Genomic DNA, 56,947 nt, shown 5'->3' on the forward strand with positions numbered 1-56,947 from the left:
GCCTGGGCGGTGCGGCTAGCGTGGGTGACGGCCACGGTGTCGCGTGGCCCGACGAGACCGGGGGTACCACGTGCTGCGGTTCGGCCTGTTCGGCACCGGTCACTGGGCGGCGCAGACGCACGGCGCGGGGCTGGACGCGCATCCGCGCGCCGAGTTGGTGGGCGTCTGGGGGCGCGACCCGGAGAAGGCCGGCGCACTGGCCGCCCGGCACGGTGTACCGGCGTTCGCCGACATCGACGCGCTCCTCGACGTCTGTGACGCGGTGGCCGTGGCACTGCCCCCGCACGTACAGGCCGGGATCGCCATCCGGGCCGCCACCGCCGGCCGCCACCTGCTGTTGGACAAACCCCTCGCGCTGAGTCTCGCCGAGGCCGACCGGCTGGTCGCAGCAGTGCGGGCCGCCGGGGTGGCCTCGGTGGTCTTCTTCACCCAGCGGTTCCACCCGAACGTCGACGGCTTCCTCACCGCCACCGCTGCGGCCGGCGGTTGGCAGCACGCCCGCGCCACCCAGTTCGCCTCGATCTACCAGCCCGGCAGCCCGTACGCCGGTTCCCGCTGGCGGCGGGAGCAGGGGGCGCTGTGGGACATCGGCCCGCACGCCCTCTCGATCGTCGTGCCGGTGCTCGGCCGGGTCACCCGGGTCGCCGCACTGGACGGTCCCGGTGGGATGGTGCACCTGGTGCTCACCCACGACGGGGGTGCCACCAGCGCGCTGTCGCTGACCCTGGACGCCCCGCCGACGGCGCTTGCCCGGGACTTCGTCTTCTACGGCGAGAACGGCGTCGAGACCGTACCGCCGGGCGACGGCAATGCGCTGACCGCCTTCGGTACGGCCGTCGACCAACTGCTGGGGCAGATCGACTCGGGTGAGCGGGACCACCGGTGTGACGTCCGGTTCGGCCGGGAGGTGGTGGCGGTCCTGGCGGCGGCGGAGACCGCCCGCGCCGAGGCCCGCACCGTCGACCTCCACCACTGACCGCCCCGATCCGGCCGGCTTGTCGGGGGTCGGCCCGTCGCTGGTAGGGCATGTCACAGGTCGGCTGACCGTGCGTCGGCTCGGCGTGCGGTGGGCCATCGTGCGGCGGGCTCGGTCGTCGGGCGGGCTCGGTCGTCGGTCGGGCTCGGTGGTCGGTTGGGTGTGGGGGTGGTGGTCCCGTGGTGCGGTGGGCTCGGTGGTCGGTCGGGTGTGGCGGCGGTGGACCCATGGTGCGGCGAGGAGCGTGATGCCTGGGCGGCATAAATATGCCGCTGCGTCATATCGGTGTCTGGGCAATGGTGTCCCTGCCGGGGTCACGCTGGGTAGCTGGTGGCACGGCGCGGGACAGCCCGACAGCGGTGCTGGCGGGCCGCGGTCCCGGTGCCGTGCGCCTCGACGTAGGGCATCGTCCTGCGGACCGGACCGGACCGGACCGGACCGGGGTGGACCGGGGTGGACCGGACCGGGGTGGGGTGGGGTGGGGTGGGACCGGATGGGCCGGCCGCCGGAGCACCGTCAGCGCGGCCGATCTTTCCGGCCCGGAGGTGGCGCGGCGCGGGTGCTGATCGGGTCAGGTGTCGTGGGCCCGGTGGTGTCGTGGGCCGGTGGGGTCGTGGGTGGGCGGGATCATGAGCCGGTGGGGCGGTGGCGGACCGATCCGGAAATGCCTTGCGGAACGTGGGAGGTGCGTTAGCGTGGCGGCCATGTGCATGCACGCCCTGATCAGCGTGGCCGTCACGTCGGCCGCGCGGGGGCCCCTCCTGGTGGCCCGCCCGCGAGTCCGGCGTCCGGCCCTGGCCGGCCGGGACGCCCACCGCGCCTGACCTGACGAGACCGCCTCGGCGTGATCACGCCGACCCCGGTCACGCCGACCCTGATCACGTTCCCCGTGTTCACGCTCTGCCTGATCACGCTGATCTGAGCAGGGGTCTGGCCTGATCGTCGCCTGCACCGTCACCGCGTAGCGTCCCCCTGCCGATCCCCAGGGTCGTCCGAGTCCCGATCCACTCGGACAGGCCCCGCGTCGTGCTGCGCCTGTCCGTACCGTCGCCGGTCGGCGACAGACAGGACGAACCCGTGGCGCCCCGCCGAGACCGCACCACCGCACGCGACCGGTCCCGTCGCGTACTGTCCCAGAATTTTCTCGCCGACCCGGCCGCCGTGACGCGGATGGTCCGGGCGGCCGATACCGGCCCGGACGAACTGCTGCTGGAGGTGGGTGCCGGTCGCGGTCAGCTGACCCGGCCGCTGGCCCGACGGTGTGGCCGGTTGATCGCCTACGAGGTCGACCCGACCGTCGCCCCCGAGTTGGCGGCGGTGTGTGCGGCGCTGCCACACGTGGCGCACCGGCAGGCCGACTTCCTGACCGTCGCGCCGCCCGACGAGCCGTTCGCCGTGGTCGGCAACATTCCGTGGTCGTTGACCGCGGCGGTGGTCCGCTGGTGCCTCGCCGCGCCCCGGTTGCGCGCGGCCACCCTGCTCACCCAGTGGGAGTACGCCCGCAAGCGGACCGGTGACCTCGGCCGGTGGAGTCGGTTGACGGTGCTGACCTGGCCGGAGTACGACTGGCGGCTCGCCGGGCGGGTGCCGCGCACCGCGTTTCGTCCGGTGCCCGCCGTCGACGGGGGCATCCTGCGGATCGACCGTCGGCCGGAGCCGCTGCTGGCCGTGGCCGCGCTGCCCGCGTACCGGCGGATGGTGGAGCTGGGGTTCGGCGGGGCGGGCGGGTCGCTCGCGGCCTCGCTGCGGGCGGCCCATCCCGGCCGGCGGGTCGACGGTGCGCTGCGGGCGGCGCGGATCGACCCGGCCACCCCGGTCGGGCTGGTCTGGCCGGAACAGTGGTTGGTGCTGTTCCGGCTGTTGCACGCTGCCACCGCACCGGGCCGACCCGGTGACCGCCGGTGGTGAGCGGGGCCGCCCGCTCTGGGCCCAGGTATCCGGGTGGGGGCTCAGGCGAGGGTGGTGAGGGCCTCGTTCAGGTCGGCCGGGTCCTCGAACTGCTCGGCGGGCAGCGCCCGCAGCAGTTGGAGCAGCTCGGTGCTCGCCCCGTTCTCCTGACCCCAGCGGACCAGGTCCTCGCGGGAGACCGGGTAGTCGAGCCCGGCCAGGTACTCCTGCAACTGCAACCCGGTGACGCTCATGCCGCCGGCTACCCGTTCCGCCCGCCGCCACACCGGCCGGTCCCGCCACACCATCGGCGGTTTGTCCGCCGACCCTGCCGGGTAGCCCCGCCCATGCTGGTACAGCGGCTCGGTACGCCTAGCGACTTCGACCCCCTGCTGGAGCGGGTCCGGGACGCCCGCGTGGTCATGATCGGTGAGGCGACGCACGGCAGTTACGACTACTACCGGTTGCGCGAGCAGCTCACCCGGCGGCTCATCGCCGAGCAGGGGTTCGACTTCGTGGCGGTGGAGGGGGACTGGCCGGACTGCGACCGGGTGCACCGGTCGGTGGTCGGCGCACCGGGTGGCGCCCAGGACCCCCGGACCGCGCTGGGACGGTTCACCCGCTGGCCGACGTGGATGTGGGCGAACGCCGAGGTGGACCGGTTCTGCCGGTGGCTGCGGGCGTGGAACCTGGAGCGTCCGGAGCGGGAACGGTCCGGCTTCCACGGGCTGGACGTCTACAGCCTCTGGGAGTCCATGCAGGCGATCTTCGACTATCTCGGTGAGGAGGACCCGAAGTCGATGGAGGCCGCCCAGGACGCGTACCGGTGCTTCGAGCCGTTCGGCCGGCGGGTCGAGGAGTACGGCGCGGCCAGCCGGTTCGTCTCGGCGCGCTGCGAGGAGGAGGTGATCCGGCTGTTGGCGCGTACCCGGGCACATGTCGCCTCGGACGGCCCGGACGCCTTCGCTGCCTGGCAGAACGCGGAGGTGGTGGCGGGGGCGGAGCGGTACTACCGGGCGATGGTGCACGGTGGGCCGGATTCCTGGAACGTGCGCGACACCCACATGGCGGACACCCTGGAGAGGTTGCTGACCCGCTACGGACCCGGATCACGCGGCATCGTGTGGGCGCACAACACCCACATCGGGGATGCCCGCGCCACCGACATGGCCGGCGACGGGATGGTCAACATCGGGCAGTTGGCCCGGGAACGGCTGGGCCGCGACGCGGTGGCGCTGATCGGCCTCGGTGGTTACCAGGGCACGGTGGTGGCCGCCCCGCACTGGGGGTCACCGGCCGAGGTGATGACGGTGCCGCCGGCCCGGGAGGGTTCGGTGGAGTCGCGGCTGCACGAGCTGCTGCCGGAGCGGGCGGTGCTCGTCTTCGGTGGCCCCGACCAGCCCGACTGGGTCACCGGCACCGCCGACCACCGGGCCATCGGCGTGGTCTACGACCCGACCTTCGAGCGCTGGGGCAACTACGTCCCGAGTCGGCTGGCCGACCGCTACGACGCCTTCATCTGGTGCGACACCTCCACCGCCCTGCACCCGCTACCCACCCCCAGCACCGTAGCCGAACTGGAGACCTACCCCACCGGCCTCTGAGCCCCGCTCCCACGTGGATCATGGAGTTGTGGTGCCGGACGGAACGGGGCGAAAAACCCCGGGTCGGGCACCACAACTCCATGATCGGCAGGGTCAGACGTTGACCGGTTGCTTGTCGAGGTGGGCGCGGAGGCCCTCGCCCTCGATGTCGACGTTGGGCAGGGCGCGGTCGAGCCAGCGGGGGAGCCACCACGCCCTGGTGTTCAGCAGGGACATCACGGCGGGGACGATGGTCATCCGGACCACGAAGGCGTCGATGGCGACACCGATCGCGAGCGCGAAGCCCATCGACTTGATCACCGGATCGTCGAGGAAGACGAAGCCCCCGAACACCGACATCATGATCAGCGCGGCGGCGGTCACCACCCGGGCCCCGTGCCCCATCCCGTTGATGGTGGCCTGCCGGGCCGTGTCACCGTGCACGAAGTCCTCCCGCATCCGGGAGACCAGGAACACCTCGTAGTCCATGGCCAGGCCGAACAGGATGCCGATCAGCAGGATCGGCAGGAAGCTGATCAGCGGGGCCGGGCTGTCCAGGCCGACCAGGCTGGCCAGGTGGCCCTGCTGGAACACCGCGACGGTGATGCCGAACGTGGCGGCCACCGTGAGCAGGAAGCCCAACGCGGCCTTCACCGGCACCAGGATCGACCGGAACACGAGCATCAGCAGCAGGATCGACAACCCCACCACCAGCAGCAGGTAGACCGGCATCGCGGCGGAGAGCTTCTCGGACACGTCGATGCCGATCGCGGTCACCCCGGTCAGCAGCACCTCGGCGTTGCCGACCGAGCCGACCCGGTCCCGGATGTCGTGGACCAGCGTCTCGGTGGCGGCGTCGGTCGGCCCGCTCTTCGGGATCACCCCGAGCAGTGCCGTCCGACCGGTCGGGTCGAGCTGCGGTGGGGCCACCGCCAGCACCCCCTCCGTACGCTGGATCAGCGCCGCGACCTGCGGCACGGCGGCTGCGGTGTCCTGCGCGGAGTCCGAGGTGACCACCACGGCGAGCCGGCCGGTGAAGCCCGGACCGAAGCCCTCCCGGATCAGGTCGGCGCTGGTGCGGGCCGGGCTGCCCACCGGGGCGGTGCTGGCGTCCGGCAGCGCGATCCGCATGTCCTGGGCCGGCAGGGCGAGCAGCCCGAGGCCGAGCAGGCCGACCAGGATGACCGGGATGCGCAGCCGGGTCACCCACTGCGCCCAGCGGAACCCGAACCCGGAGCGGTCCTCGGCGGCCGGCGCGGTCTCCACGGTCTCGACGGCCTCGACGGTCTCGGTGGCCGGGGCGGCCTTGCGCAGCCGGCGGGGCAGGACCCGGCGGCCGGCGAAACCGAGCAGCGCCGGGGCGAGGGTGATCGCCACCAGCACCGCCACGCTGACCGTGCCGGCGGCGGCCAGACCCATCACGGTCAGGAACGGGATGCCGACGACGGCGAGCCCGGCGAGCGCGATGACCACGGTCGCCCCGGCGAAGAGCACGGCGGAACCGGCGGTGCCGACGGCCCGGCCGACCGCCTCCTCCGGGGTGAGTCCTTCGAGCAGGTGCTGCCGGTGCCGGGAGGTGATGAACAGCGAGTAGTCGATGCCGACCGCCAGGCCCAGCATCAGCGCCAGGATGGGCGCGGTGCTGGTCAACTGGACCGTACCGCTGAGGGCGAACAGGCCGGCCATCCCGACCCCGACGCCGATCAGCGCGTTCAGCATGGTCATCCCGGCCGCGACCAGCGAACCGAAGGTGACGATCAGGACGATCGCGGCGACCAGCACGCCCAACGCCTCGGTCGAGCCGACCTCCGGCTCGGAGTTGAGCACCTCACCGCCGGGGGCGATCTGCCAACCCTGCGCCTCGGCCTGCGCGCCGACCTTCTCGTACGCCTCGCGCTGCTCGGGGGTCACCTCGTCCCCGCCGGTGGCGAACTGCACCTGGATCAGGGCGTACCGGCCGTTGGGGGTGATCGCCTGGGACTGGTACGGGTCGACGGCGCCGACCACGCCGGGCAGCGTCGACGCCTCCTGGACGACCCCCTTGACGACGGACTGCCCCTCAGGGGTGGTCAACTGGCCGTCGGCGGGCGCCTTCACCGCGATGGTGCCGGTGGCGCCGCTGGCTGCCGGGAACCGCTCGGCGAGCAGGTCCAACGCCTGCTGCGACTCGGTGCCGGGCATGGTGAAGTTGCTGGCTGTCGGGCCCTTCAGGGTGGCTGCGGCGATGCCGAGGCCGACGAGTACGACGAGCCAGACGGCGACGACGAGTCGCCGGCGGCGCAACGATGCCCGGCCTAGCCGGTACAGCAGGGTCGCCATCAGATCCTTGTCCTCAATCCTGGTGTTGGTGGTCGGGAGTTGGCGGTGGTGGCGGTGGTGCGGCAGTCACGAGGACCCGCTGGGCGACGGCCAGCAGGGCGGGACGCAGTTCCTCGTCGGGGATGTCGGCGAACGTGCCGCATCCCTCGGCGATGCCGGCGAGCAGGACCAGCGCGGCGACCCGCGCGTCCTGCCCACCGTCGGGGCCGGTCATCGCCTCGATCAGCCGTTCCGAGATGAGGTGGATGTGGGCGAAGGCCGGTTGGGCGAGCAGCTCCGGGAACTCCCCGCGCAGCAGCGCGATCTCGCCCCGGAAACGCACCGCGAGGTCGACGAAGCCCTCTGCCGCCGCCTGCTGCGCCGCCGCCCCGGTCAGCGCCGAGATCCGCTCGTCCAGCTCGCAGAGCACCGAGATCGGCCCGGCCATCAGCTCGGCGAGCAGGGCCTCCTTGCCGGCGAAGTGGTAGAGCACCGCCGCCTTGGAGCAGCCCACCTCGCGGGCGATGTCCTGCAACGAGGTGCCCTTGTAGCCGGTAACCGCGAACCGCCGGGCCGCCGCGGCGAGGATCTCACCGTGGGTGCGGGGGGTGCGCCGGATCATGCGTTCCAGCATGCCTGACCGATCGGTCAGACACTGACCGATCGGTCAGAGAAAGACGGTGGCGTTCGCCACAGGCCCGGTCCGCACCGCGCTCAGGCCCCGTCATGCCCCCGGTCGTACGCGGCCCGCGCCTGGCTGATCGCCGCCCGGTGCCGCTGTGCCCAGTCGGTCAGCGCCACCAACGGCTCGTACAGCTCCATCGCCATCGGGGTGGCGCGGTACTCGACCCTCGGCGGCACGGTCGGGTACGCCTGCCGGTGCAGCAGGCCGTCCCGCTCCAGGTTACGCAGCGTCAACGTGAGCATCCGCCGGCTGATCCCCTCGATGCCCCGCGCCAACTCGTTGAAGCGGACCGGCCCGGGGGAGGCGGCCAACAGGATGCCGATGCTCCACTTGCCGCCCACCCGGTCCAGCGCCTCCCGCAGCGTGCAGTCACCGTCCCGGCCCGCGCCGGCACACCCGGCACCATCCCGCTCCGCGCCACCCCGCTCCCGACTGTCGGGCCCGCCGCCGCCCTGCGCAGTTTCGTCCTGCTCGGCGTCGGAGTCCTGTTCAGCCTCGGACTCCTGCTCGGCGTCGGAGTCCTGTTCAGCTCGGACTCCTGCTCGGCGTCGGCATTGTCGCCGCTGTCCTGTTCGGCGTCGGTGTAGCCGTCGCCGTCCTGTTCCACGTCGGGGGTGCCGTCGTCGTGTTCCTGGGGCACGGGGTGCCTCCTTCCACCGGTGTCATGGTCACAGACGACCCCTCGGTGACGGGTTCGGTGGCCGACCCGTGTCGGGGTTGCGCCGGGGCCGTGCGCCCGGGAGGGTGGGCGGATGGCGGGGGCGCAGGAGACGCGGGACGGGGTCGGCCTGACCAACCTGGAGCAGCTGCTGCTCGCCGGTGACGAGGTGACCAAGCGGGACCTGGTCGACTACCTGGACACCGTGCACGACCGGATCCTGCCCGGCCTGCGCGACCGGCCGCTGTCGGTGGTCCGGCTGCTGCGCGGGCAGGAGCCGTTCATGCAGAAGAACCTGCCGAAATACACCCCCGAGTGGGTACGCCGCACCGCGATCTGGGCCGAGACCTCCCACCGCCAGGTGTCGTACGCGCTCTGCGACGACCGGCGCACCCTGCTCTGGTTCGCCAACCAGCGGGCGATCGAGTACCACCCGGCGCTGGTCACCGCGACCCGGCCCGAGCAGCCCACCCATCTCGTGCTCGACCTCGACCCACCCGAGGGGGACGCCTTCACGGCGGTGGCCCGGGTCGCCGGGGCGGTCCGCCGGGCGCTGGCCGACGTCGGACTGGCCGGGGCGGTGAAGACCAGCGGCGCCAAAGGGCTGCACATCTTCGTCCCGGTGCACCCGGACACCACCGCCGAGGAGGTGGCCGCCGCCACCCGGGCGCTCGCCGTACACACCGAGCGCCTCGACCCGGAGTCCGCCACCACCGCCTTCATCCGGGAGGACCGGGGCGGTCGGGTCTTCGTCGATCCGACCCGGGCCGGCGGGGCGACCGTGGTGGCCGCGTACAGCCCCCGGCTGCGCCCCGGGCTGCCGGTGTCGTTCCCGGTGGGCTGGGACGACCTCGACACGATCAGCCCCGGGGACTTCACCGTGCGGACGGTCCCCGCGCTGCTCGGTGACCGCGACCCGTGGGCCGAGGCGATGCCCGCACCGCAGCGGCTCCCGGCCGACCTGGTCGCCGAGGGCCGCACCATCCCGGTGCCCCGGGTGCAGGCCATGCACGAGGGGAAACGCCGGGCCAGAGCCCGCCGCGAAACCCCCTGACCCGCCGCCTGCCCAGGATGGGCGGTGATCGGTTCCCGTGGCTGCCTGCCCGGCCCGGCGGTGACCGATTCTCGTGGGCCGGTATGGCGGCATCGCCGAGCCGTGACAACGGCACGAGGGCGACATTGAGTCGGTCAGCGCGGTGGCACAGGCGCCCGCCACGGCCGCTGACGGCCGGACCTGGCCGGAGATACGACGAAGGCCGCTGATCGGGTTTCCCCTGGTCAGCGGCCTTCGTGTGCTGGTCTTGGCTTTCTTAGCAAGTGTGCCCCCGGCAGGATTCGAACCTGCGCCCCCGCCTCCGGAGGGCGGTGCTCTATCCCCTGAGCTACGGGGGCTCAGCGACCTGAGAAGAGTAGCAAACCCCCTTCCGGATCACCGAATCGCCACCCGGCACCCCCCGGTGCTGTCCGCTGACCTGCATGATCGTGACGCCGCGGAGCCACCCCGACCGCCATTGGTGGCGGGCGGGCCGTCACCGATGGCGGCGGGCGGAGCGTCACTGCCGGTGGTGGGGCGAGCCGTCACCGTTGGTGGTGGGCGGAGCGTCACTGCCGGTGGTGGGGCGAGCCGTCACCGTTGGTGGTGGGACGCGCCGCCGGCAGGTGAGCCGTCACCGGCGGCCGGAGCGAGCTGGTCAGGCAGCGGCCAGGGTGCGTCCGCAGCTGGGCAGCGGGTGCAGGGCGATGCGCCGGGGGAGCCGGCGGGGCCATTCGTTCCGGGGCCAGGAGCCGTCCACGATCAGGTGCACCGGGTGCTGGTCGGCGCCGCTGAGCCGGAACACGAAGTCGCGGGGCAGCGGTGGGTCCACGCTGGGCGTGGTGACCATGAACCGGACCCGCCCCCGGGACGACACCGCCGAGATCACCTCGGCGGCGGGCATGGTGCCCCGCAGGCGTACCCGGCCGATCCAGTAGACCTCCGCGTCGTGTTCCTGGGCGGCCCGGGTGATGGCCGGGTACTCGCCGCGTACCCAGCGTTCGACCGCGCCGACGCAGAGCCCGCAGGCCCGTTCGCGCGGCTCCCGGGGGCCCAACCCCCAGGCCCGCAGGTACGCCCCGACCGTGCCGGCGTCGATCGTCAGGTCGAAGCGGCGTTGGATCAGTGCGGCGAGGCTCTGCCGCGTCCACAGCTCCTCGTCCAGCCCGAACTCGTCGGGGTGGACGCCTCGCAGTACGTCGATCAGTTCGAGTTCCTGTTCCCGGCTGAGCGCTCCCGACTCGCCCTGCCGGTGTCCGCGACGGGCGGCTGCCACCGCTCCGTCACCGCCGATGGTGTGGCGTCGGCACCAACTGGTGACCGACCGCCGCGCGTCTCTGAGTGCAACCCCCACGTCCTGCGCAACGAGCACGAATCACAACTGGTCACGATATGTGGGTAGAAAAGTCTCTTAGGTCTTCAAAGGTGCGCGGCACGCCAAAAACCCAAAACGCCCATAACTCCCTGGCGGTAGGGGATGCGGCGCGGCCCGGACCGCTGACGCTTCGGGGAAGGCCGGCAGCCCGAGGGCATGCGGGGGCGAGACGTGCAACAGGTGCGTGGGGGTTCCAGTCGGGCGGAGACCCTCAGGTGTGGGGGAGGCCGGAGACGTGCGGAGGCCCGCGTCCGCCGGAGCGGGACGCGGGCCTCCCAGGAGGACGGGCGGGTCAGCCGCCCAGTCGCTTCAGCGCGTTCTGGAGGTTGGTCAGGTCCGTCTGCTGGGTGTTCTTCATGATCTGCGCCACCGCGAGGACGTCGTCGTCGCCACCGGCGTCGAGGATGCCCTGGATCATGTGGATGCCGCCGAGGTGGTGCTTGATCATCATCTGGAGGAAGAGCACGTCCAGCTCGCGCCCCTGGGCGACGCGCAGCTTCGCCATCTCCTCCGGGGTCGCCATGCCCGGCATCAGACCGTTTTCGATCTTGCCGGTGCCGTCCGGCATCCAGGCCATCCGGGGCTGGTCGCCGGTCGGGTCGAGCCCCCACGACCGCAGCCAGGTCTGCATGGTGCCGATCTCGCCCTGCTGGCCGGTGGCGATGTCGCCGCCGATCTGACGTACCTCAGGGTCGGTGCCCCGGTCGAAGGCGATCAGCCCCATCTCCACCGCCTGGGCGTGGTGGGTGGTCATGTCCCGGGCGAAGCCCGCCTCCGCCGAGCTGTCACCCGGTCGGGTCAACGTCGGGGTCAGCAGACCGCCGGCGTACCCGAGAAGGAGACCGACCACGACGGCGGCCGCCAGGGCGAGCAGGCCGTAGCGGCCGGCGGGCCGCCGGTCACCGGAACCGGTGACCGAGGGCTCGACGGGCGGTGTGTCGGTCGTCGCGGGAGCGGTCATCGCCACGTCCTCACTGGGTGGGCTGCTGCTGTTGCTGCGGGACGTTGTCGCGCGGGGCCGTGCCGGTGGCCGTGATGCCCTGGCCACAGTTGGCGTTCGGACCCTCGACCGAGGCGTTCACCCGCAGCGTCTTGATGAACTCGTCGATCCGGCTGTCGTCGGCGTTGTCGACCTTGAGCTGGTAGCCCCACGCCTGGAGCGAGATCGGCTTGTCCAGCCCCTCGAACGGGCTGAGCATGACCTTCTCCACGCCCTGCGTCTTGCTGCGGAGCTTGCTGACCTGATCGGCTGGCAGGTCGGGGCGGTAGGTGATCCAGACCGTGCCGTGCTCCAGGCTGTGCACCGCGTGCTCGTTGGCGATCGGGGCGTCGTAGACGTCACCCATGCAGTTCTGCCAGGCCGGGTTGTGCGGGCCGGCCACCGGCGGGAGGACGTCGTACTTGATCGCGCCCTGCTGGTGCTGGCCGCCCTGGACGAGCTTGGGGTCCTTGTCCCGGAAGTCGACGATGCCGTCGATGTCGGCGGCCCGCTGCTCCCACGACTTGGAACCCTGGAAGGCCGCGTACGCGCCGTAGCCGATGATCGAGACGGCGAGCACGCCCACGGCGACGAACAGGGCGATCGGGCCCCACGAGCGGCCCTGGCTCACCTTCACCGGCGTGATCGGCTTGCGGGGGCCCTTGCCGCCCGAGGTCTGCCGGGGCGCGCCCGCGGACTTGCCGCCCCCGGGCTTGGCGACGGCCGCGGGCCGGCCGGCCGCCGGCTTCTTACCGGTGCTGACCACGGTCGGACGGCGCTCAGGGCCGCCCGGGGTGCTGATGCTCATCGTGCCTCGTCAGGTCGGTCGGTCAGGGGATCTGGCGGGCCGGGTGACGCTCAGGGTCGCCGCCGAGTGCCCGAGTCTACCCCCGATAACATGGTTCGGTGACTCCCGCAGAACTGGCCGAGGTCGTCCTCTCCGCAGCCCACGCCGTTTTCACCGAGCGTGGGCTCGACCCCGCCGCGCTTCCGGCGCGTACGGCGGTGGAACGACCGCGTAATCCCGACCACGGCGACTACGCCTCGACGCTGGCGCTCCAGCTCAGCAAGAAGGTGGGCGTCCCGCCCCGGGAGCTGGCGGCGGCGCTGGCCGACCAGCTCGGCCGGGCGGCCGGGATCAAGTCGGTGGAGATCGCCGGCCCCGGCTTCCTCAACATCCGGCTCGACGCCGCCGCCGCCGGCCAGCTCGCCCGGGTGATCGTCGAGGCCGGCGAGGAGTACGGCCGCAGCGACCGGCTCGCCGGGCAGCGGATCAACCTGGAGTTCGTCTCGGCCAACCCGACCGGCCCGGTGCACATCGGCGGGGTCCGCTGGGCGGCGGTCGGCGACGCGCTCAGCCGGCTGCTGCGGGCCACCGGCGCCGACGTCGGCACCGAGTACTACTTCAACGACGCCGGGTCGCAGATCGACAGGTTCGCCCGGTCGCTGCTGTGCGCGGCCAAGGGCGAGCCGGCCCCCGAGGACGGCTACGGCGGGGCGTACATCGCCGAGATCGCCGAGCAGGTCCGGGCGGTCCGGCCGGACGTGCTCGACCTGCCCGACGGCGAGGCCCAGGAGGTTTTCCGGGTCGAGGGCGTGACGCTGATGTTCGCCGAGATCAGGTCCTCGCTGCGCGGCTTCGGGGTGGAGTTCGACACCTACTTCAACGAGAAGGACCTGCACGACCGGGGTGAGCTGGACCTCGCCCTGGACCGGCTGCGCGCGCAGGGTCACCTCTACGAGGCCGACGGGGCGACCTGGCTGCGCACCACCGACTTCGGCGACGACAAGGACCGGGTACTGCGCAAGTCCAACGGCGAGTGGACCTACTTCGCCGCCGACTGCGCCTACTACCTGGACAAGCGGGAACGCGGCTTCGAGCGGGTCGTGATCATGCTGGGCGCCGACCACCACGGCTATATCGGGCGGATGAAGGCGATGTCCGCCTGTTTCGGCGACGACCCGGCGGTCAACCTGGAGATCCTCATCGGCCAGCTGGTCAACCTGGTCCGCGACGGCGTCCCGCTGCGGATGAGCAAGCGCGCCGGCACCGTGGTCACCCTGGAGGACCTGGTCGACGCGATCGGGGTGGACGCGTCCCGCTACGCGCTGGCCCGCTACTCCAGCGACTCGCCGATCGACATCGACGTGGAGCTGTGGACCCGGGCCACCCGCGACAACCCGGTCTACTACGTGCAGTACGTCGCGGCCCGGACGGCGAGCGTCGGCCGTAACGCCGCCGAGGTCGGCCTGAGCCGGGGCGACGGGGCCGGGTTCCACCCCGAGCTGCTCGACCACGACAAGGAGAACGAGCTGCTCAAGGCGCTCGCCGAGTTCCCCGCCGTGGTCGCCGCCGCCGCCGAGCTGCGCGAGCCGCACCGGGTGGCCCGCTACCTGGAGGACCTCGCCGGGGCGTACCACCGGTTCTACGACAACTGCCGGATCCTGCCGCGCGGCGACGAGGAGGTCACCGACCTGCACCGGGCCCGGCTCTGGCTCAACGACGCCACCCGTACGGTGATCGCCAACGGGCTGCGCCTGCTCGGTGTCTCCGCCCCGGAGAGGATGTAGCCCTGATGCGTGCCCACGAAGCCGGTGCGATGCACGGCGACATCGGTGACCGGGGGCCGGGCTGGCTGCGTCCCCCGGCCGACGTCAACGCCCTGGTCCCGCAGCTCTGGCCGCGTCAGGTGGAGCGCGGCACGGGCGGTGCGCTGACCGTCGCGGGCCTCGACGTCCGTGACCTGGCCGCCGAGTACGGCACCCCGGCGTACGTCCTCGACGAGGACGACCTGCGCTCGCGTGCCCGGGACTTCCGGGCCGCCTTCCCCGACGTGGACGTCTACTACGCCGGCAAGGCATTCCTGTGCCGGGCGGTGGTCCGCATGATCGCCGAGGAGGGCCTGCACCTGGACGTCTGCTCCGGTGGCGAGCTGGCCACCGCGCTGTCGGCCGGGATGCCGGCGGAGCGGATCGGTTTCCACGGCAACAACAAGTCCGTCGCCGAGCTGACCCGGGCGCTGGACGCCGGGGTGGGGCGGATCATCCTCGACTCGTTCACCGAGATCGACCGGCTCACCGCGCTGGCCCGGGAGCGCGGGGTCCGCCCCGGCGTGCTGATCCGGGTCACCGTCGGCGTGGAGGCGCACACCCACGAGTTCATCGCCACCGCCCACGAGGACCAGAAGTTCGGTTTCTCGCTGGCCGGCGGGGCCGCCGCCGCAGCCGCCTTCACGGTCATCGACGAGGGTGTGCTGGACCTGCGCGGGCTGCACTCGCACATCGGTTCGCAGATCTTCGACACCAGCGGCTTCGAGGTGTCCGCCCGCCGGGTGCTCGCCCTCCAGGCGCAGATCCGCGACGCCCGGGGGGTGGAACTGCCCGAGCTGGACCTGGGCGGCGGCTTCGGCATCGCGTACACCACCCAGGACGACCCGGCGACCCCGGACGAGCTGGCCAAGCGGCTCCGCAAGATCGTCGACTCGGAGTGCGCGGCGGAGAACCTGACCGTCCCGCACCTGTCGATCGAGCCGGGTCGGGCCATCGTCGGGCCCGCCGTCTTCACCCTCTACGAGGTGGGCACCGTCAAGGACGTCGACGGGCTGCGGACCTACGTCAGCGTGGACGGCGGGATGAGCGACAACATCCGGACCGCCCTCTACGACGCGTCGTACTCGGCCACGCTTGCCGGGCGGGCCTCGACCGCCGAGCCGTTGCTGGCCCGCGTGGTGGGAAAGCATTGTGAGTCCGGGGACATCGTGGTGAAGGATGAATTCCTGCCCGCCGACGTGCAGCCCGGAGATCTTGTCGCCGTTCCCGGCACGGGAGCGTACTGCCGCAGCATGGCCAGCAACTACAACCATGTGCCCCGCCCCCCGGTGGTCGCGGTGCGTGACGGCCAGGCCCGGCTGATCGTGCGGCGGGAGACCGAAGAAGACCTGCTCGCTTTGGATGTGGGATGACGTCACCTGTGCGCTTGGCCCTGCTCGGCTGCGGAACGGTCGGTAGCGAGGTGGTCCGCCTGTTGCACACGCAGGCCGCCGACCTGGCCGCCCGGATCGGTGCTCCGCTGGAGATCGCCGGCATCGCCGTGCGCCGGGTCGGTCGGGACCGGGGTGACCTCCCCGTCGACCCGGCGCTGTTCACCACCGACCCGCTCGGCCTGATCAAACGCGACGACGTGGACGTGGTCGTCGAGGTGGTCGGCGGCATCGAACCGGCGCGGAGCTGGCTGGTGGAGGCGCTGCGCGCCGGCAAGAGCGTGGTCACCGCCAACAAGGCGCTGCTCGCCGAGGACGGTGCCTCTCTGCACGACGCGGCGGCCGAGGGCGGGGCGGACCTCTACTACGAGGCGTCCGTCGCCGGGGCGATCCCGCTGCTGCGCCCGCTGCGCGAGTCGCTGCACGGCGACCGGATCAACCGGGTCACCGGCATCGTCAACGGCACCACCAACTTCATCCTCTCCGCGATGGACGCCACCGGCGCCGGCTTCGCCGAGGCACTGGACGAGGCGACCGAGCTGGGGTATGCCGAGGCCGACCCGACCGCCGACGTGGAGGGCTTCGACGCCGCCGCGAAGGCCGCCATCCTGGCCTCGCTCGCCTTCCACACCCGGGTCACCGCCGCCGACGTGCACCGCGAGGGCATCACCGAGGTGACCGTCGCCGACATGGCCAGCGCCAAGGCGATGGGCTGCACCATCAAACTGCTCTGCATCGCCGCCCGGGGCACCGACGCGGCCGGCCGGGAGACCGTCAGCGTCCGGGTGCACCCCGCGATGATCCCGCTGACCCACCCGCTGGCCAGCGTCGGCGACGCGTTCAACGCGGTCTTCGTCGAGGCCGAGGCGGCCGGGCAGCTGATGTTCTACGGCCGTGGTGCGGGCGGCGCACCGACCGCCAGCGCGGTCCTCGGCGACGTGGTCGCGGTGGCCCGCAACCGGCTCGCCGGGGCGTACGCGGCCAGCGAGTCCGCCTACGCCGACCTGGCGGTCCGGCCGATGGGCGAGGCGCTGACCCGCTACCACATCAGTCTCGACGTGGTCGACCGGCCGGGTGTGCTCCAGGCGGTGGCCGGGGTGTTCGCCCGGCACGACGTGTCCATCGCCACCGTCCGGCAGGGGCCGGCCGGGGGCGGTCCGGCGGGCCGTGGTGAGGACGCCGACCTGGTCATCGTCACCCACGTCGCTCCCGACGCCGCGCTCGCCGCGACGGTACGGGAGCTGCGCGGGCTGGACATCGTCCGCTCGGTGGCCAGCGTGCTGCGGGTCGAGGGCGGCGCGTGACCCGGCGTCTCGCCTGATGGTTATCGGTGGGTGTGCCGGGGACAGATCGACGAGGCTGGTCCAGGCTGGCAGGGGCCCCGGCACGACCGGGGCGGCAGAGGCGAGGAGAGCGACATGTGGCGGGGCCTGATCGAGACGTACCGGGACCGGCTGCCGGTCACCGACGCCACGCCCGTGGTCACCCTGCATGAGGGGAACACCCCGCTGCTGCCCGCGCCGGCCCTCTCCGCCCGGCTCGGCGCGGACGTCTACCTGAAGGTCGAGGGGGCCAACCCGACCGGCTCGTTCAAGGACCGGGGCATGACCGTCGCCGTCTCCAAGGCGGTCGAGGCCGGTGACAAGGCGATCATCTGCGCCTCGACCGGCAACACCAGCGCCTCCGCCGCCGCGTACGCGGCCCGGGCCGGGATCACCTGCGCGGTACTGGTGCCGCAGGGCAAGATCGCGCTGGGCAAGTTGGCCCAGGCGCTGGTGCACGGGGCCAAACTGCTCCAGGTGCAGGGCAACTTCGACGACTGTCTCGCGCTGGCCTCGAAGCTCGCCCAGGACTTCCCGGTCGCCCTGGTCAACTCGGTGAACCCGGACCGGCTGCACGGCCAGAAGACGGCCGCCTTCGAGATCGTCGAGGCGCTCGGCGACGCCCCCGACATCCACTGCCTGCCGGTCGGCAACGCCGGCAACATCTCCGCGTACTGGATGGGCTACTCGGAGGACCTGCGGGCCGGCAACGCCACCCGCGCCCCCAGGATGTACGGCTTCCAGGCCGCCGGGGCGGCCCCGATCGTCAACGGTCAGGTGGTGCCGGAGCCGTCGACCATCGCCACCGCCATCCGGATCGGCAACCCGGCGAGCTGGACCAAGGCGCTCGACGCCCGGGACGCCTCGCAGGGGCTGATCGCCGCCGTGACTGACCGGGAGATCCTCGCCGCCTACCGGCTGCTCGCCCGGGAGGTGGGGGTCTTCGTCGAGCTGGGTAGCGCGGCCAGCGTGGCGGGGCTGCTCCAGCAGGGGGCCGAGGGCCGGGTGCCGGCCGGGTCGACGGTGGTGTGCACGGTCACCGGCCACGGCCTGAAGGACCCGGAGTGGGCGATCTCCACCGCGCCCGCGCCGATCACCATCGCCAACGACGCCCTGACCGCCGCCCGCTCCCTCGACCTGGCCTGATCCCGCCCTGCCCGCCCCCCGACCCGACCCGACCCGAACCCACCGCCGCCCGACCGTCCGCCGGCCGGCGTGGTGGTCGACCGCCGCACCGGTCCCACCGCTGCGGTCCCCGCCCCGCCGCCGGGTCGAGCCGACCGGCGACGGTGACGACGGCGGTTTCCCGCCAGCCGTCGGCCCCGCCGGGGAGCCAGCCGTCGGCCCCGCCGGGGAGGCGGTGACCCCGTGGGGGCGGGGGAGACCGGGTCGGGCAGACTTCCTAGACGCCTGTCCCCTCTCCCAGGAGTGAGCCACGCCGATGTCGCTGCTCGCCAGATCCAGCCTCGCCAACCGGGGGCTCGTCGCCCTGATCGCGGTGGTGACCGCGGCGTTCGGGGCGTTCACCGTCCCCTCGCTCAAGCAGCAGCTGCTGCCGTCGCTGGAGTTCCCCGGCGCGTTCGTCGTCGCGGTCTACCCGGGCGCCTCGCCGGAGATCGTCGAGGCGCAGGTCACCGAGCCGATCGAGAACAGCCTCCAGAGCATCCCCGGGCTGGAGAAGGTCACCTCCACCTCGCGGGAGGGGTCGGCGACGATCGCGGTGGAGTTCGTCTTCGGCACCGACATCGACGACGTGGCCAACAAGATGCAGACCGCGCTCAGCCGGGTCGACGCGCAACTGCCCGACGAGGTGGACCCGCAGGTCATCACCGGCAGCACCGACGACCTGCCGGCCGTGGTGCTGGCCGCCACCGGCGGCGGTGACGAGCAGGCGCTCGCCGCGAAGCTGCGCGACACCGTGGTGCCCGAGCTGGAGGGCATCGACGGGGTCCGCACGGTCGCCGTCACCGGCACCCGCGACCAGGTCGTGACGATCGTGCCGGACCCGGCGAAGTTCGCCGCCGCGAAGCTGACCCCGACCGCCATCGCCACCGCGCTCAAGACCAACGGCATCGCCGTCCCGGCCGGTGCGGTCGTCGACGGCAGCAGCGCGCTGCCGGTGCAGGTGGGGGCCCCGGTCACCACCCTCGACGAGCTGCGGGGCATCGCGCTCACCCCGACCGCGCCGAAGGCCGTCCCGGTCCGCCTCGGTGACGTGGCGACCGTGGAGCAGCAGCTCGCCCCGGCCACCGCGATCACCCGCACCAACGGCAGGGAGAGCATCGGCGTCCAGGTCACGGCCGCCCAGGACGGCAACGCCGTACGGATCTCGCACGACATCCGGGACCGGCTGGACGACCTGCGGTCCGCCTCCGGCGCCGAGTTGACCATCGTGTTCGACCAGGCCCCGTTCGTGGAGAAGTCGATCGAGAGCCTGACCACGGAGGGGCTGCTCGGCCTGCTGATGGCGGTCGTGGTGATCCTGGTCTTCCTGCTGTCGGTCCGGTCCACCCTGGTCACCGCGGTCTCCATCCCGCTGTCGGTGGTGGTGGCGCTGCTCGCCCTCTGGGCCGGTGACTACTCGCTCAACCTGCTCACCCTGGGCGCGCTCACCATCGCGGTCGGGCGGGTGGTCGACGACTCGATCGTGGTGTTGGAGAACATCAAACGCCACCTGGAGTACGGCGAACCGAAACGGGACGCGATCGTCGCCGCCGTCCGTGAGGTGGCCGGGGCGGTCACCGCGTCAACGCTCACCACGGTCGCGGTGTTCGCCCCGATCGCCCTGGTGGGTGGCTTCGTCGGGCAGTTGTTCGCGCCGTTCGCGATCACCGTCACGGTGGCCCTGCTCGCCTCGCTGCTGGTGTCGCTGACGGTGATCCCGGTGCTGGCGTACTGGTTCCTCAGGCCGCCGCGCGACGGCGCGGACGAGGCGGTCCGCCGGGCCGCCGAGGCCAAGGAGCTGCGCAGCCCGTTGCAGCGGGCCTACCTGCCGGTGATCGGGTTCGCCACCCGGACCCGCCGGACCCGGTGGATCACCGTGGCGGTGGGCATCCTGCTGCTGTTCGGCACCTTCGGGTTGGCCCAGAAGTTGGAGACCAACTTCCTCGACGACTCCGGCCAGGACACCCTGAGCATCAGCCAGAAGCTGCCGGCCGGTTCCGGGCTGGCCGCCACCGACCAGGCGGCCCGCCTGGTGGAGGGGGTGCTGGGGCGCACCGACGGGGTGGAGACCTACCAGGTGAGCGCGGGCGGCAACGACCAGCCGTGGCTGGCCGGCGGTGGCAACAACACCGCCCGCTGGTCGGTGGCGCTCGACGGCGACACCGACGCCAAGGAGATGAAGGAGGTCCTGCGCCGGGAGTTCGACGGGCTCGGTGCCGCAGCCGGTGAGCTGAGCTTCGACAACGGGCAGGGGGGCACCTCGGGCAACCAGTTGGAGGTGGTCGTCCAGGCCGCCGACACCGACACCCTGAACCGGGCCGCCGACCAGGTCCGGGGCGCCATGGCGGGCATCTCGGGGGTCGAGGACGTGGCCACCAGCCTGGCCGACCGGGTGCCCCGGGTCGACGTCAGGGTCGACCGGTTGGCTGCGGCCCGGGTGGGGCTGAGTGAGGCGGCGGTCGGGCAGTTGGTGTCGCAGGCGTACCGGGGCAGTCCGCTGGGCCGGGTGACGCTCGACGGCGGCCAGCAGGACGTGGTGCTGCGGACCACGGCCACCCCGCCGTTGACCGAGGAGCAGTTGCGGGCGTTGCCGGTGGGCCCGGTGAAGTTGGACGACATCGCCGACGTCACCCGGGGCGAGGGGCCGCAGCAGGTCACCCGGATCGACGGTGAGCGCAGCGTGTCGGTGACCGGCACGGCCACCGGCTCCAACCTCGGCGCGACGAGCACCGAGCTGAAGCAGCGGCTGGCGGACGTGGACGTGCCGGGGGCGACGATCACCGTGGGTGGGGCCAGCGCCCAGCAGGAGGACGCCTTCGGTGACCTGGGCCTGGCCGTGCTGGCGGCGATCGCGATCGTCTTCCTGATCATGGTGGCGACGTTCCGGAGCATCGTCCAGGCGCTGATCCTGCTGATCTCCATCCCGTTCGCGGCGACCGGTGCGATCGGCCTGCTGCTGGTTACCGGGACCCCGCTGGGTGTGCCGGCGCTGATCGGCGTGCTCATGCTGGTCGGCATCGTGGTGACCAACGCGATCGTGCTGCTGGACCTGGTCAACCAGTACCGGGGGCAGGGGATGAGCGTCAGCGAGGCGGTGGTCGAGGGCGGCCGACGCCGGTTGCGGCCGATCCTGATGACCGCGGTGGCCACCATCTTCGCGTTGCTGCCGATGGCGTTCGGGCTCACCGGGGAGGGCGGCTTCATCTCCCAGCCGCTCGCCGTGGTGGTGATCGGTGGCCTGCTCAGCTCCACCCTGCTCACCCTGGTCCTGGTGCCGACCTTCTACACGATGGTGGAGCGCACCAAGGAGTCGCTGCGGGAGCGGCGGGCCGGCCGGCGGGGGCGCACCTCCGACGAGGGTGGACCCGCCGGGACGCCCGCGGAGCCGGACGCCGAGGTGCCGGCGCCGGTGGGTGCCCCGGCCGCCGAGGCAGCCGCCGAAGCGCCGGCCCGGCCGACCCCGTCGGCGGCCCTGGTGGACGGCACCGACCAGTTCGAGGTGCTGCGGCTGCCGAAGAGCCGCCGCTCGCCCCTGCCGCCGACCGAGTAGCTCCGCCGCCCCACCACACGCCCCCGGCCCGGGAACCTCCGGCCGGGGGCGCGTCGCGTCAGGCCCGGGACATCGCGCCGACCGGCGGGTACGGTCACCCTGTGGTCACCTACCTCCGGTCATCGTCCATCCACCGTCGGTGATGGCGCGGGCTGCGGCGGAGACGACCGACCCGGGCGGCGGGCGGTGGGGCCGACGGCGGGTGCTGGGCGGTGGGGCGCTGCTGGCCGGGGGCATCACGCTGGGCGCCGTCGGCATGTCGCAGGGGACGTCGCTCGCCGACCGGCACCTGCCGCTCTCCGGCGGCCCGGCCAGCGCCACCGTCGGCACCCGGCGGCAGGACGTCGGCTCGGGCGGGCTCCGGGTGGTGTGGCACGTCCCGACCACCGAACGGCTGGTCGCGCTCACCTTCGACGACGGCCCCCTGCCACGGTGGACCCCGACCGTGCTGGACACCCTGGAACGGCACGCGGTGCCGGCGACCTTCTTCCTGGTCGGCGCGCGGGTCCGCCGGCACGCGGGGCTGATCCGGGGGCGGCTGGCCCGGCACGAGGTGGGCAACCACAGTTGGCGGCACCGGGACCTGGCGAGGTTGGCCGCCGCCGAGGTCCACGACGACCTGCTCCGGTCGCACGAGGCCATCGCCGAGGCCACCGGGGTGCCACCCCGGTTGACCCGCCCACCGTACGGGCACCTGGGCGGGGCGGTGCTGCACGCCGCCGTACGCCTGGACTACCGGGTCGTGCTCTGGTCGTTGCAGATGGTGGAGGGTGAGTTCCCGGACGACCCGGCCGGACACGCCCGGCGGATCGTGGCGGACGTGGTGCCGGGCACCATCCTGCTGGCCCACGACGCGGGTCCGGAGAACCGGCAGGTGGCGTTGCGCGGCCTGGACGCGATGATCACCGGCCTGCGGGCCCGGGGCTACACCTTCGTCACGGTCTCCCAGTTGCTGAGCCGAACGAGTGGGCCGCAGGCCGGCGGGTAGGGTGCGGGCACGTGTCCTCTCCGCTCTCCGTACTCGTCCGCAACCGGGACTTCCGCAACCTCTTCCTGGCCGAGCTGGTGGTCTTCGGCGCCGACTGGTTCGTCATGGTGCCGCTGCTGGTGCTGCTGCCGCAGTTGACCGGCAGTGGCGTGTGGGGTGCCCTGGTGCTGGCCCTGGACACCGGGGTGCTGGCGCTGCTGCTGCCGTACACCGGGACCATCGCCGACCGGTTCGACCGCCGCAAGGTCATGATGGCCGCGAACGGCGTGACCCTGCTCGGTGTGCTGCTGCTGCTCGGGGTGCGTGACGCCGGCACGGCCTGGCTGGCCATGGTGGCGATCGCGGCGGTGGCGGTCGGCAAGGCGTTCTACTCGCCGTCGGCGCAGGCCGCCCTGCCCAACGTGCTCGACCCCGCCGACCTGGCCGCCGGCAACGCCATCGCCGGATCCGCCTGGGGGACGATGACGGTGGTCGGCGCGTCCCTCGGTGGCGTGTTGAGCGCGGTCGTCGGGCCGTACGCCTGCTTCTGGGTGGGTGCGGTCGGCCTGGTGCTGGCGGCGGGCCTGGCGGCGCTGATCCGCCGGCCGTTGCAGGTGCCCCGGGAGGCCGACCGGTCGACGCCGCGCACCTGGGCGGCGATCCGCGAGGCGCTGGGTCACATCCGGCACCGGCCCCGGGTGTTGGCGTTGGTCACGGTGAAGTCGGCGGTGGGCCTGGGCAACGGCGTGCTGACCGTCTTCCCCCTGCTGGCCGCCGTCTACGGGGTGGGGCCGGTCGGCACCGGGCTGCTCTTCGCCGCGCGCGGGGCGGGGGCGCTGGTGGGGCCGATCCTGATGAGCCGGGTGCTGACCAACCGGGCCTGGCTGTTGCCCGGCCTGGCCCTGTCGATGTCGCTGTACGGGTTGGCCTACCTGGGCGCGGCGGTGGCGAGCTGGTTCCCGTTGGTGCTGCTGCTGGTCTTCGTGGCCCACTTCGGTGGCGGCAGCAACTGGGTGCTGTCGAACTTCGCCCTCCAGGGCGAGGTGCCCGACCGGCTGCGCGGCCGGGTGTTCGCCACCGACATGATGCTGGCGACCCTGGCGATCTCGGTCAGTCAGCTGGTGGTGGCCGGCGTGGTCGACCTGGTGGACGAGCGGGTGGTGCTGGCCGGCTGCGGCCTGGTCACCGTCGTGTACGCGGTGGGCTGGCGGATCGCCACCCGCCGGCTCTCGCTCACCGACCCGGCCGCCGGCCCGGACCCGCTGGCCGCCCGCTGACCCTCGGGCGGCTCAGTCGACCCGGTCGCCCTGTGGCGGTGCGGCCGGCGGCCGGTCGCTCCCGCCCCAGGGGGCGGCCTGGCCCGGCACCACGGGGCCGGGGCCCGGTTGGCCGGTGGCTGGGTGTCCGGAGGTCGAGTGGCCGATGCCCGGGTGGCCGGCGGCGAAGCCGGACGGCTGGCCGGCGGCGGATCCGGCCGGGGGCGTCCAGGCACCCCACGGTTGGCCGGGGGCGTGGCTCGCGGCGCGGCCGGCGAACACGGCGGCGACGACGAGGCCCAGGCCGATCGGGTAGCCGATCCAGCTGACCGTGCTGGCGGCGAGGTTCATCAGCTCGAACTGCCGCATCCCGCCGGAGCGGACCCGGGCCCGGATCAGCTCGGGCAGGGCCGCCACCCAGGCGGTGTTGAACAGCTCCACCAGCAGCAGGACAGCGGCCCCGGCGATCAGCAACGACCGGGCCCGGCCGGGCAGCCGGCGGCGGGCGGTGGCGGCGAGCACCAGGACGACGAGCAGCGTGACCAGCACGGGAAGGTGCCCCACCAACTGCGTGATCCGGTAACCGAACATTCCCACGTCGCCTCCTGAGCGGCTGATAGATCGGCGTCAGGCTAACCGAGCCGATCCAGTCCCACCGGCCGGGCGAGCGGGTGCGTCGTCGGCCCCGGGCCCTAGCATGAGCCGGTGCCGACGACTTTCGCCTCCGGGCCGGTGCGGGTGCGGGTGCCCGCGACCAGCGCCAACCTGGGCCCCGGGTTCGACGCCCTCGGGCTCGCCCTCGCCCTGTACGACGACGTGTCCGCCGAGGTGACCTCGACCGACGTCCGGGTGGCGGTGACCGGTGAGGGGGCCGGTGAGCTGCCGCAGGACGACCGGCACCTGGTGGTGGTCGCCATGCGGGCCGCCTTCGACCTGCTCGGTGGGCAGCCGCCCGGGCTGGCGCTGGAGTGCGTCAACCGGATCCCGCAGGCACGGGGCCTGGGGTCTTCCTCGGCGGCGATCGTGGCCGGGGTGCTGCTGGCCCGGGCGCTGGTCACCGACGGCGCGCAGCGGCTCGACGACGACGCCGTGCTGCGGCTGGCCGCCGAGATCGAGGGCCATCCGGACAATGTCGCGCCCTGCCTGCTCGGCGGGTTCACCATCGCCTGGACCGAGCCGGGTGGCGGCCGGGCGGTCTCGCTGCCGGTGGCGGCCGGGGTCCGCCCCACGGTCTTCGTACCGGCGCAGCGGGGTCTGACGGCCACCGCACGGGCGGCCCTCCCGTCGACCGTCCCGCACGGGGACGCGGCGCTGAACGCGGGCCGGTCGGCGTTGCTGGTGCACGCGGTGACCGCCGAGCCGACGTTGCTGCTGCCGGCCACCGTCGACCGGCTGCACCAGGATTACCGCGCGCCGGGAATGCCGCAGACGGCTGCCCTGGTCAGTGCGTTGCGAGCGGCTGGTGTGGCGGCCGTGGTCAGTGGGGCGGGCCCCACCGTGCTGGCGTTCACCGAGCCGCCCGCGGGGTTCACCGAGGGAACAGAATGGGAAGTCTGGCGGTTGCCGGTAGAGGCGCGCGGAGCGACGGTCGTACGGGGTAGACTGGGACACGCCGAGCGGGGCCCTGTTGCCGCAGGTCGGAAGAGTTGATTACGCTCTAGACTCAGCACAGCCGCGAAGCACGCGATCTCTCTGCGGGTCGGCGCACCCCGAAGCTCTCGGCGGTCAGCCCGCCACCCCTGCCAAAGGCCCACGCCGCACCGTAGTTTCCGCAGGTCGCCGCAGACGGCGAGACCTGCTCACCGACGTTGGTGAGTTGGGAAACCGCCCGGCTGCTGTGCCACAGACTCCCGCGACGCGTCATGCGAGGCGGGTGCACCGAGGCCGCCCGGCCACCTTGCTTGTCGATCCCGGGCAGTCCCGGCCTATCGAGGGAAGGATTCCATTGAGCGACACCACCGACGTGACGTCGGATGTTTCCAACGTCGCTGGCGATGCCACCACCGCCGCCCCCGCCCGCCGTCGGCGCAGCGGCACCGGCCTGTCGGCGATGCTGCTGCCGGAGCTGCAGAGCCTGGCCGCGTCGCTCGGCATCTCCGGGACCGCCCGCATGCGCAAGGGCGAGCTGATCAGCGCGATCTCCGAGCGGCAGCAGGGCGGCGCCGCGACCGGCACCCCTCGACCGCGGGCCGAGGTTGCTGCTGCGGCTGCCCCCGTCCGGGAGGAGGTGCGCGCCGAGGTGACCACCCCGGAGCGGGCCACCGAGCCGGCGTCGGCGACCCCTGCCGCCACCGGTGAGACCGAGGGTCGGACCCGGACCCGGCGTAGCCGGGCCAGCACCGCGGAGGCCCGGCCGGCCGCCGAGCCACGGGCCGCCGAGGCCCGACCCGTCGAGACCCGTACCGAGGAGGCACCGGTCGAGGCCGGCGAGCGTCCCGAGCGGGCCGAGGGACGCAGCGGTCGGGACCGTGGCGAGCGGACCGGCGTGGACCGGGCCGAGCGGACCGGTAACGACCGTGGCGAGCGGACCGGTAACGACCGTGGTGAGCGGGCCGGCAGCGACCGTGGTGAGCGGGCCGGCAGCGACCGGGTCGAGCGGACGGACAACGACCGCGCCGGCCGTACCGGTAACGACCGTGGCGAGCGGGCCGGCAATGACCGGGTCGAGCGGGCCGGCAACGACCGGGCCGAGCGGGCCGGTAACGACCGGGCCGAGCGGACGGGCGGCGACCGTGGCGAGCGGGCCGAGCGCGGCGGCAACGAGCGGTCCGACCGGGGTGACCGCAACGACCGGGGCGACCGGGGCGAGCGGTCCGACCGCAACGACCGGGGCGAGCGTGGTCAGCGCGACAACCGCGACAACCGCGACGACTCGGATGACGACGAGGGCGGTGGCCGGCGGGGTCGGCGCAGCCGGTTCCGGGACCGCCGGCGTGGCCGGGGCGACCGGGTCGAGGGCGGCAACGACAACGGCGGCGGCAGCCGTGAGCCGCAGGTCGGCGAGGACGAGGTGCTGGTCCCGGTGGCCGGGATCATCGACGTGCTCGACAACTACGCCTTCGTCCGGACCACCGGCTACCTGGCCGGCCCGAACGACGTGTACGTCTCCATGTCGCAGATCAAGAAGTACGGTCTGCGCCGGGGTGACGCGATCACCGGAGCCGTCCGGGCCACCCGGGACAGCAGCGCCAGCGGTGACCAGCGGCGGGACAAGTACAACCCGCTGGTCCGGTTGGACACCATCAACGGCATGGAGCCGGACGAGGCGAGGCGTCGTCCCGAGTTCTACAAGCTGACCCCGCTCTACCCGCAGGAGCGGTTGCGGCTGGAGACCGAGCCGCACATCCTGACCACCCGGGTGATCGACCTGGTCATGCCGTTGGGCAAGGGGCAGCGGGCGCTGATCGTGTCGCCGCCCAAGGCCGGTAAGACGATGGTGCTCCAGGCGATCGCGAACGCGATCACCCACAACAACCCGGAGTGCCACCTGATGGTGGTGCTGGTCGACGAGCGGCCCGAAGAGGTCACCGACATGCAGCGTTCGGTGAAGGGCGAGGTCATCGCGGCCACGTTCGACCGTCCGCCGCAGGACCACACCACGGTGGCGGAGTTGGCGATCGAGCGGGCCAAGCGCCTGGTCGAGCTGGGGCACGACGTGGTCGTGCTGCTCGACTCGGTGACCCGGCTCGGCCGGTCGTACAACCTGGCGGCGCCGGCCTCCGGGCGGATCATGTCCGGTGGTATCGACTCCACCGCGCTCTACCCGCCGAAGCGCTTCCTGGGTGCGGCCCGCAACATCGAGAACGGCGGATCGCTGACCATTCTCGCCACCGCGCTGGTGGAGACCGGGTCGATGGCGGACACGGTCATCTTCGAGGAGTTCAAGGGCACCGGCAACGCGGAGCTGAAGCTGGACCGGAAGATCGCCGACAAGCGGACCTTCCCGGCGGTGGACGTCAGTTCCTCGGGTACCCGCAAGGAGGAGATCCTGCTCGCGCCGGAGGAGCTGGCCATCATCCACAAGCTCCGCAAGGTCCTGCACTCGCTGGACTCGCAGGCGGCGCTGGACCTGCTGCTCGACCGGCTCAAGCAGTCCCGCACCAACATCGAGTTCCTGATGCAGATCGCCAAGTCGACGCCGGGGGAGTGACCCCTCCCGGGTGAGACCATGACGAAGGGCACGGCCGCTCCGGCCGTGCCCTTCGTCGTACCCCGGAATCCTGTAGGTGGGAATCCCCGTCGGTGGACTTTTCTTTCGGCAGACCTGGCAGCTCTTGAAAGTTGTGTGCGCCGCCGGGTTGACTGGAGGTGCGGTTCCCGGCCGATCCGGCCGGGCCGGCCACCGGAGGGCGGCGCAGACCTGGGGAGGCGTACGCCGCCCGGCGTCCGGCCGGGCGGGCTCCTGAACCTGGGGGAGGAGCCCGCCCGGCCGGTCGGTGCGCCGGGGCAGGAATGGCGGGCGCGAGCAGCGGGAATGCCGGGTGGTGGGCCGGCGTTACGACTGCCGGACCGATCGTGTGGCCCGCCCGTCGGGTCGGCTCACGCCCATGGCACACTGGTCAATCGGCCACCGGTTCCGGTTCACGCCCGAGTCCGTCGCGCACCAGGCGACGGGGGATCAGCGGCGACCCGGCGACCACCTGACGAAAGGACCGAGGCGACATGAAGCCCAACATCCACCCGGAGTACACGACGACCGAGGTCAAGTGCTCCTGCGGCAACTCCTTCACGACCCGCAGCACCGCCAAGGGCGGTTCGATCTCGGTCGAGACCTGCAGCGCCTGCCACCCGTTCTACACCGGCAAGCAGCGCGTCCTCGACACCGCCGGCCGGGTCGCCAAGTTCCAGCAGAAGTACGCCAAGATTCAGGCGAAGAAGGCCAAGTAGCTCCATCGACGACGCCCGTGTCCGGCCCCGTGCCGGACGCGGGCGTCGTCCGTTACGTCCTACTTTTCGCCTCAGCCTTCCCTCTGCACCGGATCCGTCGAAGGAGCCCCCCACATGAGCAGCGAGCGCCTGGCCGCCCTCCTCGACGAGTACGCCGAGCTGGAGAAGCGGCTGGCCGACCCGGCCATCCACGCCGACCAGAACACCGCCCGTCGGGTCGGTCGTCGTTACGCCGCGCTGGTGCCGCTGCACAAGGCCGCCGACGAGCTGGCGCAGACCCGCGCCGACCTGGTCGCGGCCCGGGAGCTGGCAGCCGAGGACCCGGCGTTCGCCGATGAGGCGGACTCCATCGCGGCGACCCTGCCGGCACTGGAGGAGCGGCTGGCCGAGCTGCTGATCCCCCGGGACCCGCACGACGCCAAGGACGTGATCATCGAGATCAAGGCCGGCGAGGGCGGCGAGGAGTCCGCGCTGTTCGCCGGGGACCTGCTGCGGATGTACACCCGCTACGCCGAGCGGCACGGGTGGCTGACCGAGGTGATCGACGCGCAGGACTCCGACCTCGGCGGGGTCAAGGACGTCTCGTTGGCGATCAAGACCAAGGGGGTTCCGGACGGCGGCAACGGCGTCTGGTCCCGGCTGAAGTGGGAGGGTGGCGTGCACCGGGTCCAGCGGGTCCCGGTCACCGAGTCGCAGGGCCGCATCCACACCAGCGCGGCCGGCGTCCTGGTGCTGCCCGAGGCCGAGGACGTCGACGTCACCATCGACCCCAACGAGCTGCGCATCGACGTGTTCCGCTCGTCCGGGCCGGGCGGCCAGTCGGTGAACACCACCGACTCGGCGGTACGGATCACCCACCTGCCGACCGGGGTGGTGGTCTCCTGCCAGAACGAGAAGTCCCAACTGCAGAACCGGGAGCAGGCGATGCGCATCCTGCGGGCCCGGTTGCTGGCGGTGGCCCAGGAGCAGGCCGACGCCGCCGCCTCGGACGCCCGCCGGGCGCAGGTGCGCACCGTGGACCGTTCGGAGCGGATCCGCACCTACAACTTCCCGCAGAACCGGATCACCGACCACCGGATCGGCTACACGGCGTACAACCTCGACCTGGCGCTCGCCGGGGAACTGGACGGGGTCCTCGATGCCCTCACCGAGGCCGACCGGGCCGCCCGGCTGGCCGGCGACACCGAGCTGACCCGCCGCTGACCGCGCCCCGCCACCGGCGGGCCCGGCACCGGGCCCGTCGTTACCGGGCCGGGTCACCCGGGCCGTCCCCGGCGCGGTCAGGAGGCGCGGGTGCGGTTCTTGGCCCGCAGCATCTCCCGGTCGGCGATCTCGAACGCGGCGCCGAGGGCGTCGCGTAGCGCGGTCCCGGTGCCGCTGACCTCGGCGAAGCCGATGCTCAACCCGACCGGAGTGCCGGGCACCAGCGACTCCCAGTCCTCGGTGCGCACGGCCGCGTCGATCCGGCGGGTCACCTCGGCGGCCTCGGCCATGCCGGCCCCGGAGAGCACCACCACGAACTCGTCGCCGCCGTAGCGGGCCACGAAGTCGCCCCGGCGCATCACCCGGTTGATCACCCCGGCGATGCGTTGCAGCACCAGGTCGCCGGAGTGGTGGCCGTGGTGGGTGTTGACCGCCTTGAAGCCGTCCAGGTCGCAGACGCCGATCACCACCCGCTCGCCCCGGGACACCACCGAGGCGATGTGCCGCTCCAACTGACGCCGGTTGGGCAGCCCGGTGAGCGGGTCGGTCAGCGCCTCACCCTCGTAGCGGGCCGCCTCCCGGCGCATCTCCTCGTGGTCGATGCGCAACGCGATGCCGTCGATGTAGACGTCCCGCAGCCGGTCGTTGCGCTGCCCGGCCAGCCGGAACGCCATCCGGTCGGCGCGGTGCGCGGCGGCGTGGTCACCGGCCCGGGAGAAGGCGATGCTGCGCAGCCGGGACGGTTCCGCCGCGCCGAGCGTCTCGGCCGACACCCGGGCCGAGTCCAGTCGGGTGATCGCCTCGATCGGGCGTCCGTCGGCGACCGCCAGGCAGACATGGCCGAGTTGCCGCATGTCCCGGGCCCGGGCGCTGTCCCCGCTGTGGTCGAGCAGTCGGGCCGGCTCCGGGCCGACCGGCACCGGATCGCCGAGCGCCGCCCGGCGGACCGCCGCGTAGCCGTACGCGGCGAGGCTGCTCGGGCGCAGCCGGTCGGCCCGGCCGTCGGCGACGAACCGCGCCAGGTCGGCCGCGATGTCGCGGAGCACCCGCAGGCAGCCGTCGCTGTCCCCGTTGTGGTCCAGGGCGACGGCGTTGCGCAGCCGGATGCCCGGGGCGGCGAAGGTCTCCTCGGGGATGCCGGCGGCGGCACCGTGCTGGCGGGCCCGTTCGATCGCGCCCAACGCGTGACCGTGGAAGCTCAGGTAGGAGTAGGCCATCGCCAGGTCGTGCCAGCCCCAGGCGGTGTCCCGGTCCCGGTCCTCCGCCGCCTTGAGCGCCCGCGAGGCCCGGACCAGGTGCATGACGCAGCGGTCCAGGGCGCCCTGGTGGTGCGCGGCCAACGCGGCCAGCGCGTTGAGGTGCCCGTGCAGGTAGGGCTCGGGGAGGTCCCGCACGGCCCCGGACGCCTCCTCGATGGCCCGGGTGAACTCGGCCGTCCGGCCGAGGTTGATCAGCGCGCAGAGCCGCTGCACCAGCGCGTCGGCCTTCGTGTACGGGTCGGCGGTGGTGCGCAGCACCCGGTCGAGGACCCCGACCGCCTCGGCCGAGCGGCTGGCCTCCTGGAGGTCGCGGGCATGGGTCAGGGCGTCAACCTGGTCATCGACCCGGTCGAGCCACCCCACCTGGCGAACCTCCCGTCGGTGTGCGCCCGGCCGCACCCACTCGTGGCGCGGCCGACGACGCCTCATGATTATGGCGTGACCTCACTCCCGCGCCACCCGTCCGAAGGGACAGAACGCGAGCGGACTTCGCCCGTGGTGGCCCGAGCCGCCCGTACCCTCGCCGCCGCCGGGGTGGCGTCGGCCCGCGCCGAGGCGGAGCAGCTCGCCGCGTACGTGCTGGAGGTGCCCCGGGGGCGGCTCGTGCTGTCCGACGGCTTCACCCACGCCCAGCGGACCCGCTACGAGGCGCTGGTGGCCCGGCGGGCCGACCGTGAGCCGTTGCAGCACCTGACCGGCCGGGCCGGTTTCCGGCACCTGGAGCTGGCGGTCGGGCCGGGGGTCTTCGTGCCCCGCCCGGAGACGGAGCTGCTGGCCGGCTGGGGGATCGAGCGGGCGCTGACCCGGGACGCCCCGGTGGTGGTCGACCTGTGCAGCGGTTCGGGGGCGATCGCGCTGGCGGTGGCCCAGGAGGTGCCGGCGGCCCGGGTGGTGGCGGTGGAGCGGTCCCCGGCCGCGCTGCCCTGGCTGCGCCGCAACGCCGCCGAGCGGGCCGCCGCCGGGGACCGGCCGGTCGAGGTGGTGGTGGCCGACGTCACCGATGCGGGGCTGCTCGCCGACCTGGTCGGCGCGGTGGACGTGCTGCTGTGCAACCCGCCGTACGTGCCGCGTGCGGTGGCGGTCCCGCCGGAGGTCGCCGGCTACGACCCGGACGAGGCGGTGTTCGGCGGGGCGGACGGGTTGACGGTGTTGCGGCCGGTGCTGCGCCGGGCGGCCGAACTGCTGCGACCCGGGGGTGAGCTGGGCGTCGAGCACGACGACACGCACGGCGCGGCGGTGCCGGCGCTGCTCACCGCCGACGGCCGGTACGCGGCGGTGCGGGCCCACCGGGACCTGGCCGGGCGGGCCCGGTTCGCCACCGCGTCCCGCCGGTCGGACGGCCCGCACGCCGTCCGGGCGTCGGCGTGGCAGACTGGCTCCTCGTGATGCTCTACGACTGTCGGTCGCCCGCCGACCGGGACCGCGGTGTCGCCGCGGCGATCGAGGCGGTCAAGAACGGCGAGCTGGTCGTTCTGCCCACCGACACGGTCTACGGGATCGGCGCGGACGCGTTCACCCCGTACGCGGTGAAGGCCCTCTCCGATGCCCGGGGCGGCAGCCAGGCGGCGCCGCCGGTGTTGATCGGTTCCCGGCACACCCTCGACGGCCTGGTCTTCTCGCTGCCCCGCGCGGCCCGTGACCTGGTCGAGGCGTTCTGGCCGGGGGCGTTGACCATCGTGGTGGAGCACTCGCCGAGCCTCGCCTGGGACCTGGGCGACGCCAGCGGGACGGTCGCGGTGCGGATGCCGTTGCACCCGGTGGCGCTGGAGGTGCTGCGGGAGACCGGCCCGATGGCGGTGGCCTCGGCCAACAAGGTGGGCCAGCCGGCGGCACTGACCGCCGAGCAGGCCCGCGACCAGCTCAGCTACTCGGTGCGGGTCTATCTGGAGGCCGGGGAGTGCCCCGATCCGGTGCCGAGCACCATCGTCGACCTGACCGCCGAGGTGCCCCGGCTGCTCCGGGTCGGCGCGATCAACCTGGACCAGCTCCGTGACGTGGCGCCGGACATCCTCGACGAGCGGGGAGCCTGAGTGCCGCCGTTCACCGTCCTGCACGTCTGCATGGGCAACATCTGCCGGTCCCCGATGGCCGAGCGGTTGCTGGTGCTCGCCGTCCGCGAGCGGTTGGGCCGGCTCGGCGTCGACCCGGCCGGCTCGGACGCGTTGCTGCACAGCCACAGCGCCGGCACCGGCGGCTGGCACGCGGGGGAGGAGATGAACCCGCCCGCCGCCCGGCAGGTGCTGGGCCGCGGTGGTGACGTGGACGGGTTCGCCGCCCGCAAGCTGCGTTCCGACCTGATCGACGCCGCCGACCTCGTCCTCACCGCCACCGCCGACCAGCAGGAGTACGTGGTGGCGTTGCGCCCGGACGCGGCCGGTCGCACCTTCGTGCTGGGGGAGTTCGGCCGGCTGCTCGCCACGGTGGACGTGGCCGCTCTGCCATCGGCCCAGGCCACCCCGGACGCCGTGTACGCCCGGGGGGTGGCCCTGGTGGCGGCGGTCGACGCGGCCCGGCAGGGGGCGGCCTCGTTGCACTCCGACGACCTGGACGATCCGTGGGGCCGGGGTGACCAGTGCTTCAGCCGGGTGGCCGACGAGATCGAGGAGACGGTGCACCCGCTCGCCTCGGCACTGCTGCCCTGATCTTCTCGCTGCGCCGGCTTCCGGGCGGGGCGCCGGACTCCCGGCCGCGCCGGTTGCGGCGGGTGGCGGTGCCGGTCTCCTGCGGGTGATGGGTGCGGCGTGTCCCGCAGTGCGCGCCGTGTCCTTCTCGCGATCTTCCTCCGGTTTCGGGGAAAGATGAGAGTTCGGGTGGTTTTGCGGGTCATGCTGAACGGGTCCTGACGACTCCTGCGGGGAGCACTGATGATCCGGGCCCACCTCGACAAGGTGTTCACCGTGCTGATCGCCGGCGTGCTCGCCGGTCTGGTGCTGGCGGCGGCCGCCCTGCCGCTCGCCCTGGTGTTCGGCATCGGCTTCGGCGGGCTGGCGTCCTCCTACGCCGAGCTGCCCAACACGCTGCGCACCCCACCCACCGCCCAACGCTCCACCCTCTACGCCGCCGACGGCGTCACCCTGATCACCTCGTTCTACACCGAGGACCGGGTGGACGTGCCGCTGGCCAAGGTCGCCCCGGTGATGCGGCAGGCGATCGTGGCCGCCGAGGACGCCCGGTTCTACCAGCACCGGGGTGTCGACGTGCGGGGCGTGGTCCGGGCCTTCACCGCCAACCAGCGCGACGGCCGGGCCCGGCAGGGTGCCTCCACGCTGACCATGCAGTACGTCCGTAACGTGCTCAGCAGCGATCCCCGGCTGACCAAGGAGCAGCGGAAGAAGGCCACCGAGATCAGCACCGCCCGCAAGCTCCAGGAGATGCGGTACGCCCTGGCGCTGGAGCGGGAACTCACCAAGGACGAGATCCTCACCCGCTACCTCAACATCGCGTACTTCGGTGCCGGGGCGTACGGCATCGCCGCGGCGGCCAAGCGGTACTTCTCCACCACCCCGGCCCGGCTGACCCTGGCCCAGGCGACGCTGCTGGCCGGGCTGGTCCGCTCCCCGGACACCGACGATCCGATCAACGGCGACGCCGACGCGGCGCTGACCCGCCGCTCGTACGTGCTGGACCGGATGGTGGCGTTGGCCCAGGTGCCGGCGCAGGACGCGGCGGTGGCCCGGGACGCGCCGCTGACGTTGCGCCCCAGCCGGACGCCGAACGACTGCACCGCCGTGCCCGAGCAGCGCAACGACTGGGGTTTCTTCTGCGACTGGTTCACCCAGTGGTGGAGCGACCAGCCCGCCTTCGGCGCCACCGCCGCCGAACGGCAGGACAACCTGCGCCGGGGCGGCTTCCGGATCGTCTCCTCGCTCGACCCGGCCGTGCAGCGTTCCGCCGTCCGCCAGGCGACCGACATCTACGACGTCGACGATCCCCGGGCGGCACCGGTGGCGGTGGTCCAGCCCGGCACCGGGCGGGTGCTCGCCCTGGCGGTGAACCGCCACTACAGCGTCACCCCCAACCCGGCCGGGCAGCGGAACTATCCGAACACGGTCAACCAGCTGATCGCCGGTGGCGGCGGCATCGAGGGCTACCAGGCCGGCTCGACGTTCAAGCTGTTCACCCTGCTGGCCGCCCTGGAGTCCGGGCGGCCCCTGGAGACGGGTTTCATCGCGCCCAGCCGGATCGTGACCCGCTTCCCGACCGACGACGCCCGGTCCAGTTGCGGCGGCCGGTGGTGCCCGGCCAACGCCACCCCCGAGTGGATGAACGGCTACCGCACCATGTGGACCGCCTTCGGCCGTTCGGTGAACACCTACTTCGCCTGGCTCACCGAGCAGGTCGGCGCGGAGCGGGTGGTGGAGATGGCCGAGCGGCTGGGCATCCGGTTCCGCGCCGCCGACGACGCCGAACTGGCCCGGTCCGGGGCCCGCGACTGGGGGGCGTTCACCCTGGGGGTCTCCTCCACCACCCCGCTCGACCTGGCCAACGCGTACGCCACGGTGGCCGCCGAGGGGACCTGGTGTGCGCCGCTGCCGGTCGTGTCGATCAGGGACAACGCCGGGAATGAGGTGGCCGCCGGTCGGCCCGACTGCCGGCAGGTGGTCGACACCGAGGTGGCCCGGGCCGCCGCCGACGCGGCCCGCTGCCCGGTCGGCGACCAGTCGATGTACCGCCGGTGCGACGGTGGTACGGCGGAGAAGCTCCGGACGGGGCTGGGTCGCCCGGTGGCCGGCAAGACCGGCAGTTCGGAGCGGAACGAGACCGAGTCGGTGGTGGCTTTCACCCCGCAGCTCGCGGTGGCCCAGATCGCCGCCAACCCGGACGACCCGCGCGACGCCGTCGGTGCCGCCGTCCAGTCCCGGATGGTCGACGCGGTGGGCCGCATCCTGTTCGCCGCCCTGGCCGATGCCCCGGTCCGGGACTTCGTCCCACCCGGCGAGTCGATCACCTACCGCCCCGCCCCGGCCCCCCGTACCGGCAACTGAGCGGGGTCAGCGGGTGGGGGCGTGGTTGGCGATGTTGCGGGCCATGCCGCCGAAGATGACGGCGTGGAAGGGTGCCACCGAGTGCCAGTAGAGGTGACCGGGCAGGCCGCGGGGGAGGAAGACGGCGCGTTGGACGTACCGGCTGCGGCCCGCGCCGGCCGGCTCGGCGCGCAGCTCCAGCCAGGCCCGACCGGGTAGCCGCATCTCGGCGCGCAGCCGCAGCAGCTCGCCGGGGACGATCTCCTCCACCCGCCAGAAGTCCAGCGCCTCACCGACCTGGAGGTGGTGCGGGTCGCGTCGGCCCCGACGCAGTCCGACCCCGCCGACCAGTCGGTCCAGCCAGCCGCGCACCGACCAGGCGAGCGGGAACGAGTACCACCCGTGTTCGCCGCCGACGCCCTCGATGACCCGCCAGAGCGCGCCCGGTGGGGCGTCGACCTCACGTTCCCGTACGTCGGTGTAGACCGTGCCACCGGACCAGTCCGGGTCCGACGGCAGCGGCTCGGCCGGCGCGTCCGGGCCGCTCGCGTTGGACCAGCGGGTCTCCACCTCGGCGTCGCGCACCTTGGTCAGGGCCAGCGCGACGGCGTCGTCGAAGCCGGTCAGCCCGCCCGGCGGGTCGGGCAACCAGCGGGCGATGTCGTGTTCGTGCGTCACCGCCTCGTGGATCAGGCTCTCGACCAGGGGCCGGGCGATGGCGTTCGGCACCGGGGTGATCAGCCCCACCCAGTGCGAGGAGAGCGACGGGGTGAGCGGGCGGACCGGCACGATGATCCGGCGGCGTAGGCCGGCGACCTGCGCGTAGCGCTGCATCATCTCCCGGAAGGTGAGCACGTCCGGCCCACCGATGTCGAAGGCCCGGTCCACCTCGGGTGGCAGGGTGGCACAGCCGACCAGGTAGCGCAGCACGTCCCGGACGGCGATCGGCTGGATGCGGTTGCGGACCCACCGGGGGGTGATCATGGCCGGCAGCCGTTCGGTGAGGTAGCGCAGCATCTCGAACGAGGCCGACCCGGACCCGATGATCACGGCGGCCCGCAGCACCACCGTGGGTACGTCGCCGGCCAGCAGGATCCGGGCCACCTCGGCCCGGGACCGCAGGTGCGGCGACGACACGCTGTCGCCGCCCGCCGGCTCCGGCCCACCGAGGTAGACGATGCGGCGTACGCCGGCTGCCGCGGCGGCTGCGGCGAAGTTGGTGGCGGCCTCCCGGTCGGCGGCCTCGAAGTCGCCCTGCCCGAGCGAGTGCACCAGGTAGTACGCGACGTCGACGTCGGCGAACGCGGCCGCCAGCGTCTCGGGTTTGCGCAGGTCCCCCTCGGTGACCTCGGCGCGGGCCGCCCAGGGCACGTCGCGCAGCCGACCGGCCTTGCGGGCCAGGCAGCGCACCTGGTGCCCCTCGGCGATCAGGCGGGGCGCGAGCCGTCCGCCGATGTACCCGGTCGCGCCGGTGACGAGGCATCTCACGGTCACCAGTGTGCGGCTCCGTAGACTCTTTCGCTGTGGAGAACGTGAAGCACACCTGGTGGGTGCCGGCCGCCGACCGGCTCGACGCCGCCGGTCCGCAGCTGGTCAGGCTGGTCGGCGATCCGGTGGGACCGCGTGGCTGAGCCGGGGGTACGCGCGCCGGAGGTGGCCGACGAACGCGGCTGGCGGTTGCGCCACCTGCCGGTGCTGCTGGCCGCCTCGGCGGTGTTGGGGGCGGTCGCGGCGGTGGTCGGCGGGCTGACCGGCGGCGGGGCCGCGGCGGCGGGCGCGGCGGCCGGGGTGGCGGTGACCGTGCTCAGCTACACCCTGACCACAGTGGTGCTGGCCTGGGCCGACGCGATCAACCCGCAGTTGGTGCTGCCGCTCGGGCTGGGCCTGTACATCGCCAAGTTCACCCTGCTGGGGGTGGTGATGGTGGCGGTGGCGTCGACCGGCTGGGACGGCCTGGTGCCGCTGTGTGTCGGCATCGCCGCCGGCGTGGCGGTCTGGACCGGAGTGCACATCTGGTGGCTGAGCAGCGGGAATTCCCGTCGACCGTGAACCGGGCGTCCCACATGGTGGACGGGTGGGCGACTGTCGGCGTGCGGTCATTCTCTCACTGGCCGAAGGGGAGTAGCGTGCCCCCAGACGATGGAGCCCGCCTGATGCCCACACAACGACGGTTGTGCGGGGGGTGAGGCACAGCCTCGTCTTCCCGACTGATATCGTTCGCCCCGTCATGGCTGGTGACCAAACCCCCCAACCCACCGGCGGTCCGGACGACGTTCCGACCGGCGCCGGTCAGGGCTGGACCGCGCTCTCGTACCTCATCGGGGGCATGCTCGTCTGGGGTTTCATCGGCTGGCTGGTCGACCAGTGGCTCGACTCCGGCGGCATCGCCACCGGGATCGGTGTCGTGCTCGGCATGGCCGGGGGGATCATCCTGGTCGTCCGTCGGCTCGGCACGCCTACTTAGGAAGGGACGCGGTGTTCGGACAGGCGAACGTCCTGGCAGCGGGCCAGGCGGCATTCCCACCCAGCGTGGAGGACTTCTACCTGCCCAGCATCCTGCCCTGGGGTGCGCACGACTCGTACTGGTTCACGAAGATCACGGCGATGGTCTGGGTCGCGGCCGGCATCCTGATCATCTTCTTCCTGGCGACCTACCGGAAGCCGCAGCTGGTCCCGACCAAGAAGCAGTGGCTCGCCGAGTCGATCTACGGCTTCGTCCGCAACAACATCGCGGTCGACATGCTCGGGCACCGGGGGGTGCGGTTCGCGCCGTACTTCACCACGCTCTTCTGCTTCGTCCTGCTGACCAACTTCTTCGCGATCGTGCCGCTGTTCCAGATCTCGCCGAACTCGCACATCGCCTTCCCGGCGATCCTCGCGGTGATCAGCTACGTGCTGTTCAACTACATCGGCATCCGGCAGCACGGCTTCGTGAAGTACTTCAAGAACTCTCTGGTTCCGCCGGCACCCTGGTTCATCCTGCCGCTGCTGATCCCGATCGAGCTCTTCTCGACCTTCATCGTCCGGCCGTTCTCGCTGGCCGTGCGTCTGTTCGCCAACATGTTCGCCGGGCACATGCTGCTGCTGGTCTTCACCCTCGGCGGCTTCGCGATGATCAGCGCCAACGCCTGGTTGGCGCCGGTCTCGGTGCTGTCCTGGGTGATGACCATCGCGCTCACCTTCCTCGAGTTCCTGGTCATCTGCCTGCAGGCCTACGTCTTCACCGTCCTCACCGCAAGCTACGTGCAGGGCGCGCTCGCCGACGAGCACTGATCCACCGGGCGGGGGCTCGCGAGCGAGCACTGGTCCACCGCATCAACCCGTTGTCGTCCCGCGTGAGAGTCACGCGAGATACCCAGGAGGAACCACACCCATGGACGCTAGCGTTCTCGCCGAGGTCACCGGCAGCACCGCCGCCATCGGCTACGGCCTCGCCGCCATCGGCCCGGGCATCGGCGTCGGCCTGGTCTTCGCCGCCTACATCCAGTCGACCGCCCGCCAGCCGGAGTCGTCCCGGATGACCCTGCCGTACGTCTGGATCGGCTTCGCCGTCATCGAGGCGCTCGCGCTGCTGGGCATCGCCTTCGGCTTCATCTGGGCCGGCTGACCCAGTCCCCGCAGACCAGGAGGTCATCCATGTACTTCCTCGCCGCTGAGGGTGGTGAGTCGACGCACAACCCGATCATCCCGATCTGGCAGGAGATCGTGGTCGGCAGCGTCGCCTTCGCCGTACTCTGCTTCGTCCTGATGAAGTTCGTCTTCCCCCGCATGGAACAGACGTTCCAGGCCCGGGTCGACGCGATCGAGGGCGGCATCAAGCGCGCCGAGGCCGCCCAGGCCGAGGCCAACCAGCTCCTCGAGCAGTACCGCGCGCAGCTCGCCGAGGCGCGTACCGACGCTGCCAAGATCCGGGACGACGCCCGGGCCGACGCGGAGGGCATCCGGCAGGACATCCTCGGCAAGGCGCGGGAGGAATCCGACCGGATCATCGCGGCCGGCAAGGAACAGCTCGCCGCGGAGCGGGCCACCATCGTGCGCGAGCTGCGTACCGAGGTGGGCACCATCGCGGTCGACCTGGCCAGCAAGATCGTCGGGGAGTCGCTGGCCGACGAGGCCCGCCGCAAGGGCACCGTCGACCGGTTCCTGAGCAACCTCGAGAGCACGGGGGCCCGCTGATGCAGGCCGCCAGCCGGGAGTCGTACGCGATCGCGGCCGAGCGCCTCGACGCGTACGTCCGCGGTGCGGAGCCGTCGGTGGTGGCCTCCACCGCCGACGACATCCTCGCCGTCGCCGCCCTGTTGCGGGGTGAGCCGCGGCTGCGCCGGGCGCTGTCCGACCCGGCCCGCAGCGGCGACGACCGTGCGGCGCTGCTCACCGGCATCCTGGCCGGCAAGATCGGCGCGGACGCGCTCGACCTGCTGTCCGGCCTGGTCGCCGGCCGTTGGTCGGCACCGTCGGAGCTGCTCGACGGCACCGAGCGGCTCGGGGTGGAGGCGCTGCTGGCCAGCGCCGACTCCGCCGGCGACCTCGGTGAGGTCGAGGACGAGCTGTTCCGTTTCGGCCAGGTGGTCACCGGTCAGTCCGCGCTCTCCGCGGCGCTGGCCGACCCGATCGCCCCGGCCGGGCAGCGGGCCGCGCTGGCCCGGGAACTGCTCGCCGGCAAGGCCCGTCCGGTCACCGTCCGCCTCGTCGAGGTGGCTCTCGGCGGGTTCGGGGGACGCTCCTTCACCGGGGCGCTCACCCGGCTGGTCGAGCTGGCCGCCGACCGGCGGGACCGCCAGGTCGCGTACGTGACCGTGGCTGCCCCGTTGAGTGAGGCCGACGAGCGACGGCTCGGTGCCCGCCTCTCCGCGATGTACGGTCGAGAGGTTTCCGTCAAGCAGACGGTCGACCCGGAGGTGCTCGGTGGGGTGAGCGTGCGGGTCGGTTCCGACCTGTACGACGGCACCGTCCTGCGCCGCCTCAACGAGACCCGCAACGCGCTCGTGCAGCGCTGACCAGCGGCCTCGCCGCCCTTTGATCGACGCCATTCGGACCGGTCGGTACTAGGTATCCCGGGCCCCTGAATTTTAAGGAAGCAGAGGATGGCCGAGCTGACCATCTCGACGGAGGAGATCCGCGGCGCCCTGGAGCGCTACGTCTCCTCCTACTCGACCGACGTCTCCCGCGAGGAGGTCGGCACCGTCGCCGACACCGGTGACGGCATCGCCCACGTCGAGGGCCTGCCCTCGACCATGACCAACGAACTCCTGGAGTTCGAGGACGGCACGCTCGGCGTGGCGTTGAACCTCGACGTGCGGGAGATCGGTGTCGTCGTTCTCGGTGACTCCGCCAAGCTGGAGGAGGGGCAGCGCGTCAAGCGCACCGGCCGGGTGCTCTCCGTCCCGGTCGGCGACGCCTTCCTCGGCCGCGTGGTCAACGCGCTCGGCCAGCCGATCGACGGCCTCGGCGACATCGCCGACGAGGGCTTCCGCGAGCTGGAGCTCCAGGCCCCGAACGTGATGTCCCGGCAGTCCGTCGACGAGCCGCTGCAGACCGGCATCAAGGCGATCGACGCCATGACCCCGATCGGTCGGGGCCAGCGGCAGCTGATCATCGGCGACCGGAAGACCGGCAAGACCACCGTCGCGCTGGACACCATCCTCAACCAGCGGGACAACTGGCGCTCCGGCGACCCGAAGAAGCAGGTCCGCTGCATCTACGTCGCCATCGGCCAGAAGGCCTCCACGATCGCCTCGATCAAGGGCATCCTGGAGGACGCGGGCGCGCTGGAATACACCACCATCGTGGCCTCCCCGGCGTCCGACCCGGCCGGCTTCAAGTACCTCGCCCCGTACACCGGCTCGTCCATCGGGCAGCACTGGATGTACGGCGGCAAGCACGTCCTGATCGTCTTCGACGACCTGAGCAAGCAGGCCGAGGCGTACCGGGCCGTGTCGCTGCTGCTGCGTCGCCCGCCGGGCCGTGAGGCGTACCCGGGTGACGTCTTCTACCTGCACTCCCGCCTGCTGGAGCGCTGCGCGAAGCTCTCCGACGCGCTGGGTGGCGGCTCGATGACCGGCCTGCCGATCATCGAGACGAAGGCCAACGACATCTCGGCCTTCATCCCGACCAACGTCATCTCGATCACCGACGGCCAGATCTTCCTGGAGTCCGACCTGTTCAACCAGGGCGTCCGGCCGGCCATCAACGTCGGCACCTCGGTCTCCCGGGTCGGTGGCGCCGCGCAGATGAAGCCGATGAAGAAGGTCTCCGGCTCGCTGCGGCTCAACCTGGCCCAGTTCCGTGAGCTGGAGGCGTTCGCCGCCTTCGCCTCCGACCTGGACAAGGCCTCGCAGGCCCAGCTGAACCGGGGTTCCCGGCTGGTCGAGCTGCTCAAGCAGCCGAACTACTCGCCGTACCCGGTGCAGGAGCAGGTCGTCTCGGTCTGGTCCGGCGTCGAGGGCAAGCTGGACGACGTCCCGGTCGGTGAGGTCCGTCGCTTCGAGTCGGAGTTCCTCCAGTACCTGCGGCACAAGCATGAGGGTGTGCTGGCCTCGATCGCCGGTGGCAAGTGGGGCGACGACATCGCGGCCTCGCTCGACTCGGCCATCGCCGAGTTCAAGCAGGTCTTCCTCGGCAAGGCCGACGAGCACCGAGTCAACGACGCGCCCGCCAAGCCGCTGGAGGGTGAGGCCGACCGCGAGACGGTCACCCGCTACGCCGGCGGCGACGCCGAGAAGCAGTAGGGCTGAGTCATGGCGGCCCAGGTACGCGTTCTTCGTCAACGGATCCGTTCGGCGAAGGGGATGAAGAAGATCACCAAGGCGATGGAGCTCGTGGCGACGAGCCGCATCGCCAAGGCCCAGGCCCGGGTGACGGCGTCCCTGCCGTACGCCCAGGCGATCACCGGCGTGCTCACGGCGTTGGCCTCGAACGCCCGGATCGACCACCCGCTGCTCACCCCGCGCGAGCGGGTGCGGCGGGCCGGCGTCCTGCTGGTCACCTCCGACCGGGGCCTGGCCGGTGGGTACAGCTCCAACGCGATCAGGACCGCCGAGTCGCTGATCGCCCGGCTCACCGCCGACGGCAAGGAGCCGGTGCTCTACGTCATCGGGCGCAAGGGCCTGACGTTCTACCGGTTCCGCAACCGGGAGATCGCGGCGAACTGGACCGGCTTCTCGGAGCAGCCCACCTTCGCCGACGCCCGTGAGGTGGGCGAGACGCTGATCGCGGCGTTCACCGCCGGTGCCGACGACACCGACGGTGACGCCGGGCCGGACGGCGTGCTCGGCATCGACGAGTTGCACATCGTCTACACCGAGTTCCACAGCCTGATGACGCAGAACCCGGTCACCAAGATCATCGGTCCGATGCAGGTCGAGGACCGGCCGCGCTCCGAGGGGCTGCTGCCGGCGTACGAGTTCGAGCCGGAGGCGGAGTCGCTGCTCGACGCGCTGTTGCCGAGGTACATCAACACGCGGATCTACGCGGCGTTGCTGGAGTCGGCGGCGAGCGAGTCGGCGGCCCGGCGGCGGGCGATGAAGAGCGCCACCGACAACGCCGAAGAGATGATCGAGAAGTACACGCGTGAGATGAACTCGGCCCGCCAGGCCGGGATCACCCAGGAGATCAGTGAGATCGTCGGCGGCGCGAACGCGCTGGCCGCGTCGGGAAGTGAAGTGTGATGACTGTATCCGCAGTTGCCGGGGGACCGGCAGAGACCAGGACGACCACCGGTCGCGTGGTTCGGGTCATCGGCCCGGTCGTCGACGCCGAGTTCCCGCGCGACGGCATGCCGGCCCTGTTCAACGCCCTGCACGTCGAGGTGAACCTCTCCGGTGGTGAGAAGACGCTGACCCTGGAGGTCGCCCAGCACCTGGGTGACAACCTGATCCGCGCCATCTCCATGCAGCCGACCGACGGCCTGGTCCGGGGTGCCGAGGTGGTCGACACCGGCTCCCCGATCACCGTCCCGGTGGGCGACGCCGTCAAGGGCCACGTCTTCAACGCCATCGGCGAGTGCCTCAACCTCACCGAGGGCGAGACGCTCGACGCGGACGACCGGTGGGGCATCCACCGCAAGGCCCCGGCCTTCGCGGACCTGGAGCCGAAGACCGAGATGCTGGAGACCGGCATCAAGGTCATCGACCTGCTCGCCCCGTACGTCAAGGGCGGCAAGATCGGCCTGTTCGGCGGCGCGGGCGTGGGCAAGACGGTGCTCATCCAGGAGATGATCACCCGGGTGGCCCGGAACTTCGGTGGCACCTCGGTCTTCGCCGGCGTGGGTGAGCGCACCCGTGAGGGCAACGACCTCATCGCCGAGATGACCGAGTCCGGCGTCATCGACAAGACCGCGCTGGTCTACGGCCAGATGGACGAGCCGCCGGGCACCCGGCTGCGGGTGGCGCTGTCGGCGCTGACCATGGCCGAGTACTTCCGGGACGTCAAGAAGCAGGAGGTGCTGCTCTTCATCGACAACATCTTCCGCTTCACCCAGGCCGGTTCCGAGGTCTCCACCCTGCTCGGCCGGATGCCGAGCGCGGTGGGTTACCAGCCGACCCTGGCCGACGAGATGGGCGAGCTCCAGGAGCGGATCACCTCCGTCCGGGGCCAGGCCATCACCTCGCTCCAGGCGATCTACGTGCCCGCCGACGACTACACCGACCCGGCGCCGGCCACCACGTTCGCCCACCTGGACGCGACCACCAACCTGGAGCGGTCGATCTCCGACAAGGGCATCTACCCGGCCGTGGACCCGCTGGCGTCCTCGTCCCGGATCCTCGCCCCGGAGTTCGTCGGCGAGGAGCACTTCACGGTGGCCACCGAGGTCAAGCGCATCCTCCAGCGCTACAAGGACCTCCAGGACATCATCGCGATCCTCGGCATCGAGGAGCTGTCCGAGGAGGACAAGCTCACCGTCGGCCGGGCCCGCCGGATCGAGCGTTTCCTCTCCCAGAACACCTACGCCGCCGAGCAGTTCACCGGTGTGCCGGGCTCGACGGTCGCGATCGCCGAGACCATCGAGGCGTTCAAGAAGATCAGCGAGGGTGAGTACGACCACTTCCCCGAGCAGGCCTTCTTCATGTGCGGTGGTCTGGAGGACCTGGAGCGCAAGGCGAAGGAGCTGATGTCGGAGGGCTGAGCCCCTCGACAGTCGTCCCACGAAGGCCACCCCGGCGCGAGCCGGGGTGGCCTTCGGCCGTTGTCGTGCCTGCTGGGGGCCGGTGTCCGGTTACCGGGCGCAGGACTGGTCGGGAGGCGGGGTACCGTTTCGAGAACGACTCTCGGGTTCGGGTGTCGACGCGATGCAACTTTTCGACCGGGTACGCCCGTCTCCTCTTCGTGGGCGTGACGAATCCTCGTGACGAGTCCCCGTGCGCGACGAATGGAGCTGCTGGTGGGCAAGGCCGGCAAGGGCGACAGGGACGGTAAGGGCGGCGGGGTCGGCAGGGCCGGCACGGTTGGTGAGACCGGCGCGGTCGGTAGGACCGGCAAGAGCGGCAGGCGCTCGATCTGGTCCGGGGTGCCCCGCTGGGCGCGCGTGTGCACCATCTTCGGGGTCGTGCTGCTGATGCTCAGCGGCGCGGTCCTGGTGGGCTACGAGACGCTGCTGTCGCGTTACGAGGGCTCGGTGGGCAAGGCCGACCTCTTCGGTGACAAGGCGGCCGGGGCGCAGGAGCGCAAGAGCAACGTCAAGGGCCCGTTGAACATCCTGCTGGTGGGGATCGACCCCCGGGACGCGAAGACCCCGCCGCTGGCCGACTCGATCATGGTGCTGCACGTGCCGGAGTCGCTGGAGCAGGCGTACATCTTCTCCGTTCCGCGCGACCTCTACGTCGACATCCCCAAGTTCGACAAGGCCGGCTACCGGGGCGGCTCCGGCAAGATCAACGCGGCGATGTCGTTCGGCAGCATCGTGGAGGGCAAGAACCCCAGCGCCCCGCAGGGCTTCGAACTGCTCGCCAAGACCGTGCAGAAGGCGACCGGGATCGAGCGGTTCGACGCCGGGGCGATCATCAACTTCACCGGCTTCCAGAAGATCGTCGACGCGATGGGCGGCGTCGACATGTACATCGAGCGTCAGGTCAAGTCCGAGCACCGGGAGCCGAACGGCAAGCACCGCAAGGGCAACCCGTACGGCGAGGGCTACATCGGGCCGCAGGCGGTCTACAAGAAGGGCAACCAGCACCTCAACGGCTGGCAGGCGCTGGACTACGTCCGGCAGCGCTACCCCCGCAACGGTGTTCCCGACGCCGACTACGGCCGGCAGCGCCACCAGCAGCAGTTCATCAAGGCGATGGTCAGCCAGGCGTTCAGCGCCGACGTGGTGACCAACCCGATCAAGCTGGACCGGGTGATCCGGGCCGCCGGTCAGTCGCTGACCTTCAACGGCCGGGGCAGCAGCGTGGTCGACTTCGCCATCGCGCTCAAGGGCATCCGCTCGGAGAACGTCGAGTTGATCAAGCTGCCGGGGGAGGGGATCGGCACCGGCAACGGCTACCGGGGCGAGCGGCTGCTGCCCGTCGCCGACGACTTCTTCACCGCCCTCGGCAACGAGAAGTTGGACGCCTTCCTGCTGGAGCACCCGGAGTTCCGTAACAAGACCAAGTGATCCGCCAGATGCCGACGCCACCACCCGGCCAGCCGACACGCCGGGTGGTGGCGTACGTCTCGGCACCCGCGTTGGGTAGGTCACCATGCTCCGACTAGACTTTCGACAATCCGCCGCCGCAGCAAGGAGACAGCGTGGCACAGCAGCTTCACGTCGACCTCGTAGCCGTCGAGGAGAAGGTCTGGTCCGGCGAGGCCGAGATGGTCGTCGCCCGCACGACCGAGGGCGAGCTGGGTGTGCTGCCGGGGCACGCGCCGCTGCTCGGCCAGCTCGCCGAGCCCAGCCAGATCCGGATCAAGCAGGCCGGCGGCCAGCAGGTCGCCTACGACATCACCGGCGGATTCCTGTCGGTCGGCGCGGAGAGCGTGACAGTGCTCGCCGAGAGCGCCACCCCGGCCACTCCGGCCCGCTGAGCCCACCCGCCGATGGAGATCGTCGAAGGGATCGCAATCGGCATCGCGGTGATCCTGGTCGCGGTCCTGATCCTCTTCGTGCGGCGGGCACTGGTCACCCGTAGCGGCGGCATCATCCGGTTGAGCGTCCGGGTCACCACCGTGTTGGACGGTCGGGGCTGGTCCCCGGGCTTCGCCCGCTTCGTCGGCGACCAACTGCGGTGGTACCGGATGTTCAGCTTCGCCCTCCGGCCCAAGCGGGTGCTCTCCCGCAAGGAGCTGGTGGTGGAACGACGGCGTCTCCCCGAGGGGCAGGAACGGCTCTCCATGCCGTCCGACTGGGTGATCCTGCGCTGTACCAGTCAACACGCGCCGGTCGAGATCGCCATGGCCCGCTCCACGGTGACCGGATTCTCCTCCTGGCTCGAGGCCGCCCCGCCCGGGGCGGCCTCGCCACGTATGGCGTCCCAGGACTGGCCCGCCGCCTGACCCGGGCCGGCCATCGGGATCGCGCCCGGCCAGGTGCGCCGGGACCGGGGGGCTGTGCACCGCCGGGACCGTCGATGCCCGCCGCCTGACCGGTGGTCCTACGGTTGCGTGGCGGCGACCAGCTCGACCTCGTACCCCTGCTCGTCGGTGAGGTAGCCGGCGTAGCTGTCCGGGCCACCGGCGTGCGGGTGACGGTCGGCGAAGAGCAGCGTCCAGCCGTGGGCCGGTGCGGCAGCCACCAGCCGGTCCACCCTGTCCGGCGGACCGGCGTGGAACGCCAGGTGGTTGAGGCCCGGGGCGAGCCGGTCGTGGATCCGCCCCGACAGCGCCGGGGACTCCTCCATGACCAGGTACGTCGGGCCGTGCCGCCAGGACCGACCGGCCGGCCAGTCCTGGTACGGCGTCCAGCCGAGCGCACCGAGCAGCCAGCCCCAGCTCCGCTGCGCGGCGGCCAGGTCGGGCACCCAGACCTCGACGTGGTGCAGCCCGCCCGTGCTCAGCGCTTGCCGCCCGGCACCCATAGCACATCGCCGCCCGGATTGGCCGTTCTTGACAGGATGAACAGCAGGTCGGAGAGGCGGTTGAGATACTTTGCCGGAAGGGAGCTGGTGCGATCCGGATCGTGGGCGACCAGGGCCCAGGCCGTCCGTTCGGCGCGCCGGGCGATCGTCCGTGCCACGTGCAGCAGTGCCGCGCCTGCGGTGCCGCCGGGGAGGATGAAGGAGTCGAGCTTGCCCAGTCGCCCGTTGTACTCGTCGCACCAGCCTTCGAGGCGTTCGACGTACTCCTCGGTGACCCGCAGCGGCGGGTACGCCGGGTCCGGCTCGACGGGGGTGGCCAGGTCGGCGCCGACGTCGAACAAATCGTTCTGGATCGACTCCAGCACGGCCCGCAGCCCGTCGTCGAGCTGCCCCAGGGCGAGCGCCACGCCGAGCGCGGCGTTGCACTCGTCGACATCCGCGTACGCGGCGATCCGGGGATCGGTCTTCGGCACCTGCTCGTTGTTGCTCAGCCTGGTCATGCCGGCGTCGCCGGCCTTGGTGTAGATGCGCGTGAGGTGGACGGCCATGACGCACAGCCTACGGATACCGGACCTGACGATCCCGGCCCGGCCGGCCCCGACCGGGTGGCCGGCGGGGGTGGGGCCGGGTGACGCCGGTGACCCGGCGGTCGACGACGTCGAGGTGATCCGGGTCGGCGGGGACGCCCGGCTGGCCGGCACGGTGCACGTCGTCGGGGCGAAGAACTCGGCGTTGAAGCTGATGGCGGCGGCGCTGCTGGCACCGGGACGGACGGTCATCACGAACGTCCCCCGGATCACCGACATCGCCATCATGGGCGAGGTGCTGCGCCGGCTCGGCTGCCTGGTGCGGTTCGAGGCGGACGACCCGGTGGACCCGATGGTCGGCCACGGCGGGCAGGCCCGGTCCCGGTCGGTCGTCATCGACGTACCCGAACAGCCCGGTGCGGACGCCGACTACGACCTGGTACGGCGGCTGCGGGCGTCGATCTGCGTGCTGGGCCCGTTGCTGGCCCGCCGGGGGTACGTGCGGGTGGCGCATCCGGGCGGGGACGCGATCGGTTCCCGGGGCCTGGACATGCACATCGCCGGCCTGGCCCGGATGGGTGCGGACGTCTCCGGTGAGCACGGTTTCGTCATCGCCGCCGCCCCGGACGGCCTGCGGGGTGCCGAGATCATGCTGGACTTCCCCAGCGTGGGGGCCACCGAGAACCTGGTGATGGCGGCGGTACTGGCCCGGGGCGTCACCGTGATCGACAACGCGGCCCGGGAGCCGGAGATCGTCGACCTCTGCACCATGCTCAACCGGATGGGCGCCCGGATCTCCGGCTGCGGCAGCTCCACCCTGCGTATCGCCGGGGTGCCTGCGCTGCACCCGGTGCGCCACGCCACGGTGGGGGACCGGATCGTGGCTGGCACCTGGGCGTTCGGTGCGGCGATGACCCGGGGGGACGTGACGGTCACCGGGATCGACCCGGCCTGTCTGGAGGTCGCGCTGGACAAGTTGGTGTCGGCCGGCGCGCTGGTGGAGACCCGGGGCGACGCCTTCCGGGTACGCGCCGACGACCGGCCCACCGCCGTCGACGTGGTCACCCTGCCCTACCCAGGTTTCGCCACCGATCTGCTGCCGATGGCGATCGGGCTGGCGGCGGTCAGCGACGGGGCGTCGCTGATCACCGAGAACATCTTCGACGGCCGGTTCATGTTCGCCAACGAGATGACCCGGCTCGGCGCCGACATCAAGACCGACGGCCACCACGCGGTGGTACGGGGTCGGGACCGGCTCTCCGGTGCCCCCGTACGCGCCACCGACATCCGGGCCGGTGCCGGGCTGATCATCGCCGGGCTCTGCGCGGACGGCGTCACCGAGGTCTCGCACGTGCACCACGTGGACCGGGGCTATCCGGACTTCGTGGCCGACCTGCGGGCGCTCGGCGTGAAGGTGGAACGCGGCACCGCCCCGGAGGCCCCGGAGCTGACCATCTGACCCCGCGCCACCTGACCCCGCGCCACCTGACCCCGCGCCACCTGACCCCGCGCCACCTGACCCTGCGCCATCTGACCCGCGCTGACCTGACCCGCGCTGACCTGCCGCCCGAGCTCGCCCGGCCCGGGTCGGGGGCTTAGCGGTCGTTCAGGCTCGCCGACTAGGGTGCTGGCAGACACTCAATCGCAGCGAGGGAGAAGCAGATGGCGGGTCGACTCGCGGTCGTCGGAGCCGGGCTGATGGGTTCCGGCATCGCCCAGGTGGCGGCGCAGGCCGGGTGGCAGGTGACCCTGCGGGACGTGGACGACGCGGCCACCACCCGAGGGCTGGACGGCATCCGGAAGTCGCTGGCGAAGTTCGCCGAGAAGGGCAAGATCGACCCGTCCGAGGTCGAGGCGACCCTGGCCCGGATCACCCCGACCACCGAGCTGGAGGCGGCGGCCGACGCGGACATCGTGGTGGAGGCGGTCTTCGAGAAGATCGAAATCAAGCACGAGGTGTTCCGTGCGTTGGACAAGATCTGCAAGTCCGACGCGGTGCTCGCGACCAACACCTCGGCCATTCCGGTGACCCAGATCGCCACGGCCACCGAGCGGCCGGAGTCGGTGGTGGGCACCCACTTCTTCTCCCCGGTGCCGATGATGAAGCTCTGCGAGCTGGTCCGTGGCTACAAGACCAGCGATGCGACGCTCGCCACGGCGAAGGCGTTCGCCGAGGAGATCGGCAAGACGGTGGTGGTGGTCAACCGGGACATCGCCGGTTTCGTCACCACCCGGCTGATCTGCGCGCTGGCCATGGAGGCGGTCAAGCTGGTCGAGTCCGGGGTGATGTCGGCCGAGGACCTGGACACCGCCTGCAAGCTGGGCTTCGGTCACGCCATGGGCCCGCTGGCCACGGTCGACCTGACCGGCGTGGACGTCCTGCTGAACGCCACGAAGAACATCTACACCGATACCGCCGACGAGAAGTTCTTCCCGCCGGAGCTGCTCCAGCGGATGGCCACCGCCGGGGACCTGGGCCGCAAGACCGGCCAGGGCTTCTACTCCTACTGATCCCGGGACGCACGGTCGCCGATACTGCGGTCTCCCCTCGACGGACACCGCAGTATCGGCACAACCGCGTCGATCACGCCGGGCCGGGGTGGCGGATCAGCCGTCGCGCTTGGTGGTCCAGCGGAAGGTGGTCAGGCAGAGGACCAGGCCGATCACACACCATAGGGCGAGGACCAGGGCGACCCGGCCCAGCTCGAAGGAACCGCCGGGTTCCTGGGCGCCGAAGCTCTCCGGCAGGAACACCGCGCGCAGGCCCTGGCACATCCACTTCAGCGGGAAGAGCGCGGCCACCTGCTGCATCCAGGTGGGCAGGTCGGTGAAGACGAAGAACACCCCGGAGATGAACTGGAGCACCAGGGAGACCGGGGTTACCACGGCGGAGCCGCTGCGTGCGGTGCGGGCCAGCGACGAGATGGCGATGCCGCACAGGGTGCAGGCGGTCACCCCGAGCACGGCGACCCAGCCGAAGGTGAACCACTTGGCGGCGGTGGCCGGCAGGTCGAGGTCGAACAGCGCCACGGCGACGGCCAGCAGCAGCGCGGTCTCGGCGACGCCGATCGCCACCACCATGATCACTTTGCCGGCGAACCAGACCCACTTGGGCATCGGGGTGCCGCGGTAGCGCTTGAGCACGCCCCGGTCCCGTTCGATCGGGATCCAGATGCCGAGGTTCTGGAAGCTCACCGTCATCAGGCCGGTCGCGATCATGCCGGTGATGAAGTACTGGGTGAACTTCACCCCGCCGCCGATCGTCCCGTCGAAGATCGACGCGAAGATCAGGATCATGATGATCGGGAAGCCCATCGTGAACACGACGGACTCCCGGCTGCGCAGGAACTGGGTGATCTCCAACCGGCCCTGGCGCAGGGCGAGTGCGCCCGGCCCGAGCCGTCGACTGCCGGCGGCGACCGGGTTCCCCGGCCTGGTGGTGGTCGTCATCAGTGTCCGATCATGCTCAGATAGACGTCTTCCAGGGTCGGCCGGGTCACGGTCAGGCCGGGCACCTCGCCACCGAAACGCGCGGCCAGCTCCGCCACCAGCGCCGTCGGCGTCGCGCTCTGCGCCGTCTCCGGCGTCCCGTCCGGCGTACGCCAGGAGACCGTCGCCAGGGCGTCCTGGCGGTTGCCGAGCAGGTTCGGCGGGGCCACCTCGATCACCCGGCCGGCGGCGATCACCCCGACCCGGTCGGCGAGCGACTCGGCCTCGTCCAGGTAGTGGGTGGTGAGCACGATGGTGGTGCCGGCGGCGGCGAGGTCCCGGATCAGTTCCCAGAACTCGCGTCGCGCCTCCGGGTCGAAACCTGTGGTGGGTTCGTCGAGGAAGAGCAGCTCGGGGCGGCCGATGATGCCCAGCGCCACGTCGAGCCGTCGCTTCTGCCCGCCGGAGAGGGTGTGCGTGCGGGCGTTGGCCTTGGCACCCAGCCCCACCCGCTCGACGACCCTGTCCGGGTCGTCCGCCTCGGGATAGAAGCCGGAGAAGTGCCGCACCACCTCGGCCACGGTCAGCTCGTCGAACTCGCCGGTGCCCTGGAGCACGATGCCGACCCGGGAACGCCAGTCGGCCGCCCCGCGTCGGGGCGTGCGCGACGATCCCCGCGATCCCCGCGGTCTCGACCCGAGGACGAGCCCGGGATCGCTGCCGAGCACGCTCACCTCACCGGCGTCGCGCTGCCGGTAGCCCTCCAGGATCTCCACCGTGGTCGTCTTGCCCGCGCCGTTGGGGCCGAGCAGGGCGAACACCTCGCCCCGGCGGACGTCGAGGTCCACCCCCGCCACCGCGACGTTGTCGCCGTACGCCTTGCGCAGTCCCCGTACGGAGATCGCGAGCTCGTCTTCCATGGCGTCCAGTGTGCGACCAGGCCGCCCGGCGCGGCGGTCCGGGGTCTCCGGTGCCGGTCGGGGCACATCAAGGCGGCCCGCTCGCGCCGGGTGCGGGCCGGTGGGGTGCTGCCCGGCCGGGGGCGTGGCCGGCCAGGGCGTGGCCGGCCGGGCCAGGGGATGTCCGGCGGTGCGAGGGATATCCGGCGGTGCGAGGGATATCCGGCGGTGCCGGGCGATTCGGCGGTGCCGGGCGATTCGGCGGTGCCGGGCATGGTCGCCGGTGCCGGTGCCGGTGCCGGTGCCGGTGCCGGGACCTGGACCTGGACCTGGACCGGGGCCGGGGCCGGGGCCGGGGCGTGTGGCCCCGGCCCCGATGGCGGCCGGTCAGCGGCGCTGGTAGGTCATGCAGTCGGCCAGGTCGTTGTCGGGGCCGACGGTGATCGCCGGGGCGCGGCACTCCAGCTCGGCGTTGTGCTGGCAGTCGGCCCGGCTGCACGCGCCGACCTGGGCGATCAGCCGGTCGAGGCCGCCACGTACCGGCAGCTCCACGAAGGTGTGGCAGTGGGCATGGTCGGTGCTGCCGATGGTGATGGCGAACGCGTGGCAGTCGTTGGTGTGGTTGTAGGCGCAGGACGAGGCCGCGCACTCCTGAACCCGGGGCATTTCCAGCGCTGCGGTCATGACAACCTCACTTTCGGTAGATATGCCACAAATGATAGGCATCGTTCCGGCAGGCGCGAGCCGTTCCACCACTGATCCCCCCGTAGGAAGCCCATCCCGTGGCCCCCTCCCCTCACCCCGACGCCCCCGCCCGTCCTGCCCGCCTCGCCCTTCCGCCCCGCCCTTTTGCCCGGTGATCAAGAGAATTGCGGCAGGGAGAGCGCTCTCGATGACGCAAACCTCTTGATCACCGGGGCGGGGCCGGCGGGGCGGCTCGGCGGGGCGGCTCGGCGGGGCGGGGCCGGCGGGGGCCGGCTGGGTGGGTCGGGGTGGGTGGGGCCGGGTGGGCGGGTGTGCGGTCGGCCGGTTGTGGGCGTTGCATCTGGTCTGGATGTCCGGTTCGGTTCGGTGCGGTCGGGGCGTCACCGGTGTCCGGTGTGGGGGCGACCGGGCGGGGGTGTCCCGTGACCGGCGGCACCCCCGCGGCGGAATGCTGGCCGGCCAGCGGTCGTTACACCCTCTGTACGACCGCAGCAGCACCCCGCCCGGCCAGCCCGGAAGGGGGTGGGCGCCCCGGAATGATGCGGGGCCCCCGGTCGTTACATCTGGTTCCGGTGTGGGCGGCAGGGCCCGCCGGAGACCGACGACTTCTCCCTCATGAGCGCCTCGTCGTGGTGCTTACGCCCCCTCCACCGGTTCTGCCGGTGTTCCGGTCCCCCGACCGGTCGGGTGGCGTCGACCCCCTCGAAGGAGCATCCCCCATGAAGACCACCATTCTGCGTAAGAGTGTTCTCGGTATCGCCGGTCTGGCCGTCGCCGGTGGTCTGGCCGCCGGCCCGCTGAACCACGGCACTGCCGAGTCGACCGCCACCGACCACACCGTGGCCGTGGTGCAGGCCGACAAGCCGGCCGTGGACAAGGCCAAGCTGATCCCGAACGGTGTGCAGGGCGAGCAGTCCCGCATCGACCTGGGCGACGAGCAGACCGGCAACGTCAAGGCGATCATCGCGGCGACGAAGAAGGCCGGCATGGACGAGCGGGCCGCGGTCGTGTCCATCGCGACCAGCCTGCAGGAGTCGAAGCTGGAGAACCTGGGCCACCTCGGCGACCGCAACGACCACGACTCGCAGGGCCTGTTCCAGCAGCGCCCGTCCAGCGGCTGGGGCACCGTCGAGCAGATCACCGACCCCGAGTACGCCACCCTGGCGTTCCTCAAGGGCCTCAAGCAGGTCGACGGCTGGCAGGACATGCCCCTGACCAAGGCCGCCCAGACGGTGCAGGTGTCGGCGTACCCCGACCACTACGCCCAGTGGGAGCAGCAGGCCGCCGACCTCGTCGCCCAGCACTGGAACAGCTGACCCGCGTACGACACGATGGCCGGCACCCCACGCGGGGTGCCGGCCATCGGCGTGTGCGGCGGCGGGTCAGACCCGGTAGCCGGCGGCGCGGGCCGCCTCGCGGTCCCGGCGGCGTTCCCGGCGTCGCCGCAGGAACCAGACCACGAACGCCACCATGCCCAGCAGGAAGGCCAGCACCAGCACCGGCAGGATGATCGCCACCAGGGACATCAGCACGCTGGTCGCGTCTTCGGCGGTGCTGGCCACCGGTGCGCCGAAGCCCGCCGTGGTCGCGTTGACCACCGGCCTTGCCGCCGCTTTGAACAGGTGTACGCCGAGCGCGATGGCGACCCCGGCGGCCACCGGCACCCACTGGTGGGACGAGAAGAACCCGCCCGGGTCGCTGACCGTCACCGTCTCGGAGCCCGAACCGGCGCCGAAGGCGAGCCCGCCGGCGGTGGGCCGGACCACCGTCTGCACGACGTCGTTGACGTGGTCGACCACGGGCACCTTGTCGGCGACGACCTCGACCGCGAGCAGTGCGGCGAGGATCGCCAGTACCCACCCGTTGCCCAGCCACTGCCAGCCGCTGGGCAGGTCGATCAGGCTGGTGTAGCGGGCGAGCAGACCCATGGTGAGCAGGGGGATGTAGGCGTTGAGGCCCGCCGAGGCGGCGAGACCGGTACCGGTGAGGACTTCGAGCACCATCTCAGCATCGCACCGGCACGCCAGTGCCGCGCGACGGTGACCGGCCGGTCCTCGGCTACCCTCGTCGGGTGCGTCTGGTGATTGCGAAGTGCTCGGTGGACTACGTCGGACGGCTCTCGGCGCATCTGCCGCTGGCCACCCGCCTGCTCATGGTCAAGGCGGACGGGTCGGTGTCGATCCACGCCGACGACCGGGCGTACAAGCCGTTGAACTGGATGAGCCCACCCTGTCGGTTGGAGGAGGCCCCCGGCGTGTGGCGGGTGGTCAACAAGGCCGGCGAGGAGTTGCGGATCACCCTGGCGGAGATTTTCCAGGACACCTCCTACGAGCTGGGCGTCGACCCGGGGCTGCGCAAGGACGGCGTCGAGGCGCACCTGCAGGAGTTGCTGGCCGCCAACCCGGAGACGCTGGGGGAGGGCTTCACCCTGGTCCGGCGGGAGTACATGACCGCGATCGGCCCGGTCGACCTGCTCTGCCGGGACGCCAACTCCGGCGCGGTCGCCGTCGAGGTGAAGCGGCGTGGCGACATCGACGGCGTCGAGCAGCTCACCCGCTACCTCGAACTGATGAACCGGGACCCGCTGCTCGCCCCGGTGGCCGGTGTCTTCGCCGCTCAGGAGATCAAACCGCAGGCCCGGGTCCTCGCCACCGACCGGGGCATCCGCTGCGTGGTCGTCGACTACGACCGGCTGCGGGGCATCGTGCGCGACGAGCTGACCCTGTTCTGACCGCAGGCGTCGGCGCGCTGCGGGCACCACCGCCCCGCCGGGCACGCGGCCCGGCGGCCAGCACCGACGCACCCCGCGCGGTCCGGCACCGCCCGTGCGGCCGGCGTCGCGCTGTGCGGCCTGCTTTGTGCGGCCCGGCACCGCCTGTGCGGCTGGTGTTGCGCTGTGCGGCCCGGCACCGCCCGTGCGGTCGGTCAGCGGCGGCCGTAGAGCGCCTTGGCGACCTTGACGAGGCGGGCCACGTCGGTCGGGGTCCGCTCGAAGGTCATCGAGGGCAGCAACGACCGGGCCCGCCGTCGGGTGACCGACTTGGCCCGCCCGAACTCGCGCAGCCCGTCCTCGCCGTGGATCCGGCCGAAGCCCGAGTCGCCCACCCCGCCGAACGGCAGCGTGGACATCCCGGCGAAGGTGAGCGCCGAGTTGACCGACGCCATCCCCGACCGCAGCCGCCGGGCGATCGCCACCGCGTCGCGCCGACCGAACACCGAACCCCCCAGCCCGTACGGCAGGGCGTTGGCCCGGCGTACGGCCTCGTCGGCGTCGGCGACCCGGCTGATGGTCACGGTCGGGCCGAACGTCTCCTCGCGGATGGCCGAGGCGGACTCGGGGACGTCCACCAGCACCGTCGGATGCA

Annotated in this window: 52 protein-coding genes and 1 tRNA gene (1 of these 53 running past the window's edge); 35 read left to right on the forward strand and 18 right to left on the reverse strand. The window is 72.2% G+C overall.

The annotated features are described in order from the left end of the window. Positions 1-70 precede the first annotated feature (70 nt). Both AB0B63_RS05815 and erm read left to right on the forward strand, forming a co-directional pair. Positions 71-976 (forward strand): Gfo/Idh/MocA family oxidoreductase, encoded by a 906-nt coding sequence (locus AB0B63_RS05815; protein ID WP_357015163.1) that lies wholly within the window; start codon positions 71-73, stop codon positions 974-976. A 1,077-nt stretch (positions 977-2,053) separates the two neighbouring features. Beyond that, complete coding sequence (erm, locus tag AB0B63_RS05820; protein ID WP_357014907.1) at positions 2,054-2,884, forward strand: ErmE/ErmH/ErmO/ErmR family 23S rRNA (adenine(2058)-N(6))-methyltransferase; 831 nt, start codon at positions 2,054-2,056, stop codon at positions 2,882-2,884. A 41-nt stretch (positions 2,885-2,925) separates the two neighbouring features. Here the strand turns inward: erm and AB0B63_RS05825 are convergent, their stop codons facing one another. Further along, positions 2,926-3,117, reverse strand: a complete 192-nt coding sequence (locus AB0B63_RS05825) for a DUF2795 domain-containing protein (RefSeq protein ID WP_208568497.1) — start codon at positions 3,115-3,117, stop codon at positions 2,926-2,928. Between the two features lie 93 nt (positions 3,118-3,210). Between AB0B63_RS05825 and AB0B63_RS05830 the strand changes: the two genes are divergently transcribed. Next, positions 3,211-4,467 carry an erythromycin esterase family protein gene (locus AB0B63_RS05830; protein ID WP_208568381.1) on the forward strand — a complete coding sequence of 419 codons (1,257 nt, stop codon included), beginning with the start codon at positions 3,211-3,213 and terminating at the stop codon, positions 4,465-4,467. A gap of 93 nt (positions 4,468-4,560) precedes the next feature. Here the strand turns inward: AB0B63_RS05830 and AB0B63_RS05835 are convergent, their stop codons facing one another. The 3 genes from AB0B63_RS05835 to AB0B63_RS05845 form a co-directional block, all read right to left on the reverse strand. After that, positions 4,561-6,765: an MMPL family transporter gene (locus AB0B63_RS05835; RefSeq protein WP_357014912.1), complete on the reverse strand. Its 2,205-nt coding sequence runs from the start codon at positions 6,763-6,765 to the stop codon at positions 4,561-4,563. Between the two features lie 13 nt (positions 6,766-6,778). Beyond that, on the reverse strand, positions 6,779-7,366 hold the full coding sequence (locus tag AB0B63_RS05840; RefSeq protein ID WP_219464461.1) for a TetR/AcrR family transcriptional regulator: 588 nt from the start codon (positions 7,364-7,366) through the stop codon (positions 6,779-6,781). A 92-nt stretch (positions 7,367-7,458) separates the two neighbouring features. Next, positions 7,459-7,791, reverse strand: a complete 333-nt coding sequence (locus tag AB0B63_RS05845; RefSeq protein WP_208568498.1) for a helix-turn-helix domain-containing protein — start codon at positions 7,789-7,791, stop codon at positions 7,459-7,461. Between the two features lie 390 nt (positions 7,792-8,181). On the opposite strand from AB0B63_RS05845, the gene ligD reads away from it, so the two are divergent. Next, a complete protein-coding gene (ligD, locus tag AB0B63_RS05850; RefSeq protein WP_357014916.1) occupies positions 8,182-9,141 on the forward strand; it encodes a non-homologous end-joining DNA ligase in 960 nt (319 codons plus the stop codon). Positions 9,142-9,407: 266 nt separating this feature from the next. On the opposite strand, the gene AB0B63_RS05855 is transcribed toward ligD, so the two are convergent. From AB0B63_RS05855 to AB0B63_RS05870, 4 genes are all read right to left on the reverse strand, one after another. Then, positions 9,408-9,479, reverse strand: a tRNA-Arg gene (locus tag AB0B63_RS05855). A gap of 299 nt (positions 9,480-9,778) precedes the next feature. Next, complete coding sequence (locus tag AB0B63_RS05860) at positions 9,779-10,474, reverse strand: winged helix-turn-helix domain-containing protein (RefSeq protein ID WP_219470329.1); 696 nt, start codon at positions 10,472-10,474, stop codon at positions 9,779-9,781. Between the two features lie 313 nt (positions 10,475-10,787). Further along, positions 10,788-11,456, reverse strand: a complete 669-nt coding sequence (locus tag AB0B63_RS05865) for a DUF305 domain-containing protein (RefSeq protein WP_208568385.1) — start codon at positions 11,454-11,456, stop codon at positions 10,788-10,790. A 10-nt stretch (positions 11,457-11,466) separates the two neighbouring features. Beyond that, the gene (locus tag AB0B63_RS05870) at positions 11,467-12,282 is read right to left on the reverse strand and encodes a DUF3105 domain-containing protein (protein WP_208568386.1); all 816 of its coding nucleotides are present in this window, start codon (positions 12,280-12,282) and stop codon (positions 11,467-11,469) included. A gap of 98 nt (positions 12,283-12,380) precedes the next feature. Between AB0B63_RS05870 and argS the strand changes: the two genes are divergently transcribed. The 7 genes from argS (at position 12,381) to AB0B63_RS05905 (ending at position 23,734) form a co-directional block, all read left to right on the forward strand. Next, the gene (argS, locus tag AB0B63_RS05875) at positions 12,381-14,045 is read left to right on the forward strand and encodes an arginine--tRNA ligase (RefSeq protein ID WP_357014920.1); all 1,665 of its coding nucleotides are present in this window, start codon (positions 12,381-12,383) and stop codon (positions 14,043-14,045) included. A 5-nt stretch (positions 14,046-14,050) separates the two neighbouring features. Beyond that, complete coding sequence (gene lysA, locus AB0B63_RS05880; RefSeq protein ID WP_357014923.1) at positions 14,051-15,436, forward strand: diaminopimelate decarboxylase; 1,386 nt, start codon at positions 14,051-14,053, stop codon at positions 15,434-15,436. Positions 15,437-15,444: 8 nt separating this feature from the next. After that, positions 15,445-16,758 carry a homoserine dehydrogenase gene (locus AB0B63_RS05885; protein WP_357015166.1) on the forward strand — a complete coding sequence of 438 codons (1,314 nt, stop codon included), beginning with the start codon at positions 15,445-15,447 and terminating at the stop codon, positions 16,756-16,758. A gap of 114 nt (positions 16,759-16,872) precedes the next feature. Next, on the forward strand, positions 16,873-17,922 hold the full coding sequence (gene thrC / locus AB0B63_RS05890) for a threonine synthase (RefSeq protein WP_357014926.1): 1,050 nt from the start codon (positions 16,873-16,875) through the stop codon (positions 17,920-17,922). A 295-nt stretch (positions 17,923-18,217) separates the two neighbouring features. Continuing rightward, positions 18,218-21,490: an efflux RND transporter permease subunit gene (locus AB0B63_RS05895; RefSeq protein ID WP_357014929.1), complete on the forward strand. Its 3,273-nt coding sequence runs from the start codon at positions 18,218-18,220 to the stop codon at positions 21,488-21,490. A 142-nt stretch (positions 21,491-21,632) separates the two neighbouring features. Further along, positions 21,633-22,478: a polysaccharide deacetylase family protein gene (locus AB0B63_RS05900; RefSeq protein WP_357014932.1), complete on the forward strand. Its 846-nt coding sequence runs from the start codon at positions 21,633-21,635 to the stop codon at positions 22,476-22,478. Between the two features lie 11 nt (positions 22,479-22,489). After that, positions 22,490-23,734, forward strand: a complete 1,245-nt coding sequence (locus AB0B63_RS05905; RefSeq protein WP_357014935.1) for an MFS transporter — start codon at positions 22,490-22,492, stop codon at positions 23,732-23,734. A 12-nt stretch (positions 23,735-23,746) separates the two neighbouring features. Here AB0B63_RS05905 and AB0B63_RS05910 read toward each other — a convergent pair whose 3' ends face one another. Next, entirely contained in the window at positions 23,747-24,310 is a 564-nt protein-coding gene (locus tag AB0B63_RS05910; RefSeq protein WP_357014938.1) for a hypothetical protein, read from the reverse strand. 108 nt (positions 24,311-24,418) lie between these two features. Here AB0B63_RS05910 and thrB point away from each other — a divergent pair, with 108 nt between their 5' ends. From thrB to prfA, 4 genes are all read left to right on the forward strand, one after another. Beyond that, the gene (gene thrB / locus AB0B63_RS05915) at positions 24,419-25,363 is read left to right on the forward strand and encodes a homoserine kinase (protein ID WP_208568394.1); all 945 of its coding nucleotides are present in this window, start codon (positions 24,419-24,421) and stop codon (positions 25,361-25,363) included. 295 nt (positions 25,364-25,658) lie between these two features. Next, positions 25,659-27,863, forward strand: coding sequence for a transcription termination factor Rho (rho, locus tag AB0B63_RS05920; protein WP_357014940.1), 2,205 nt, complete (start codon positions 25,659-25,661; stop codon positions 27,861-27,863). 512 nt (positions 27,864-28,375) lie between these two features. Continuing rightward, on the forward strand, positions 28,376-28,600 hold the full coding sequence (gene rpmE, locus AB0B63_RS05925; protein ID WP_208568396.1) for a 50S ribosomal protein L31: 225 nt from the start codon (positions 28,376-28,378) through the stop codon (positions 28,598-28,600). 114 nt (positions 28,601-28,714) lie between these two features. Next, complete coding sequence (gene prfA / locus AB0B63_RS05930) at positions 28,715-29,803, forward strand: peptide chain release factor 1 (protein WP_208568397.1); 1,089 nt, start codon at positions 28,715-28,717, stop codon at positions 29,801-29,803. A 77-nt stretch (positions 29,804-29,880) separates the two neighbouring features. On the opposite strand, the gene AB0B63_RS05935 is transcribed toward prfA, so the two are convergent. Beyond that, positions 29,881-31,425, reverse strand: a complete 1,545-nt coding sequence (locus AB0B63_RS05935; RefSeq protein ID WP_208568398.1) for a GGDEF domain-containing protein — start codon at positions 31,423-31,425, stop codon at positions 29,881-29,883. Between the two features lie 75 nt (positions 31,426-31,500). On the opposite strand from AB0B63_RS05935, the gene prmC reads away from it, so the two are divergent. From prmC to AB0B63_RS05955, 4 genes are all read left to right on the forward strand, one after another. Then, positions 31,501-32,448: a peptide chain release factor N(5)-glutamine methyltransferase gene (gene prmC, locus AB0B63_RS05940; protein ID WP_357014944.1), complete on the forward strand. Its 948-nt coding sequence runs from the start codon at positions 31,501-31,503 to the stop codon at positions 32,446-32,448. Further along, a complete protein-coding gene (locus AB0B63_RS05945; protein ID WP_357015168.1) occupies positions 32,448-33,092 on the forward strand; it encodes an L-threonylcarbamoyladenylate synthase in 645 nt (214 codons plus the stop codon). The genes prmC and AB0B63_RS05945 overlap by 1 nt, the downstream gene beginning before the upstream one ends. Beyond that, the gene (locus tag AB0B63_RS05950; protein ID WP_219464446.1) at positions 33,093-33,704 is read left to right on the forward strand and encodes a phosphotyrosine protein phosphatase; all 612 of its coding nucleotides are present in this window, start codon (positions 33,093-33,095) and stop codon (positions 33,702-33,704) included. 222 nt (positions 33,705-33,926) lie between these two features. Continuing rightward, complete coding sequence (locus AB0B63_RS05955) at positions 33,927-36,047, forward strand: transglycosylase domain-containing protein (RefSeq protein WP_357014947.1); 2,121 nt, start codon at positions 33,927-33,929, stop codon at positions 36,045-36,047. 6 nt (positions 36,048-36,053) lie between these two features. On the opposite strand, the gene AB0B63_RS05960 is transcribed toward AB0B63_RS05955, so the two are convergent. Further along, positions 36,054-37,514, reverse strand: a complete 1,461-nt coding sequence (locus AB0B63_RS05960) for an SDR family oxidoreductase (RefSeq protein WP_357014950.1) — start codon at positions 37,512-37,514, stop codon at positions 36,054-36,056. 135 nt (positions 37,515-37,649) lie between these two features. Here AB0B63_RS05960 and AB0B63_RS05965 point away from each other — a divergent pair, with 135 nt between their 5' ends. The 12 genes from AB0B63_RS05965 (at position 37,650) to AB0B63_RS06020 (ending at position 47,501) form a co-directional block, all read left to right on the forward strand. Further along, a complete protein-coding gene (locus AB0B63_RS05965) occupies positions 37,650-38,075 on the forward strand; it encodes a hypothetical protein (protein WP_208568403.1) in 426 nt (141 codons plus the stop codon). 178 nt (positions 38,076-38,253) lie between these two features. Then, entirely contained in the window at positions 38,254-38,490 is a 237-nt protein-coding gene (locus AB0B63_RS05970; RefSeq protein WP_208568404.1) for an AtpZ/AtpI family protein, read from the forward strand. Positions 38,491-38,501: 11 nt separating this feature from the next. Continuing rightward, a complete protein-coding gene (atpB, locus tag AB0B63_RS05975) occupies positions 38,502-39,299 on the forward strand; it encodes a F0F1 ATP synthase subunit A (protein WP_208568405.1) in 798 nt (265 codons plus the stop codon). A 100-nt stretch (positions 39,300-39,399) separates the two neighbouring features. Next, complete coding sequence (locus AB0B63_RS05980; protein ID WP_067312849.1) at positions 39,400-39,633, forward strand: ATP synthase subunit C; 234 nt, start codon at positions 39,400-39,402, stop codon at positions 39,631-39,633. Positions 39,634-39,662: 29 nt separating this feature from the next. After that, complete coding sequence (locus AB0B63_RS05985; RefSeq protein ID WP_208568406.1) at positions 39,663-40,202, forward strand: F0F1 ATP synthase subunit B; 540 nt, start codon at positions 39,663-39,665, stop codon at positions 40,200-40,202. Then, positions 40,202-41,023 carry a F0F1 ATP synthase subunit delta gene (locus AB0B63_RS05990; protein ID WP_208568407.1) on the forward strand — a complete coding sequence of 274 codons (822 nt, stop codon included), beginning with the start codon at positions 40,202-40,204 and terminating at the stop codon, positions 41,021-41,023. Before AB0B63_RS05985 ends, AB0B63_RS05990 begins: the two co-directional genes overlap by 1 nt. An 87-nt stretch (positions 41,024-41,110) precedes the next feature. Continuing rightward, positions 41,111-42,754 (forward strand): F0F1 ATP synthase subunit alpha, encoded by a 1,644-nt coding sequence (atpA, locus tag AB0B63_RS05995; RefSeq protein WP_219464442.1) that lies wholly within the window; start codon positions 41,111-41,113, stop codon positions 42,752-42,754. A gap of 9 nt (positions 42,755-42,763) precedes the next feature. Beyond that, positions 42,764-43,693 carry a F0F1 ATP synthase subunit gamma gene (locus AB0B63_RS06000; RefSeq protein ID WP_208568409.1) on the forward strand — a complete coding sequence of 310 codons (930 nt, stop codon included), beginning with the start codon at positions 42,764-42,766 and terminating at the stop codon, positions 43,691-43,693. Next, on the forward strand, positions 43,693-45,150 hold the full coding sequence (gene atpD / locus AB0B63_RS06005; protein WP_357014959.1) for a F0F1 ATP synthase subunit beta: 1,458 nt from the start codon (positions 43,693-43,695) through the stop codon (positions 45,148-45,150). The genes AB0B63_RS06000 and atpD overlap by 1 nt, the downstream gene beginning before the upstream one ends. Positions 45,151-45,369: 219 nt before the next feature. Then, positions 45,370-46,620 (forward strand): LCP family protein, encoded by a 1,251-nt coding sequence (locus AB0B63_RS06010; protein ID WP_357014963.1) that lies wholly within the window; start codon positions 45,370-45,372, stop codon positions 46,618-46,620. Positions 46,621-46,754: 134 nt separating this feature from the next. Then, positions 46,755-47,033 carry a F0F1 ATP synthase subunit epsilon gene (locus tag AB0B63_RS06015; protein WP_208568411.1) on the forward strand — a complete coding sequence of 93 codons (279 nt, stop codon included), beginning with the start codon at positions 46,755-46,757 and terminating at the stop codon, positions 47,031-47,033. 12 nt (positions 47,034-47,045) lie between these two features. Continuing rightward, positions 47,046-47,501 carry a DUF2550 domain-containing protein gene (locus tag AB0B63_RS06020; RefSeq protein WP_208568412.1) on the forward strand — a complete coding sequence of 152 codons (456 nt, stop codon included), beginning with the start codon at positions 47,046-47,048 and terminating at the stop codon, positions 47,499-47,501. Positions 47,502-47,599: 98 nt separating this feature from the next. Here AB0B63_RS06020 and AB0B63_RS06025 read toward each other — a convergent pair whose 3' ends face one another. Further along, entirely contained in the window at positions 47,600-48,022 is a 423-nt protein-coding gene (locus AB0B63_RS06025; protein WP_357014968.1) for a VOC family protein, read from the reverse strand. Continuing rightward, entirely contained in the window at positions 47,998-48,570 is a 573-nt protein-coding gene (locus tag AB0B63_RS06030) for a cob(I)yrinic acid a,c-diamide adenosyltransferase (protein WP_208568414.1), read from the reverse strand. Before AB0B63_RS06030 ends, AB0B63_RS06025 begins: the two co-directional genes overlap by 25 nt. Between AB0B63_RS06030 and murA the strand changes: the two genes are divergently transcribed. Together murA and AB0B63_RS06040 are read left to right on the forward strand one after the other, a co-directional pair. Continuing rightward, on the forward strand, positions 48,569-50,008 hold the full coding sequence (gene murA, locus AB0B63_RS06035; RefSeq protein ID WP_208568415.1) for a UDP-N-acetylglucosamine 1-carboxyvinyltransferase: 1,440 nt from the start codon (positions 48,569-48,571) through the stop codon (positions 50,006-50,008). The two genes, AB0B63_RS06030 and murA, sit on opposite strands and share 2 nt — an antisense overlap. A 203-nt stretch (positions 50,009-50,211) precedes the next feature. Next, entirely contained in the window at positions 50,212-51,060 is an 849-nt protein-coding gene (locus AB0B63_RS06040) for a 3-hydroxyacyl-CoA dehydrogenase family protein (protein ID WP_208568416.1), read from the forward strand. Between the two features lie 96 nt (positions 51,061-51,156). Here the strand turns inward: AB0B63_RS06040 and AB0B63_RS06045 are convergent, their stop codons facing one another. From AB0B63_RS06045 to AB0B63_RS06055, 3 genes are all read right to left on the reverse strand, one after another. Next, a complete protein-coding gene (locus AB0B63_RS06045) occupies positions 51,157-51,999 on the reverse strand; it encodes an ABC transporter permease (RefSeq protein WP_208568417.1) in 843 nt (280 codons plus the stop codon). Continuing rightward, positions 51,999-52,898, reverse strand: coding sequence for an ABC transporter ATP-binding protein (locus AB0B63_RS06050; RefSeq protein ID WP_208568418.1), 900 nt, complete (start codon positions 52,896-52,898; stop codon positions 51,999-52,001). The genes AB0B63_RS06045 and AB0B63_RS06050 overlap by 1 nt, the downstream gene beginning before the upstream one ends. Before the next feature lie 366 nt (positions 52,899-53,264). Continuing rightward, positions 53,265-53,561 carry a DUF1540 domain-containing protein gene (locus AB0B63_RS06055; RefSeq protein ID WP_208568419.1) on the reverse strand — a complete coding sequence of 99 codons (297 nt, stop codon included), beginning with the start codon at positions 53,559-53,561 and terminating at the stop codon, positions 53,265-53,267. A 740-nt stretch (positions 53,562-54,301) separates the two neighbouring features. Here AB0B63_RS06055 and AB0B63_RS06060 point away from each other — a divergent pair. Then, the gene (locus AB0B63_RS06060) at positions 54,302-54,898 is read left to right on the forward strand and encodes a hypothetical protein (RefSeq protein ID WP_357014974.1); all 597 of its coding nucleotides are present in this window, start codon (positions 54,302-54,304) and stop codon (positions 54,896-54,898) included. 66 nt (positions 54,899-54,964) lie between these two features. Here the strand turns inward: AB0B63_RS06060 and AB0B63_RS06065 are convergent, their stop codons facing one another. Next, positions 54,965-55,582 carry a DUF4126 domain-containing protein gene (locus AB0B63_RS06065; protein ID WP_208568503.1) on the reverse strand — a complete coding sequence of 206 codons (618 nt, stop codon included), beginning with the start codon at positions 55,580-55,582 and terminating at the stop codon, positions 54,965-54,967. 71 nt (positions 55,583-55,653) lie between these two features. Here AB0B63_RS06065 and nucS point away from each other — a divergent pair, with 71 nt between their 5' ends. Further along, positions 55,654-56,313, forward strand: coding sequence for an endonuclease NucS (nucS, locus tag AB0B63_RS06070; protein WP_208568421.1), 660 nt, complete (start codon positions 55,654-55,656; stop codon positions 56,311-56,313). 194 nt (positions 56,314-56,507) lie between these two features. Here nucS and AB0B63_RS06075 read toward each other — a convergent pair whose 3' ends face one another. Then, a protein-coding gene (locus AB0B63_RS06075; protein WP_208568422.1) for an aldehyde dehydrogenase family protein crosses the window boundary here: on the reverse strand, positions 56,508-56,947 show its end. It continues 1,060 nt past the right edge of the window; only the last 440 of its 1,500 coding nucleotides appear in the window; its start codon lies off the right edge, out of view; the stop codon is at positions 56,508-56,510.

It is taken from the genome of Micromonospora sp. NPDC049081 (assembly GCF_040648835.1).
Lineage (GTDB): Bacteria > Actinomycetota > Actinomycetes > Mycobacteriales > Micromonosporaceae > Micromonospora > Micromonospora antibiotica.

Excerpts from the sequence above, each read along its gene's own strand:
- AB0B63_RS06020 (WP_208568412.1), top strand. The coding sequence starts at position 47,046 with ATGGAGATCGTCGAAGGGATCGCAATCGGCATCGCGGTGATCCTGGTC.
- AB0B63_RS06030 (WP_208568414.1), bottom strand. The coding sequence starts at position 48,570 with ATGGCCGTCCACCTCACGCGCATCTACACCAAGGCCGGCGACGCCGGC.
- AB0B63_RS05835 (WP_357014912.1), bottom strand. The coding sequence starts at position 6,765 with ATGGCGACCCTGCTGTACCGGCTAGGCCGGGCATCGTTGCGCCGCCGG.
- ligD (WP_357014916.1), top strand. The coding sequence starts at position 8,182 with ATGGCGGGGGCGCAGGAGACGCGGGACGGGGTCGGCCTGACCAACCTG.
- AB0B63_RS06025 (WP_357014968.1), bottom strand. The coding sequence starts at position 48,022 with ATGGGTGCCGGGCGGCAAGCGCTGAGCACGGGCGGGCTGCACCACGTC.
- AB0B63_RS05825 (WP_208568497.1), bottom strand. The coding sequence starts at position 3,117 with ATGAGCGTCACCGGGTTGCAGTTGCAGGAGTACCTGGCCGGGCTCGAC.
- AB0B63_RS06040 (WP_208568416.1), top strand. The coding sequence starts at position 50,212 with ATGGCGGGTCGACTCGCGGTCGTCGGAGCCGGGCTGATGGGTTCCGGC.
- AB0B63_RS05870 (WP_208568386.1), bottom strand. The coding sequence starts at position 12,282 with ATGAGCATCAGCACCCCGGGCGGCCCTGAGCGCCGTCCGACCGTGGTC.
- AB0B63_RS05865 (WP_208568385.1), bottom strand. The coding sequence starts at position 11,456 with ATGACCGCTCCCGCGACGACCGACACACCGCCCGTCGAGCCCTCGGTC.
- lysA (WP_357014923.1), top strand. The coding sequence starts at position 14,051 with ATGCGTGCCCACGAAGCCGGTGCGATGCACGGCGACATCGGTGACCGG.
- AB0B63_RS06055 (WP_208568419.1), bottom strand. The coding sequence starts at position 53,561 with ATGACCGCAGCGCTGGAAATGCCCCGGGTTCAGGAGTGCGCGGCCTCG.
- prfA (WP_208568397.1), top strand. The coding sequence starts at position 28,715 with ATGAGCAGCGAGCGCCTGGCCGCCCTCCTCGACGAGTACGCCGAGCTG.
- AB0B63_RS05945 (WP_357015168.1), top strand. The coding sequence starts at position 32,448 with ATGCTCTACGACTGTCGGTCGCCCGCCGACCGGGACCGCGGTGTCGCC.
- AB0B63_RS05990 (WP_208568407.1), top strand. The coding sequence starts at position 40,202 with ATGCAGGCCGCCAGCCGGGAGTCGTACGCGATCGCGGCCGAGCGCCTC.
- rpmE (WP_208568396.1), top strand. The coding sequence starts at position 28,376 with ATGAAGCCCAACATCCACCCGGAGTACACGACGACCGAGGTCAAGTGC.
- AB0B63_RS05970 (WP_208568404.1), top strand. The coding sequence starts at position 38,254 with ATGGCTGGTGACCAAACCCCCCAACCCACCGGCGGTCCGGACGACGTT.
- atpD (WP_357014959.1), top strand. The coding sequence starts at position 43,693 with ATGACTGTATCCGCAGTTGCCGGGGGACCGGCAGAGACCAGGACGACC.
- thrC (WP_357014926.1), top strand. The coding sequence starts at position 16,873 with ATGTGGCGGGGCCTGATCGAGACGTACCGGGACCGGCTGCCGGTCACC.
- AB0B63_RS05980 (WP_067312849.1), top strand. The coding sequence starts at position 39,400 with ATGGACGCTAGCGTTCTCGCCGAGGTCACCGGCAGCACCGCCGCCATC.
- AB0B63_RS05985 (WP_208568406.1), top strand. The coding sequence starts at position 39,663 with ATGTACTTCCTCGCCGCTGAGGGTGGTGAGTCGACGCACAACCCGATC.
- AB0B63_RS05895 (WP_357014929.1), top strand. The coding sequence starts at position 18,218 with ATGTCGCTGCTCGCCAGATCCAGCCTCGCCAACCGGGGGCTCGTCGCC.
- AB0B63_RS05955 (WP_357014947.1), top strand. The coding sequence starts at position 33,927 with ATGATCCGGGCCCACCTCGACAAGGTGTTCACCGTGCTGATCGCCGGC.
- AB0B63_RS05840 (WP_219464461.1), bottom strand. The coding sequence starts at position 7,366 with ATGATCCGGCGCACCCCCCGCACCCACGGTGAGATCCTCGCCGCGGCG.
- AB0B63_RS06050 (WP_208568418.1), bottom strand. The coding sequence starts at position 52,898 with ATGGAAGACGAGCTCGCGATCTCCGTACGGGGACTGCGCAAGGCGTAC.
- atpA (WP_219464442.1), top strand. The coding sequence starts at position 41,111 with ATGGCCGAGCTGACCATCTCGACGGAGGAGATCCGCGGCGCCCTGGAG.
- AB0B63_RS06045 (WP_208568417.1), bottom strand. The coding sequence starts at position 51,999 with ATGACGACCACCACCAGGCCGGGGAACCCGGTCGCCGCCGGCAGTCGA.
- AB0B63_RS06060 (WP_357014974.1), top strand. The coding sequence starts at position 54,302 with ATGAAGACCACCATTCTGCGTAAGAGTGTTCTCGGTATCGCCGGTCTG.
- AB0B63_RS05830 (WP_208568381.1), top strand. The coding sequence starts at position 3,211 with ATGCTGGTACAGCGGCTCGGTACGCCTAGCGACTTCGACCCCCTGCTG.
- murA (WP_208568415.1), top strand. The coding sequence starts at position 48,569 with ATGACGCACAGCCTACGGATACCGGACCTGACGATCCCGGCCCGGCCG.
- AB0B63_RS05900 (WP_357014932.1), top strand. The coding sequence starts at position 21,633 with ATGGCGCGGGCTGCGGCGGAGACGACCGACCCGGGCGGCGGGCGGTGG.
- AB0B63_RS06000 (WP_208568409.1), top strand. The coding sequence starts at position 42,764 with ATGGCGGCCCAGGTACGCGTTCTTCGTCAACGGATCCGTTCGGCGAAG.